This is a genomic window from Leifsonia sp. EB34, assembly GCF_041260585.1.
GTDB lineage: Bacteria > Actinomycetota > Actinomycetes > Actinomycetales > Microbacteriaceae > Leifsonia.
The window spans coordinates 1841377-1897275 of record NZ_JBGCCV010000001.1 but is presented as its reverse complement, the minus strand read 5'-3'; the positions used below and the strand labels follow the sequence as shown (position 1 = coordinate 1897275).

Here is a 55899-nt window from a genome sequence, read left to right as displayed (position 1 = left end):
ACGACCGCGGCGTGCACCATGTGGAGTGGGCGGACTCGCTGCGCGACCTGGTGACGGCACTGTCCGACACGCAGATCGCGATGGAGGGCAACCGGCTCAACGTCATCATGAAGAAGGTGACGAGCTGGGCGGCGATCATCGCGGTCCCGGCGGCGGTCACCGGGTTCTACGGTCAGAACCTGCCCTACCCGGGGTTCAACACGATGGGCGGGCTGTGGATGTCGACGCTGCTCATGGTGGTCGGGTGCGGGGGGTTGTATCTGACGTTCAAGCGCAAGGATTGGCTGTAGTCGACCCCGAATCGGAGACACGTCACCAAACCCTGGAATACCTTCCCAGGTCCATGTGTTCACATGGAGAGCACCGGGCAATGGAGCCTCGTCATCCCCCTGTTCCCACCGTCGAGGAGTCACACCCCATGTCGCTGACCGACACCGTCACCCGCACCGCCGACACGTCCTACCAGCTGCTGCCCGCGCTCGCCGAGCGCTGGAGCCCGCGCGCCTTCGACACCGAGGCCGTGATCGATGAGGCCAAGCTGACCGCCGCCCTGGAGGCCGCGCGCTGGTCGCCGTCCGCCAACAACTCGCAGCCGTGGCGCTTCATCGTCGCGCGGCGCGGCAGCGAGGCGTTCGACGCTATCGTCGCCAACCTGATGGGCTTCAACCAGGCGTGGGCCGGCGCGGCCGGCGCGCTCGTCGTCGCCCTCGCCGAGGTCGTCGACGCCGAGGGCGCCGAGCGCCGCTGGGCGACCTACGACGTCGGCCAGGCGGTCGCGCACTTCAGCGTCCAGGCCCACCACGACGGCCTGCACACCCACCAGATGGGCGGCTTCGACCCGGCGGGGATCCGCGCGGCGTTCGACATCGAGGAGCGCTTCGTGCCGGTCTCGGTGACCGCCGTCGGCATGCTCGGCGACGTGGACGCGCTGCCCGAGCCGCTGCGCGAGCGCGAGCTCGCCCCGCGCACCCGCAACGCCCTCGACGAGGTCGTGCTCGTCAACTCCTGACGCACCCCCCGCCCCGCAAACCCGGAAACCCCCGTAACCCGGAAACCCCCGCAACACACGGAGAAGGGCACGTCGCGAATCGCGACGTGCCCTTCTTCGTTCAGAGAGCTACGGACGAACCAGCGACTTGATCGCGCGGCGCTCGTCCATCGCGGCGTACGCCTCGGCGATGTCGGTCAGGGGCACCTCCAGGTCGAAGACCTTGCCTGGCTCGATCGCGCCCGACCAGACGTCCTGCAGCAGCTCCTCCACGTAGTTGCGCACCGGGGCGACGCCGCCGTTGACGCCGACGTTCGTGCCGAACAGCGTGCGGATGGGGAGCTCGGCGCCGCCGTTCGGCACGCCGACGTAGCCGACCATTCCGCCGGGGCGCGCGGAGCGGATCGCCTGGTCCATCGACTCCTGGGTGCCGACGGCCTCCAGGACGCAGTCCGGGCCGATGCCGCCGAACAGCTCCTTGACGGCCGCGATGCCGGCGTCGCCGCGTTCCGCGACGATGTCGGTCGCTCCGAACTCCCGGGCGAGCGCCTGGCGCGACTCGTGCCGGGACATGGCGACGATGCGGGATGCGCCGAGCCGCTTGGACGCGAGCACGGCGCACAAGCCGACCGCGCCGTCGCCGACGACGACGACCGTGCTGCCCTCGGTGACGCTGGCCGAGACGGCGGCGTGGTGGCCGGTGCCCATCACGTCCGAGAGCGTGAGGAGGCTCGGGATGAGCTCCTCGCGCGGGTACTCGGGCGTCGCGACGAGCGAGCCGTCGGCGTGCGGGACGCGCACCTTCTGGCCCTGGCCGCCGTCGGCGAAGCCGCCGAGCCGGTCTTCGGAGCCCCACCAGCCGCCGTGCAGGCAGGAGGTGCTGACACCGTTCTTGCAGTTCTCGCAGGTCATGTCGCAGTCGTAGAACGGGGCGATCACGAAGTCGCCGACGGCGATCGTGCTCACGTCCGGGCCGACCTCCTCCACGACGCCGACGAACTCGTGGCCGATACGGCGCGGGGAGTCGATCGGGGTGACGCCGCGGTACGGCCACAGGTCGGACCCGCAGACGCACGCCGCGACGACGCGCACGATGGCGTCGCCACCGGTGGAGAGGACGGGGTCGGGGACTTCTTCGAGGCGCACATCGCGCTCTCCGTAGATGAGGGTCGCAAGCATGGGTTCGAGCCTACGCCAGCGAGGTGAATGCCCCCTCTCTGCGGGCCAGAGGAGGGCCCGGCGGATGCCCTAAGCTCGCATCCGTGCTCCGCCGGAATCGCCGCGTCGAGCAGAGGAAGGATGGCCCGTGCTCGACGTGTCGCAATGTGCCGTGACGGCGCTGCGCACGGTCGCGCCAGGCCTGTCCGGCCTGAGCGCCGTCGAGCCGCTGACCGTCCGGCCGGGCGCGGTGACGCTGCGGCCGGCGACCCCGGCCGACGAGCCGTTCCTCCGCCGCGTCTTCCGGGACGCCCGCGAGGGAGACCTCCCGGAAGCGCACGCCGTCGCCGGCGACCCCGCGCTCGGCCTCCGCTACCGCGCGCACTCGGCCGATCGCCGCGACCGCTATCCCGACGCCGAGGTCTGCATCGTCCTGGAGGGCGGGGAGCCGGCCGGCACCGTCACCCTGCAGCACGAGGACGGCCGCACCCACCTCGTCGAGCTCGCCGTGATCGCCGAGCGCCGCCGCCGCGGCATCGCCTCCACGGTGCTCGCCGGCCTGCTCGCCGCGCACGGCCGGCTCACCGTCACGGTGTGGGAGCAGAACCGCGCGGCGCAGCGGCTGTACGAGCGGCACGGCTTCGCGGTCGTCGCCGAGCAGTTCGGCTACCTGCTGATGGCGACGGAGGCCGACCGCTGACGGCCGGCCCCGGCGCGGGATCCTAGGCCTGCTCCTCGCGGACCGGCGCGACCGTCAGCCGCTCGCCGGACGGGTCGAGGTCGACCCGCACCGTGTCGCCGTCGCGGATCTCGCCCGCGAGCAGCTCGGTGGCCAGCCGGTCCTCGATCTCCCGCTGCATCAGCCGGCGCAGCGGCCGCGCGCCGTAGATCGGGTCGTAGCCGCGCTCGGCCAGCCAGCGCCGGGCGTCCGGGGTGACCGCCAACTCCAGCCGGCGCTCCTCCAGCCGCCGCATCAGGCGGTCGATGTTGAGCTCCACGATCTCGCCGAGCTCCTCCTGGGTCAGCGTGGAGAACACCACGATGTCGTCCAGGCGGTTGACGAACTCCGGCTTGAACGCCTGCCGCACCATCTGCAGCACGGCCTCCTCGCGCTCGGTCTCGTTCAGCGTCGGGTCGACCAGGTACTGACTGCCCAGGTTGGAGGTCAGGATCAGGATCGCGTTGCGGAAGTCGACGGTGCGGCCCTGGCCGTCGGTGAGGCGGCCGTCGTCCAGCACCTGCAGCAGCACGTCGAACACCTCGGGGTGCGCCTTCTCGACCTCGTCCAGCAGGATCACCGAGTACGGACGGCGGCGCACGGCCTCCGTGAGCTGGCCGCCCTGCTCGTAACCGACATAGCCGGGAGGGGCACCGACGAGCCGCGAGACGGAGAACTTCTCCCCGTACTCGCTCATGTCGATGCGCACCATCGCCTTCTCGTCGTCGAACAGGAACGCCGCCAGGGCCTTGGCCAGCTCGGTCTTGCCGACACCGGTCGGGCCGAGGAACAGGAACGAGCCGGTCGGCCGCCCCGGATCGGAGATGCCCGCGCGGGTGCGGCGCACCGCGTCGGCGACCGCCTGCACGGCTTTCTTCTGGCCGATGATCCGGCGGCCGAGCTCGTGCTCCAGGTGCAGCAGCTTCTCGGTCTCGCCCTGGGTGAGGCGGTCGACCGGGATGCCGGTCCACGCGGCCACGACCGCAGCGATGTCATCGGCGGTGACCTGCTCGTTCACCATCCGCGGGTGGCTGTGCTCGGCCTGCTCGGCCTCCGCCAGTTCGCGCTCGATGCTCGGGATGGTCTCGTACTCGATGCGGGAGGCCTCCTGGTAGCGGCCGTCGCGCAGGGCGAGGTCGCGGCGCGTCTTGGCCTCCTCCAGCTGGGAGCGCAGCTCGCCCACGCGGGTAAGCGCAGCCTTCTCGGCACGCCAGCGCTCCTGCAGCTCTTCGAGAGTGGCCTCCTGCTCGTGCAGGCGCTCCCGGAGCTGCTGGAGGCGGTCCTTGCTCGCGTCGTCCTTCTCCTTCTTGAGCGCGAACTCCTCCAGCTTCATGCGCTCGACCTGGCGCTGCAGGGTGTCGATCTCGACCGGCGCGGAGTCGATCTCCATCTTGAGCCGGCTGGCGGCCTCGTCGATCAGGTCGATCGCCTTGTCCGGGAGCTGGCGGGCGGTGATGTAGCGGTTGGAGAGGGAGGCCGCGGCGACCAGGGCGGAGTCCTCGATGGTGACGCCGTGGTGCGCCTCGTAGCGGCCCTTCAGCCCGCGCAGGATGGCGACCGTGTCCTCCACGCTGGGCTCGCCGACGTATACCTGCTGGAAGCGCCGCTCGAGCGCCGCGTCCTTCTCGATGAACTCGCGGTACTCGTTGAGCGTGGTAGCGCCGATCAGCCGCAGCTCGCCGCGGGCCAGCATGGGCTTGAGCATGTTGGAGGCCGCGACCGAGCCCTCCCCGCCGCCGGCGCCCATCAGGATGTGCAGCTCGTCGACGAAGGTGATGATCTCGCCCTCGGCGTCGTTGATCTCCTTGAGGACGGCCTTCAGCCGCTCCTCGAACTGGCCGCGGTACATCGCGCCCGCGACGAGCGCGGAGAGGTCGAGCGCCACGAGCTGCTTGCCTTTGAGCGAGTCTGCGACGTCGCCGGCGACGATGCGCTGGGCCAGGCCCTCCACGACCGCCGTCTTGCCGACGCCCGGCTCGCCGATGAGCACCGGGTTGTTCTTGGTGCGCCGCGTCAGCACCTGGCTGACCCGGCGGATCTCGGCGTCCCGGCCGATGACGGGGTCGAGTTTGCCGCTCTTGGCGATCTCGGTGAGGTTGATGCCGTACTGTTCGAGCGCGCTCTTCGCGTCCTCCTGGGTGGAGGGTGCGCCCTGCATGTTCGCCATACGGGTTTCCTTTCGACGTCCTGTGACGAAGTTGAGTCTAATAGGCTCAAGTTTGTTTCGGCCAGGGGTATTCCGATGCGACTACCCTGACGCACATGATCGACCCCTTGGACGCGCGAGTGGTGCTGCTCGACGGCCAGACCGCCGCGACGCTCGCGCAGATCCTCCCGCTGCTGCTGCTGACGCTCATGGTCGAGTTGCGGCGGGTGGAGGTGCACCGGCGCGGGCGCATCCGGCTCACCCGCACGCTGCTCGCGGTGTTCTTCATCGCGTTCGGGATCGTGGAGACCGTGCTGGTGATGTCGATCGACGGAACGCTCATCCCGTTCGAGTGGACCGACCTGGCGCTGGCGCTGGTGATCTTCGGGCTGCTTGCCCTGCTGTTCTGGCTGTCGCTGCTGGACGCGCCCAGCACGCGCAGGCGCACCCACGACGACGACCGCGCCGAGCACCCCCACTCCTGACCTGCCGAGGGGCACGGAGACGCCCCTGAAACCCGATTCGAGGGCGTTTTCGTGCCCCTCGGCGTTGGTCAGTCGTCGGTATTGGTCAGTCGTCGGTGCTGGTCAGTCGTCGGTGTCGGTCAGTCGTCGGTGCTGGTCAGTCGTCGGTGCTGGTCAGTCGTGGTGGAGGCGGCCTCGTCCGTTGCGGGCCGCTTGCGGCGGGCGGTCAGGACCAAGATCAGTACCCCTGCCAGGGCCAGGACGACGATGCCGATCGCGATGCCGATGACCAGGCCGAGGTTGTCGTCGCCCGCGGCTTTCGTGGGGACGGACGTCGACGCCGTGGAGGTCGGCGCGGGCGCGGCGCCGGCTGTCGCGACCACGGCCGAGCCGGTGGCGCAGCCGGGGGTGGCGCTGCCGGGCGCGGCGGTCGTCCCGGCCGGCGGCTGGTACGTGAAGCCGTACGACCCGGACACCGTGTGGCCGTCCGCTGAGACGATCTGCCAGTCCACCGTGTACGCACCCGGGGCACCGAGCGCGACCGGAGCGGTCACCGTGGCGTCGAGGATGGTCGGGCAGCCCGTCTCGTAGTGCCGGCCTCCCGTGGAGACCCGGAGGATCGCCGACGACCCCTTGCCGCCCAGGTCGAGCACGCGGTCGTTGAACGTCAGCCTCACCTGGTTCAGGGGCTCGGTCTGGGTGGCGCCGCTCGCGGGCGACGTGTCCACCAGGTAGTCGTGGGCGCTCGCGGCGACGGAGGGCGCCAGCGCCAGCGCGATCGTCACCAGGATGCCGCCGGCCCCGGCGAGCACGCGTGTCGTCATTCGGGTCATGTCACTGCTCCTTCGTAACCGTGCGCGACCGGCGCGTCGCGGCGAACACCGCGACGACGAGCGCGATCGCGCCGAGGGTGAGGCCGCCGATGCCGAGGCCGATCGCGACCGCAGCCGCGCCGGGCGACGCCGCAGCACTCGACGGCGACGTCGCCCCGGACGTGGCGAGCACGCTCGACGGGGAGCCGCCCGCGGCCGGGGGCGCGTCGTTGATGTAGACGGTCGGCGCGGGATGCTCGGGCTCGGCACCGGACGCTGGCGTCTTCTGGTCCCAGTTCACGACCGTGCCGTCCGAGTAGTACTGGTGGACCGGGAGGACAATGCGGCCAGTGTCGGGCATCGCGCCCGCCGAGACCACGAACTGCTGGAACTGGCCCGGCGCGACCTGGACACCGGACGCGGCCGTCCAGATCACCTTGACCGGCGCCTCGGTGACCGTGCCGTCGTCGGTCTTGATCGGTGTGGCCAGCTTCTCGGTGACCACCTGCGTGCTCCACCCGGCGATGGGCTGATAGACCACGGAGCCGAGCGGGGTGCTGGTCGGGAGGTCGACCTCCAGCTTGACGGTGCCGGCGGACGCGGACTCGGTGGGGACGGTGAAGGTGAGGGTGGGGTAGCTGCCCGACGCGGCCTGGTTCGGGCCGACGGTGACGTGGGCGCTTGCCGCGAGCGGGGCGGAGAGCGCGAAGGCGATCGCGGCGACCGAGGCGGCGCCGGCGATGCCCCACGTGCGGGCGCGGGAGGTGCGGGTGCGGGAGGTGCGCGTGCGAGAGGTACGCCGACGCGCGTTCGTGCGCGGGGAGGGGCTGTTCATCAGGGACGTCCGATTTCTCGGCCGCGGGGCGCGGCCGGGTGGGGAGGGAAGTGGGCTGCCTTCCCCGGACGGCGACGAGCGAGAGCGCTCAGCCGGCCGGGACGACGGCCCGCGGCGGACCCCGGTGCCGCAGCGCGCCGATCAGCGCCTCCACCCCGCGCAGCGTCGCAGGGACGGTGTCGGCCGGCGTGGAGACGCGGCCTGGTGCCACCGGCGCCACCGCGGCGACCCGGTCGACGAACCGGCGCAGCCGGAAGAACGTGAAGCGGGCGAAGGCGAGCAGCGTCCGCTCGCCGTGCAGCAGCACGGCGATGGTCAGCGCGCAGGCGGCGGCGTGGGCCAGCCACATCCAGGCGTCCTCGCCCAAGAAAGTCGGGCCCAAGAAAGTCGGGCCCAGGAAAGTCGGGCCGGCCGCCACGGCGCCGGAGCCTGCCGCTGCGCCCGGCACCAGCACCAGGTGCATGCCCTCGTGCAGGTGGCCGCCCATCGGCATCCCGCTGAAGCTCGCGGAGGGGCTCAGCGTGAAGAGCGCGTGGAAGAGGAACTGGCTGACCGCCACCGAGAGCGTCAGCCGCCAGAGCGCGACCCGCCGGCCGACGAGGACGATGCTCGCGAGCGACGAGAAGACCAGGCTGAGCGTGAGCGCGACGGCGCTCGGCGCCTCGCCGCCTCCCGCGACATGGAACAGCGCGGCGACGAGCGTCGCGACGCCGGCGGCCGCGAAGCCGCGGACGACCCGGGCTCCGCGCGAACTCATGCCCCCACTCTACGCGGCGTCGAAAAAGCGGCGTCGAAAACGCGGCGTCGAAGACCTGGCCACACGCACGGACGCGAACGCCGAGCACCCCGGGGTCGGAGGATGCTCGGCGGTCGCGTCGGGCAGACGGGGCCGCGTTCAGCTCGGGTCAGAGCGCGGCCGGGTCCCTGTCGTCGATGTTGGCAGGGGCTTTCGCGTCGAGCTCCGCGGGGAGCTCGAGCGGACGGCGCGTGTAGTAGCCCTTCGCCTTGCGGTAGAAGAGCAGCACGGGGACGACACCGACCACGATCAGGCCGACGCCGAGGATGTTGACGATCCACTGGGCGTTCATGAAGTTTTGCCAGATGCCGGCCACGAAGATGTATCCCATGAACACGGCGCCGACCGCCGGCCAGAGCCCGATCAGGATGAAGTTCTTGGCCGATTTGAGCAGCACCCGCCGGTAGGCCACCACCACAGCCACACCGGCCAGCGTGTAGTAGAACGCGATCTGGATGCCGATGGAGGCGATCGCGTTGGTCATGATGTCGCCGATGCTGCCGCCGACGAGGTTCGATCCGATGAACAGCAGAACGGACACGCCGACGACGACGAGCGTCGCGAAGGCGGGCGTCCGCCAGCGGCGGTGAAGCGTCCCGAAGACCTTCGGGATGGTGTTGTCGCGGCCCATCGCGAACAGCGTGCGGGTCACCTGGATGAGTGTCGTCTCGAGCGTCGCGATGGTGGAGAGCGCGACGGCGACCACCAGGATCTTGCCGCCGACGCCCGGCCACACGGCCTGGCCCAACACCGAGAGGACGTTCGCGCTGTTGTGCTCGATCGTCTTCGCCGGGAGGATGACCATCGTCGCGATGGTGAAGATCTCGAAGAGCAGGAAGACGATGACCACACCGATGATGCCGGCGGACCCGGCATTCTTGTGGCCGTCCTTGGTCTCCTCATTGAGGTTGGACGAGACGTCCCAGCCCCAGTAGTAGAAAGCGGCGACGAGTGCTGCCGCGACGAAGACTCCGGCGCCCGTGAGGTGGCTGAAGCCGAGCCAATCCCACGAGAAGGACGGACCGGCGTGCGCCCCGCTCGACGCGTGGACGATCATGAGGACGGCGAACAGGACGAGGATGCCGACCTCGATGAGGGACATGATCCACTGCGCGCGCGCCGTCACGTGGACGCCGAAGAGCACGCATGCCGCCATGACCAGGAACCACACGGCGCCTACTGCCGTGACGAGCAGAGTGTTGTTTGCCTGATCCTCGGCGAAGAGAGTGACCGTCATGGCTCCTGCCGGAAGCGCGCCGGCGACCATGAAGATCGTCGCCGAGATGACGAGCGCCCACCCGGAGAGGAACCCCAGGACCGGGTGCAGAGCGCGCGCGACCCAGGAGTACGAGGCGCCGGCGTTCACGTCGGCGCGACCGAGGTAGAGGAACGCCCACGCGATCCCCAGCATCGGCAGGCCGCACCAGAGCAGCGCGGCGGGCGCGCCGAGTGCGGCCACGCCCACGAGCGTCGCGGTGGTGGCCGCGATGGAGTAAGCGGGCGCGCTGCCCGCGACGGCCATCACGATGGAGCCGGCGGCGCTCACCCCGTCCGCCTGCAGTGCGTGCGTGTGTTCGCCCCCGCGAGGGTCGGATCCGTTGCCGAGGGCTACGGAGGCCGGCCGGGAATCTTCCTGCGTCATTGCTCTCCCTGGCTAGGGTCGCGTATGCGACAGGGGGGACGTTAGCAAATCCCCGGAGCCGAGGACAAGCCTTTTCGCCACGGAATCGGTCGTTAATCTGCTTGAAACAAACGGAAACCGAGGTGGATTCGCGTCTACTCAGCGATTATCGACACTCTTCGTTCCGAGCGGCGGGGTCGCGGCGGGATACCGGCGACGGCCGGGCCGCGCGCTCGGCGGCGTGATCGGCCTCCGCCAGCACGAAGGTGGCCCGCGTGGCCGTCCCTCCCGCGAGGCGGAAGCCCAGCCGGAGCGCCAGCCGCGCCGACGAGGTGTTCGACCGCTCGACGACCGCCGTCACCAGGCACGCGCCCAGTTCGCCGAAGGCGAGGTCGAGCATCGCGTGCGCGGCCTCCGTCGCGTAGCCGTGGCCGCCCTCGGCCGTGAGCTGCAGCCAGCCGATCTCCGCCGTGCGCGTTTCCGGAGCCACCGTGCGCAGGTGCAGGGAGACGTCGCCGATCACGCGGCCGTCGCGCTCGACCGCGAGCACGAGGAGGTCGCCGGGTTCGGCGAGCACGGTGTGCGCGGTGCGCGCGAGCAGGTGCTCGGAGGCCTGGCGCTCGGTGCGCAGCGGCCAGTCGAGGCCGAGCCGCACCTCCTCGTCGTCCTCGATCCGTCGCCAGTCGGCGGCGTCGGACGCGCGGTAGGGGCGCAGCAGCAGTCGAGCGGTCCGCAGCTCGTGCGCGCGTACCGGCTGTTCGAGCATCGGCGAGCCCCAGAGCGAACGGAGCGACCACAGGCCGTGGGCCAGGCCGCGAGGGCGCAGCGGGCGGCGCGGGAGAGCGGTCACAGCGGCCTCCTCTCCTGTTTCGACGCTAGGACGGACGTGCTATGGCTGCGCTGCGACGTCCCCGGCCCGGGTGAGAAGCCCGGAAGCGTCGCATAGTCCGCACACAGCGCAGGGCCCGCATCCAGCGCGGGCGGTCGACCCCCATCGGGGTGTCTTCAAATCCGGGGCCGGATGTGCCTAGGGTGACCCATGGGCGACGACGCGGAGGAGCAGCGCGGGAAGGTCTCCCGGCGCGCGGTCATCGGCGTGTCGGTGGCGGCCGTCGCCGTCGTGGCCGCGGGCGCAGCCGGCGTCGGCTCACTGCTCTCGGCGTCCCAGCGGTCGTCCGGGCCGATGCCTGCATCCACCGGGATGCTCACCGTCGCGCATCACGGCGGCTCCCGGGACTGGCCGGAGATGTCGATGCTCGGCTACCGCAACTCCGTCCTGCTCGGGGCCAGGGCATTGGAGGTGTCGCTCGCCCGCACGAGCGACGGGGTCTGGTTCGGGCTGCACGACGCCACCCTCGACCGCACGTCGGGCACCACGGACTTCGTTGCCTCGGAGCACACCTGGGCGGAGGTCTCCCGGCACCGCATCTCGGCCTCCGAGACCACCGACCCCTCCCAGCCCGCGCAGCCGTACGCCCGGTTCGAGGACATCGTCGCGGCGTTCGCGGCGACGCACGTGCTCTACGTCGACCCGAAGGTCGTGTCGGCCACGCACTTCCCCGAGCTGTTCGCGATCATGTCCCGCGCGCCGTCGCCGACACGCGCCTTCGTGGCCAAGGGCTACTGCACGGCGTCGGACTGGCCGGCCCAGGCCGCCGCGCGCGGCTACCCGAGCTGGGGGTACTACTACGCGTCAGAGGTGGAGGCCGACGCGAAGCTGCTCCCGTCGACGCAGGCGCGCTGGACGACGCTGGGCCTCGACTACAACGGCTCGCCCGCGGTGTGGGAGCGGATGCGGAGGCTCGGCAAGCCGGTGCTGGCGCACGTCGTCCCGGACGCCCGGGGCGCGGACACCGCACGCCACCGCGGCGCATCCGGCATGGTGGTGTCCGGGATGCGCGAAGTCCTTTCGCCGAGGGGCACGTAACGCCCCTGAGTCCGCGTTTCAGGGGCGTTTACGTGCCCCTCGCGGTGGAGGCGGTGGAGGCGGTGATGGTGAATTTGGGGTTGCGGGCGATCTGGCGCGTCGGGCCGACCGCGCGCTCCAGGGCGGAACGGTAGCCGAGGTGCGAGTTCCACACCGTCCACAGCTCGCCGCCCGGCGCGAGCACGCGGCCGGCGTCGGCGAACATCCGGTGCGCGATCCCGGTGTGAACGGCCCCGCCGATGTGGAACGGCGGGTTGAGCACGATGAGGTCGGCCGACGCGTCCGGCTGCGAGGCCAGGACGTCGTCGCGGACGACCTCCACCCGGTCGGCGACGCCGTTCGCCACGGCGGTGGCCCGCGCCGACGCGACCGCCGCCGCGGACTGGTCGGTCGCGATCACGCGCAGGCCCGGCCGGGAGGCGGCGAGCGCGGAGGCGAGCACCCCCGTGCCGCAGCCGAGGTCGATCGCGGTCCGGGCCTCCGGCATCGCCTCGCCCAGGACGGTCAGCAGGAACCGCGTCCCGATGTCCACCGTCGCGCCGGCGAAGGCCGCGCCGTACGCGCACACGTACAGCCCGGTCGCGTCGTCGAACGCCCGGTCGGGCCAGCGGTCGAGCGCGATGGGGGCGGCCGGCTCGGGGGTCCGGGCCGTGAGCACGCGGGCCTTCTGCCGGGCGAGCGACGCCTGGACGTCGCCGAAGACCTCCCCCAGCACGCCGTTCATGGCGGTGGTCATGTGCTTGAGCATCCCGCCCGCGTAGACCACGACCTCCGGACGGGCGTGCTCGGCGGTCAGCGCGGCGATCTCGGCCAGCGCCTCCAGGCTCCGCGGCAGCCGCACCAGCACGGTGCGGGCGCCGGTGACGAGGGAGGGGTCGAGCGGGCGGTGCTCGTAGCTGCCGCCGAGCCCGAGGTCGTCCGCGTTGGCGTCGAGCGCCCGCTCGGCGGTCAGCGGATCCTGGTGCACCCGGATGCCGCGGGCGCCGCGAGCGGCCGCGGCGAGCGTGAGCGCCCCGTACGCGTCGCCGATGACGACCAGCCCGTCGCCCAGCACCTCGTCTCCGGCGAGGTCGGCCAGGAGGCGGTCGGCGGCGTCCGACGCGAAGAGATTCGGAGCCTCGACGTCGGGGCGCCGGCGGAGCCGCTCGTAGGGGAACACCGGTTCAGTCAACCAGACCGGGCCGCGCCGTGTGGTACTCCTGAGCCATGACCGACCCCGACCCGCACGTCCTCGCGCCCGGGCTCGCGCCGACGCCGTTCACCGCCGCGGAGATCCGGGCCGGTTGCCCCACCGGCCGCGTGTCCGTGGTCCGTTCGCCGAACGGCCTGACCGCCATCCGGTTCGCGGAGGGCGACGCGGAGGGCGCCTGGATCGAGGACACCCCGCTGGACGACAGCGGCAAGCCCGCCGGCCCGGTCGAGCGGGAGCGGTCCACCTGGCTGGAGTTGCAGGAGCACGCCGCCTTCCCCGCGGAGCACACCACGATCGACCGCGTGGAGCTCCCCGGCCCGCTGGAGCGGCGCCGCTGCCTCCGCTACACGGTGCGGCGGGGCGACGCGACGCTGGTCTTCTGGTTCGCGGTCGACCTGCCGGGGATGCCGATCCGGGTCGAGCGCACCGAGGACGGGGAGACGCGGACCACGCTCGAGGTGGTGTCCGTCTCCGGGGTGCCTGCCGTCAGAACGTGACGTCGGCGGTCCCGACGACCTCCGCCGTCCGCCCCGGCGCCCGGTGGTTGCCCCAGTACAGGTTGGTGTGCGCGATCACGAGGTCGGGCGTCGGCGCACCCCACTCGCTCAGGTCCTCCGTCGTGTGGGCGTCACCGACGAGCGTCACGTCGTAGCCGCGCACCAAGCCGCCGTGGATGGTCGACCGGATGCACTCGTCCGTCTGCGAGCCGGTGACGACCAGCCGGCCGACGCCCGCGGCGGCGAGCACCTCCTCCAGCCCCGTCTCCTCGAACGCGTCGGCGTAGTGCTTGGGCACCAGCGCCTCGGCCTCGTCGCGCGAGAGCTCGGGCACGTACTGCCACGCCTCGCTGCCGTACTCGACGTTCTCGTCGGAGTGCTGGATCCACACGACCGGGACGCCCTCCGAGCGGGCGCGGTCGATGAGGGCCTGGATGTTGCCGACGACGTCGTCGCGGCGGTAGGCGCCGCCGATGACACCGTTCTGGACGTCGATCACGAGCAGCGCCGAGCCCTCGCGGCCGTGGAGTGTGGTCATGCGATCCCCCTTACCCGTTACCCGCCCGAGGGTACTCGCCTCCAGAGGGGAATTGGTGCGCCCCCTCGGCGGGCACGTCACGGCCGAGGGGGCGGGTCTTCCCGGGCTCAGACCGTGAAGCGGATCGCCTCCCCGAGGGTGGCCACCGACGTGCCGACCTGCACGGCGTACTCGCCGGGCTCGGTGCGCCAGGCGTGGTCGTCCACCGACCAGTACTGCAGCGAGCGCGGCTCCAGCTCGACCGTCGCGACCGCGGCCTCCCCCGCCTCCGCGTGGATCAGCGCGTAACCGGCCAGCCAGAGCACCGGGCGCTCGATGTCCGACTCGGACACCCGCGACAGGTACACCTGGACGACCTGCTTGCCCGCGCGGTCGCCCACGTTCGTGACCGGGACGCTGACCGCGTGGCCGTCGAGGGTCGCCTCGCCCAGCTCCCACTCGGTGTAGCCGAGGCCGTGGCCGAACGGGATGGCCGGGGCCGGTCCGCCGAGGGCCGCGCGGCGCAGCCACTCGCGGTAGCCCACGTTGAGCTTCTCGTCGTAGAACAGCTTCCCGTCGATCGGCTCGACCTGCCAGACCGGCACGTCCTCCTCGTCCGCCGCCCAGGTGGTGGGGATGCGGCCGCCGGGCTCGCGGGCGCCGGAGAGCACGTCGGCGAGGGCGCCGCCGGTCTCCTGGCCCGGGAACCAGGTGAGCAGCACGGCAGGGGCCTCCTCGAGCCAGGGGAGGATGACGGGGCCGCCGGAGTTCACGACCACCACGGTGCGCGGGTTGACCGCGAGGACGCGGCGGACGAGCTCGTCCTGGCCGTCCGGGAGGCGCAGGCCGGTGCGGTCGAAGCCCTCCGACTCCAGCGTCTCGGTCGTGCCGACGACCACCACGGCGACGTCGGAGGCCGCGGCCAGCTCGACGGCGCGCTTCAGCTCGGCCTCCGGGTCGGCGAAGGGCTCCTCGTAGCCGAAGGTGAACATGACCGCCGCCAGCCCGGCCTGCTGCTGCGGGCGGTGCTCCAGCCGCAGCGAGACGCTCTGGCCGGCCTGCAGGTCGAGGGGGAACGACTGCTTCGGCGGGTTGAGGAACGCCATGAACGGGTCGGTGCCCTCGGGGAAGAACAGGCCGTCGCTCTTCAGCTCGCCGTCCACCTCGAACCGGAACAGGCCGAGGCCCGCGAAGCCGACCGAGTACTCGCCGTCCGCCGGCGCGGTGAACTCGGCGGTGGCCTCCACCACGGCGGTGTCGCCGAGGATCGGGTCGCCGAGCCAGACCAGCTTGCCGGAGGCGCGGTGCTCGTCGAGCAGCACGGCGCCGTCCTCCGCCAAGAAGCGGACGTGCACACCGGGCTCGCCGGTCACCGGGTCGGTGGCCACGCGCCCGTCGATCGGGAGGACCGACTCCGACGACTTCACGCCGGCCGCGTAGCGGACGCGCTCGGCGCCGTACGCCTCCACGAGGCCGTCGAACGGGGTTACGACGTGGTCGGGGAACACGGTCGCCGAGCCGCCGCCCTGCGTGCGGGCGATGCGGGCGTGCTCGCCCACCAGCGCGATCGTGGGCGCCGCGGCGGGGTCGAGGGGCAGCACGCCCTCGTTGCGCACCAGCACCATCCCGTCGGCCGCGGCCTCGCGCAGCAGGGCGTCGATGCGCTCCTGCGGCCACGGCTCGGCGAGCGAGGTCGCGGCCGCCACGCCCTCGAGCGCGCCGAGGCGGCCCGCGAGGCGGAGGATGCGGCGCACTTTCTCGTCGATGGCGGCCTCGTCGACCTGTCCGGCCCGCACGGCCTCCACCAGCGCGTCGCCCCAGACGCCGTCCGGGCCGGGCATCGCGAGGTCCTGCGCCGAGCTGCCGGCGGCGACCGTGTCGCGCACGCCCATCCAGTCGGAGACCACGACGCCGTCGAAGCCCCACTCCTCCTTCAGCGGCGCGCGGAGCAGGTCGTTCTCGGTCATCGTGACGCCATTGACGGAGTTGTAGGAGGACATCACCAGCCAGGCGCCGCCCTCCACCACCATGCGCTCGAACGGGGCGAGGTACACCTCGCGCAGGGTCCGCTCGTCCACCTGCACGTCGACGGTCATCCGGTCGGTCTCGCTGTCGTTCGCCACGTAGTGTTTGGGCGTGGCGCCGACGCCGCAGGACTGGACGCCCTTCACGAAGGCCGTGCCGACGACGCCGGAGAGCCACGGGTCCTCGCTGTACGCCTCGAAGTGGCGGCCGCCGCGCGGCGAGCGCTGGATGTTGACGGTCGGGCCGAGCGCGACACCGACGCCCTTGCGGCGGGCCTCCGCCGCGATGAGCTGGCCGAGCCGGTGCACCCGCTCGACGTCCCACGACGCGGCGAGGGAAGTCGGCGACGGCAGGCTGGCGGAGGAGTCGCGCTCGTCCCAGAGCTGCCCGCGCACGCCGGCCGGGCCGTCGGAGACGACGATGGTCTCCAGCCCGATCTGCGGCTCGTCGTGCAGGGTCCAGAAGGACGCGCCGGTGAGGAGGCGCACCTTCTGCTCCAGCGAGAGGGAGCCGAGCAGGCCGTCGAGGAACTCGTCGGCCACGTCGGTGGCGGTGGTGATGTCGGTCATGCGGTGGATCTCCTAGCGGACGGACTTGATCGGGAGGACCGCGAAGGCGCCGAGGAGGGCGATCACGATGCCGATCGGGAACAGCGCGGCGTAGCCGCCGAGCGAGAGGATGACGAGGCTGGCGATACCGGGCGCCAGCGTCTGCGGCAGGGTGGCCGCGATGTTGAGCACGCCGAGGTCCTTGGCGAAGTCGTCCTTGGACGGCAGCACCTCGCTCATCAGGGCGGTGTCGACAGCCTGGAAGGCGCCGAAGCCGAGACCGGAGACGAATGCGAACAGCATCATGCCGGTGAGCGACGGGAAGATCAGCGGGAACACCATCGACACGGCCATCACCGATCCGGCGACGATGACGACGACCTTGCGCCGGCCGAGCTTGTCGGAGAGCGGGCCGCCGATGAGGGTGGTGATGATCGTACCGGCCATGCTGATCAGGCTCAGCAGCGGGACGAACGTGCCGGCCTTGTCGCCGAGCCCGATGTAGAAACGCAGGATGTAGAGCTGGTAGCCGGTGACCATGAAGTAGCCGGCGTAGAGCAGCAGCCGGCCCGTGAAGCCCCAGAAGAAGTCGGGGTGCTTGACCGGGTTGACCCAGAAGGTGCGGAGGAACGTGCCCAGGCTGAACGGCGGCTTCGGGTCACCCTTGTTCGAACGGTCCGGGTTGAACACGACGAAGAGCACCAGGACGATCAGCGCGAATCCGGCGAAGACCAGGTAGCCCCCGGCGATGTTCGTCAGGAACATCGCGCCGACGATGCTTCCGCCGAGCGCGCCGACCATGAGCCCCAGTCCGGAGAACGACGAGACGGTGCCGCGGGCGCCGCTGGGGACGCGGTCGGGCAGGATGGCCGACAGCGGGCCCTGGGCGAAGTTGTAGCAGACCTGGATCATGACCCAGGCGATGCCGATCTGGAGCAGGCTGTTGGAGGCGCCCATGAAGACGAGCGAGAGCCCGCCGAGCAGACCTCCTGCAACCATCCAGGGTGCGCGGCGACCGAATCGGCTGCGCGTGCGGTCCGACACCAGGCCGGCGAGCGGCTGGGCGACCATGGCCGCGAAGGCGCCGATCGTGGCGATGAGGCCGAATGCCGCGACGCTCGCGTTGGCGTTGCCGCCGACGATGTTCGAGATCTGCGTCGGGAGCAGCAGACCGGGCACCGCGCCCCAGATGCCGAACACCGCGATGTTGGCCAGCGACATCCACAGCATCAGCTTGAGCAGCTTGCCGCGCACCTTGACCTTCTGCGGGGTCTGGGCCGAGACGGCGGAGGTTGGGGCGGCCGAGAACGCCGAGTCGGCGGTGGTCAGCGTCGAGCCGAGCGCCACGCTGTCGGGCGCGCCGGAGAGGTTCGGCGGGAGGGTGGGCTGGACCGGGCGGGGGCCCTCGGGGAAGTCATCAGACGGCGTTGTCACGGGAGGTTTGTCCTTTCAGAGCAGGCGACGTTGCGTGCTAACACGCGTAACCATACGACACCCACCTGCTCGAATACAACCCATCGCTCGGTTTTTGCTGACGCGAGTAAGCAGACCCACCGCCGAGACCTAGACTGAGCACACCATGTTCACGCCGCAGGTCGTCAAAGCCCCGACGAGCGCCGATGTCGCCCTCGCCGCCGGAGTCTCGCGCGCGACCGTGTCGTTCGTCCTCAACGACAAGCCCAACTCGCGGGTCTCCGACGACACCCGGCACCGCGTCCTGGAGGCCGCCCGCCTGCTCGGCTACACGCCCAACACCGCGGCCCGCTCGCTCGCCAGCGGCGAGGCCGTCGCCGGACTGCTGGTCGCGTCGTCGGCCACCGACCACGGCGCCACCGTCGCGCGGGCACTCGACGCCCTCCTCGCCCGCACGGTCGACGACGGGATCGACGCGCTCCGGCACGCCGACACTGCCACGACCGGCGCGGAGGCCGGCCAGCTCTGGGCCAAGCTCCGGCCGGAGGCCGTACTCGCCGAGTCCGCGCGCTGCGACGCGGAGGCGACGGAGATCCTGCGCCTCGCCGGCGTGCGCGCGCTCATCGTTCACGGCACCGCGGCGGTCGACTACGCGCCGTCGCTCGTCATCCCGCAGCGCCCGTTCGGCGGTCTCGCCGTGGAGCACCTCGTGGCGCTCGGCCACGAGCACATCGTCTACCTCGCACCCGCGACCCCCGGGCCGGCCGCGGCCGAACGCCTCGACGGCGCCCGCGAGACCGCAAAGCTGCTGGGCGTCCGACTCGACGTCACGCATGCGGCGGCCTCCGCCCGCACCCTCCGGGACTGGGCGCACGGCCTCCGCTACGACGCGCACGCCCCCACCGCCGTCGCCGCCTCCGACGACGGGCTCGCCATGGCCGCGATCCGCGCGCTCGCGGACGCGGGCCTCCGCGCGCCGGCCGACCTGTCCGTGGTCGGCGCCGACGACCACCCGGGCGCGGCCGACTTCCTCCCCCGGCTGAGCACGGTCACGTTCGACGCGGACGCGCTCGCGGGGACCCTGCTGGACGCGTTCGCGCGCATGCGGGCGGGCGAGCGGGTGGAGCGGCTGGAGGCCCCTCCGGTGCGGCTGGTGGGCCGGGAGTCGTCGGCGGCGCTGACGCGCTGACGGCGGCGCGACCCCTCAATGAGCGTCCCCCGGTTACGGGGGCACCCTCCGGCCCTACGCGCGGAACCGGCCACCTAGGCTGGAACCGTGGGGATTCTCGCCTGGCTCACGCTCGCTCTCGGGCTGCTCGCCGCCTACCCGGTGGCGCGTTTCGCTGTGCGCGGATGGCGGTTCGGGGCCGGGTCGACCGTGCGGCTCCTCATCCTCGGCCAGGTCGTCGGGCTCGCCTTCATCATCGCGTGGTGCCTGGTCGCGCCGCGGGCCGACCTCGGCGGGATCGGCTGGTTCGCGATCGCGCTGGCCTCCCTCGGCGTCCCGCTCGCACTCGGCGACGCGCTGCAGTCGGCCGGTCGCGCCCGGGTGCTCTCGATCGCGCTCACCGGCGTCATCGCTGTGGCAGGCGTCTCCGCAGGAGCTCTCACGATCGCCCCCACCCTCGCAACGGCGACGGTGGCGGGGAAGACCGTCCCGGTCACCGAGCAGACCCTCGCCGACGGCGCGCAGCTCGCCGTCCGTATCCCGCCGACGGCCTCCGGCTTCTCCGCCCGCGAGGCGCACCTGTTCGTGCCGCCGGGATGGCTGCGCGACCCGTCCCGCACGCGGCCCGTGGTCGAGATGATGATGGGCCAGCCGGGGAACCCGACCCTGGGCGCGACGCTCGACGCCCTTCACGGCATCGGCGGCGAACGGCTGGACGACGCCCCGTTCATCCTGGTCGTGGACCAGCTCGGCAGTGTCGCAGCCAACCCGCCGTGCAGCGACACCAGCGCCGGCAAGCTCGACACCTACCTGTCGAAGGACGTCCCGGCGTGGATCCGCGGCAACCTTCCCGTGAGCGGGAACCGCGCGGACTGGGCGATCGCCGGATATTCGCACGGCGGTGAGTGCGCGGCCTACCTGGGGGCGACGCACCCCGGCATCTGGGCGAACGTCGTCTCCATCTCGGGGCCGGACAAGCCCGGCGAGCACCGGCCGGACTACACGCGCGACACCTACTACGGCGGCAGCCAGGCCGCCTACGAGGCCACCTGGCCGGAGAACATCCTCGCCACCCACCGTTACCCGCAGAAGACCACGGCGATCTTCGTCGACGGTGCCCTGGACCCGCACTTCCGCCCGCAGGTCGAGGCGACCGCGACCGCGGCGGAGAAGGCCGGGTGGAAGGTCACCTACTGGGCTGTCTCCCACGCCACCCACACCCAGGCGCTGGGGCCCGGGCTGGAGACCATGTACAACCAGCTCATCGGCGGCTGGGTGTCGTCCGGCGCCGTCACGCCGCAGGCCGACCGGATGCTGTGCACCCCCGACCAGAACGCGCGCGCCTGCGGGCTGACGCAGGCGGGGGCCGTCGCCGGAACGGTGACGATCGTCGACCTCAGTGTGCTGGCGGCGTTCCTCGGGGCGCAGCTGCTGCTGTTCTTCCGCCACGGACGCCGGCTCAGCATCGACACCGCAGCGTAACGCCCGCCGCGATTCCTGCCGAATGTCGCGTAACGCCGCGCTTAACGCGACATTCGTCACGAATCGTCAGGCGGCGACGGCGTCGCGTGCCGCGCTGAACGCGGCGACGCAGCGGCGGATCTCGTCGTCGGTGTGCGCTGCCGAGAGCTGCACGCGGATGCGCGCCTTGCCGCGCGGCACCACCGGGAACGAGAACGCCGTCACGTACACGCCGTGCTTCTGCATCTCGTCCGCGATGCGGGCCGTGAGCGCGGCGTCGCCGAACATCACCGGCACGATCGGGTGCTCGCCGGGCAGGAGGTCGAAGCCGGCCTCCGTCATCAGTTCACGGAACAGCGCCGCGTTCGCGACGAGCCGCGCGCGCAGCTCGTCCGACTGCTCCAGCAGGTCGAGCGCGGCGAGCGTGCCGGCGACGATGGACGGCGCGAGCGTGTTCGAGAACAGGTACGGCCGGGCGCGCTGACGCAGCAGGTCGACGACCTCCCGGCGCGAGGAGACGTAGCCGCCGGACGCGCCGCCGAGCGCCTTGCCGAAGGTGCCGGTGTAGATGTCGACCCGGTCGGCGACGCCGCAGAACTCCGGGGTGCCGCGGCCGTGCTCGCCGACGAAGCCGACGGCGTGCGAGTCGTCCACGAAGACCAGGGCGCCGAACTCGTCGGCCAGGTCGCAGATCTCGCGGAGCGGCGCGATGTAGCCGTCCATCGAGAACACGCCGTCGGTGACGATGACGGTGTACCGGGCTCCCGCGTCGCGAGCCGCGGTGAGCTGCGCGCGGAGGTCGTCCATGTCCCGGTTCTTGTAGCGGAACCGCTGCGCCTTGGACAGCCGGATGCCGTCGATGATCGAGGCGTGGTTGAGCTCGTCGGAGACGATGGCGTCCTCCGCCGAGAACAGCGTCTCGAACACGCCGCCGTTGGCGTCGAAGCACGACGAGAACAGGATGGTCGCCTCGGTGCCGAGGAACTCCGACACCCGGCGCTCCAGCTCGAGGTGCTGCTCCTGCGTGCCGCAGATGAAGCGCACGCTCGCCATCCCGTAACCCCACTCGTCCAGCGCGGACTTCGCGGCGTCGCGGAGGGCGGGATGGTCGGCGAGGCCGAGGTAGTTGTTGGCGCAGAAGTTCAGCACCTCCGCACCGTCGGCGGTGATCAGCGCCGCCTGCGGACCGTGGATGCTGCGCTCGCGCTTGGTGAGCCCGGCCTCCTCGATCTCCGCGAGCTGCGCCGCCAGGTGGTTGCGAAACGTCCCGTACATCAGACCTCCGTCCAGTCGAGGATGACCTTGCCGCCGCCGGCCGACGCCGCCGCGGCGAACCCCTTCTCCCAGTCGCGGGCGGGGAAACGGTCGGACACGATCGAGGCGATGGAGTCGTGCAGCGGCTTCGACGTCTGCAGCATCGCGCCCATCGCGTTCCAGGTCTCGAACATCTCGCGGCCGTAGATGCCCTTCAGGGTGAGCATGTGCGTCACGACGATGCCCCAGTCGATGGCGATCTGCTGGCTCGGGAGGCCGAGCATGGCGATCCGGCCGCCGTGGTTCATGTTCTCGATCATCGAGGGCAGCGCGGTCGGTGCGCCGCTCATCTCGAAGCCGACGTCGAAGCCTTCGCGCATCCCGAGCGCCCGCTGCGCCTCCCGGATGTCGTGCTTCGAGACGTCGACGGTGAAGTCCGCGCCCATGCCCTTCGCGAGCTCCAGCCGCTGCGCGCTGACGTCGGTGCCGACGATGAAGCGTGCGCCGACGTGGCGGGCGACGGCGATGGCCATCAGGCCGATCGGGCCGCAGCCGGTGACGAGCACGTCCTCCCCGACGACCGGGAACGCGAGAGCGGTGTGGACGGCGTTGCCGAGCGGGTCGAACAGCGCGCCGACCTCCGGCTCGATGCCGTTGTGGTGCACCCACACGTTCGTGGCGGGGAGCACGAGGAACTCGGCGAACGCGCCGTCGCGCTGCACGCCGACGCCCTGGGTGCGGATGCACATCTGGCGGCGGCCGGCGCGGCAGTTGCGGCAGGTGCCGCAGACGATGTGACCCTCGCCGGAGACCTTGTCGCCGACCTCCACGTCGTGGACGAACGGCCCGACCTCGACGACCTCGCCGTAGAACTCGTGGCCCGGCACCAGAGGCGCGGCCACCGCGGACGCGGCCCAGTCGTCCCAGCGCAGGATGTGCAGGTCGGTGCCGCAGATTCCGGTGCGCAGCACCCGGATCTTGACATCCTCCGGGCCGATCTCCGGCTCCGGGACGTCGACCAGGGCTAGCCCCGGCGCGGCTTCGCTCTTGTACAGGGCCTTCATGTTCGCCATCCTCGTGGGGTCGTGCGGGTGCGTCTTCGCTGTGTCGCTTGGCTGGGCCTGCCGTGCCTTGTGAGCGTGGAGGCCGCGCACCAGCCTACCCGCCCGCCCGCGCTACATTTCATCCCATGTGGTCCCCTTTCGGGCACGTGCTCGCCGAGGTCTTCCCGCTCGCCGTCGGGGTGGCCATCAGCGCGACGCCGCTCATCGCGGTGCTCGTGATCGCGCTCGGCCGGGCGGGCGCCGTCCGCGGCGCGGCCTTGGTTCTCGGGCGCTTCCTCGGGATCGTCGTGGTGGTCGGCGCGTTCGCGGCGGCGTCGGAGCTGTTCGTGGACTTCCGCGGCTCGGACGTCGCCCTCCACGTGGTCACCGCCCCCATCGGGCTGGGGATGATGACGCTCGGCACGGTCACCTGGGTCCGGCGGCCGCGCGGCGCCGTCGCGGGCACGCCGCCGCGCTGGCTGACCTCCCTCACCCGGGTCTCGGCGCCCAACGCCTTCGGCCTCGGCTTCGCGTTGTCGACCGTGAAGCCGAAGGAGCTGGCCCTCGGAGCCGGCGCCGGCGTCGTGATCGGCTACTCGCTGACGGAGCCGCCGCCCACCATCGTGGCGGTCGCCCTGTTCGCGGCCATCGGGGTCGCCACGCTGAGCATCCCCGTCGTCGCCGTCGCGATCGGCGGAGAACGCATCCGGCCGCGCCTGAACCGGCTGCGGGCGGCACTGGAACGCTCCAGCCGGACGATCACGTGCGTGGTGCTGGTGCTGTTCGGGGCGGTGCTGGTGGGGAACTCGTTCCTGTGACACCGGAGTCGGTAGGCTCTCCGCCATGACGGGCGAACTGGTCGGGGGCGGTGGCGGCGCGGGCGGTGACAGCGCGGGCGTTCCGGGCGACCGCCCGTGGACGGACGCCGACAGCGCGCTCTGGCACACCGCGCGTCTCCTCGCCGCGGTGGAGGACGGCGCGGCGTCCGGAGTCGTCCCGGACCAGGGCATCCGGACGCTGTTCCCGCTGCAGGACGGGGAGGTCGCGCTCGCGCAGGGCACGTACACCCTGGACTCGATGCGGGCGGTCGGCGACGGCAGCTACGAGCGCACCGGCTCGTTCGCGGTCGGGTTCGGCGTGGTCGGGCTCGCGGTGTCCGCCGCGGCGCTCGCGGCCAATGCCTCGCGGAACAACGCCGCCCGCGCTCAGGCGATTGCCGACGCGCAGGTCGTCTGGCGTCCGGACCACGCCGGGATGCTGACGGTCACCGACCGCGGTTTCGTCATCGTCACCGCCGCCGGCACCTTCCGCTGGGAGTGGGCGTCGGTCGACCTCATGCAGGTGGTCGCGTTCAACACGGTCGTGCTGCAGGGGCGGTCCGATCGGGGTCCGGTGACCTGGCGGATCCACTCGTACTGGTCGGAGCTGCTGTTCGTGCTGTGGGCGCGGGCGCGGCATCCCGGCCACCCGCAGTTCGCTGCGAGGGCGTGGCTCCCGGAGCGGTGGGAGGCCTGGGCGGCGTGGATGGGCCACCCGCTTCCGGCCCGGGCCGCCCTGTCCTGAACCCTCTCGCTGAGCGGCGGCCGACGGCGTTAGAGTGCGGTCATGAAGCGCGCACTGATCGTGATCGACGTGCAGAACGAGTACGTCACCGGGAATCTGAAGATCTGCCACCCCGACCTGATGACCTCCATCCCGAACATCGAGGTGGCGATGGACGCGGCCGCCGACCACGACGTCAAGCTGGTGATCGTCCAGCACGTTGAGGACGAGGGCTCGCCGCTCTTCGCCCGAGGCTCGGAGGGCGCCGCGCTGCACTCGTCGGTCGCCGACCGCACGCCCGACCTCCTGGTCACCAAGCAGAGCGTGTCCGCGTTCGCGGGCACCCAGCTCGAGCAGTGGCTGCGGACGGAGGGCGTCGACACGGTGACGATCGCCGGCTACATGACCCAGCACTGCTGCGCCGGCACCGCCCGCGACGCCGCCGCGCTCGGCTTCACCGTCGAGTTCCTCTCCGACGCGACGGGCACCCTCGACCTGGTCAACGAGGCCGGCTCGATCTCGGCGGACGCCCTCCACATCAGCGTGCTGGTGACGATGGACTCGGAGTTCGCGGCGGTGGCGACGACGGAGGAGTGGACGCTGGCGGTCGAGGCCGGCGACACCCTCCCGGTGTCGAACCTCTGGGACAGCACGGGCCACGCGCGGGTGCCGGGCAAGCACGAGGAACTGCACAAGCTGATGCGCGAGGTGCGCGCCGGGATCGACAGCGACATCGCGGCGGAAGAGGCGCGCGAGTTCCGGAACACGCTGTACGTCGGGCAGGGGGCGTCGGCGGCGTTGTGATCTCCGCCTCGACGTTCTGAGAGGTCACGCAGGCCCGCGTCCTCCTACCTGAAAGCCCCCTCCACGCCGTCCCCCACCCGGTGAACGCCGCGTGAAGTCTGCGCGAGCACTCGCGCGCGCGCATGGCGGCGCGCCCGCACCCGGGCCAGGATCGACGAGGTTGAACGCCCCCGTTCGGGGGCGACCTCTCGAAAGGATGCTGATGGCCCCCATCAGACGGACCGCGCGCCCGCGGATCCTCGCCGCGAGCGCCGCCCTCGCCGGCGGCGCACTGCTCGTCGGCGTCACCGCCGCACCCTCCCTCGCCGACGACGGCCGCGACGGGCACGGCGGCGACCGCGACGGCCGCACCGCCGTGAAGCACGTCCTCCTGCTCTCCGTGGACGGCCTCCACCAGAAGGACCTCGACACGTACGTGCGCACCCACCCGGCGTCCGCGATGGCCGCCCTGGCCGCGCACGGCACCGACTACACGCGCGCCTCCACCACGGTCCCCTCCGACTCGTTCCCCGGGATGGTCGCCCAGGTCACCGGCGGCAACCCCGGCACCACCGGCGTCTACTACGACGACACCTACAACCGCGCGCTGCTCCCGGCCGGCACCACGAACTGCGTCGGCGCGAAGCCGGGCGCGGAGGTCGCCATGACGGAGGCCGCCGACAAGGACCAGACCAGCATCGACGCGGGCCAGGGGCTCTCCGGCCTCCCGGGCAGCATCCTCTCCATGACGGGGACGCCGGCCACGCTGCTCGACCCGGCCAAGCTGCCGGTCGACCCCGCCACCTGCAAGCCGGTCTACCCGCACCAGTACATCAAGGTGAACACCGTGTTCGAGGTCGCCAAGCAGGCCGGCCTCCACACCGCCTGGAGCGACAAGCACCCGGCCTACGAGATCTTCAACGGCCCGTCGGGCACGGGCGTCGACGACCTCTTCACCCCGGAGATCAACAGCAACGCGGCCGCGCCGTTCACCGGCGACTGGACCCAGGACAACCTGGCCACGCAGCAGTACGACGGCTACAAGGTGAAGGCCGTGCTCAACGAGATCGACGGCAAGGACCACTCGGGCAGCACCGCCGCGCCGGTTCCCGCCATCTTCGGCATGAACTTCCAGACGGTCTCCACCGCCCAGAAGCTGCCGACCTCGGACGGGCTCACGGGCGGCTACCTCGCCGACGGCACGACCCCCGGCCCGCTGCTGAGCAAGGCGCTGGACTACGTCGACGCGTCGCTGGGCGCGTTCACCTCCGAGCTGAAGAAGACCGGCCACGCGGGCGACACGACGATCATCCTGTCGGCGAAGCACGGCCAGTCCCCGACCGACCCGGCCGCCCTCAAGCGCGTCGACGACGGGCCGATCATCGCGGGCCTGAACGCCGCGTGGAAGGCCGCCCACCCGGCAGCCACCGACCTCGTCGCCTTCTCGACGGACGACGACATCATGCAGCTCTGGCTGAACGACCACTCGCAGGCGGCCGCCGACTTCGCCAAGCAGTACCTGGCGACGCACACCGCGGCGGGCAACAACATCTCCAAAGCCCCGGTGACGGTGCAGGCCTCGGGGCTCACGACGATCTACGCCGGCGCGGGAGTCGCGAAGTTCTTCGGCACGGCGTCGACCGACTCGCGCATCCCGGACATCCTGGGCATCGCGCAGACCGGCGTCGTCTACACCGGCGGCACCTCGAAGATCGCCGAGCACGGCGGCGCGAGCGCCGACGACCGCAACGTCCCGATCCTGGTGTCGGTCCCCGGCGCGAAGCACGCGGAGCGGATCGGCGCCCCGGTCGAGACGACCCAGATCGCGCCGACCATCCTGAAGCAGCTCGGGCTCGACCCGCGGGCGCTCCAGGCGGTGAAGATCGAGGGGACGAAGGTCCTCCCGGCTTCCGAGCGCTAATAGCAGCGACCCTCCACGAGGGGCCCGTCGTCATCGTTCTCCGACCGGAGAGCGATGCGGCGGGCCCCTTCTGCGTCCCGGGTTAAAAGCCCGGCGTATGCAGACCTGATGTGCGCGAACCCGAGGCGAAAAGACCCTGGTCGCGAATGACTTTAAGGTGAAGCAGACGGTGAGTTCCACCCCCGGAATGCGGGTGACGGCCACCGAAATCCGCGGGAACGGCGGCCCGGCGTCCCCTAACGTCTCGCGGTGACGGCGTCCCCCGCCGAAGCACCATCGAGAAACAAGGAAGACATGTCGCGTACCAAAGAAGCTCCCCGACCTGACGCTGGGCGTCGCCTCCCCTCACGACGGACCGTCGTCGCTGCGAGCGCCTGGAGCGTCCCCGCCATCGTGGCGGCGACCGCGTCACCGGCCTATGCCGCGTCCGCCGAGGGCCCGGTCACCATCCCGCCGACACTGACCGGGGTGACCGGCGGCGGCTGGTCCATCGCCACCAACTTCGGCGCCAACGGCCTGCCGACGGGCTACCCCACCGCCTCCCGGTCGACGGCCACCGCCATCCCGATCACCGTTTCGCCCGCTCGCGCCACGACGGTGACCCTGACGGTGAGCGGCGCCGGGTTCTCGCTCTTCACCGTCGCGACCAACGTGGCGTTCCTTCCGACCCAGACGGTGACGGTGACGACCTCCGAGGCCGGGGTCGCCGAGGTCTACGTCGCGATCCCGCCCTACAGCAAGGGCGACGCGGTGGCCACGATCACCGCCACCGGGAACGGCGGCAGCGCGGTGTCGACCCTGACCGCCCACACCGCCCACGTCTACGCCGTCGGCGGCCACACGCCGGAAGGCCAGACCGGCAACGGCTCCAGCCTCATCGGCGTGGCCTGGCCGACGCCGATGGCGATCGACGAGCGCCTCTCGAGCGTCCACGCCAGCATCAGCTCGTACCTCTTCATCACCGAGAGCGGGACGCTCCGCAGCGGCGGCTACAACCCGTTCGCGGAGGTCGGGACGGGCGGCACCGAGACCGCGGTGCTGAACCCGATCGAGCCGCTGAAGAAGGACGGCACGGCGTTCACGGACGCCGTGCGGGCGGTCGTCGACACCTGCGGGTCCGAGCAGGGCCTGTTCGTGGTGGAGGACTCGGCAGGCGACTGGTGGGCGACCGGCGAGCAGGTGTCCAACTACCTCGCCATCCCCGGCGACACCACAGGGACGCGGGCCCTCACCCGGTGGGAGAAGGTCGGCGGCAACCTCCCGGCGAAGCCCGCCACGCTCAGCCCCAACCGGTTCGGCGACACGCTCGTCTGGAGCCTCGTGGACGGCACGGTCTGGTTCACCGGGTCCAGCGTGAGCTTCCGGAACTACTCCAACGGGCTGCCGTCGACCGCCGTCCGCGGTGCGATGGAGCAGTTGATGATGCCCGACGGCACGCCTGTCACCGGCGTGAAGCGGGTGCACCAGAGCGAGGACCACTCGGTCATGATGCTCACCGACGACGGGCGGCTGATGTACTCGAGCACGCAGCCCGCCGCCATTACCCCGGCCGACTACACCGTCAGAGGCGACGTCCAGGAGATCGCCGGGCCGCCCGGTGACATCGTGGAGATCTGGGCGAAGCACCCGTACGACACGGACGGCGGCGCGTACTACGCCAAGACCTCGGACAACTCCCTCTGGGCGATGGGCAGCAACGGCGCCGCGCGCGGCTACCTCGGCATCGGCACGACGACCGCGACCCGGACGTGGGCGAAGGTCCTCGTCGACGACGTCAAGGAGATGGCCTGCGGCGCCCACAACCTGATCGTGCTCGACAACTCGGGCGACGTCTGGTTCGCGGGCCTGTACGAGGAGGGCAACCCGGGCCTGGGCACGGGGATCCCCGCCACCTTCCCGACGCCGGTGAAGATCACCACGCTGCCGCCGAACGCGCGGACCATCGCCAGCACTTGGTGGGACGTCCCGTACATCGCGTACTGAGCGCTCCCCCGGGCAGGGACGACGAAAGCCGGCCGGCGCCTCTCACGGCGCCGGCCGGCTTCTGGTTCGGGGCGGTCGGGAGTTACCGCTCCAGCGGCCGCCAGACGACGATCTGGTTGCTGCGCCGCACGCGCGTCCCGGCGCGCATGGAGACGACCTCCCCCTCCGATCCGGCGGCGAACACGCGGCGGCCCGGCCGGTTGAGCAGTTCGTCGGCGAGCGCCGACTCCAGCTCGCGCACCCGGTCGTTCAGCGCGTTCACGTGGTCTTCGAGCTCCAGGATGCGGCGGATGCCCTCCAGGCTGACGCCCTCCGAGCCCAGCCGCGCGATCTCCTGCAGCTTCTGGACGTCGCGCATCGAGTAGCGGCGCGACTTGCCGGCCGTCCGGCGCGGGCTGACGAGCCCGAGCCGGTCGTACTGCCGCAGCGTCTGCGGGTGCATGCCCGCGAGCTCCGCAGCGATCGAGATCACGAAGACCTGGGTGTTCTCGTCCATGAGCGGACTCAGCTCCTCGCCTTCGCCAGGATGTCATCGCGCGGGTTCTCGTCGGGAAGCTTAGAGGCGAACGCCTCCAGGGCCTCCTTGGCGTCGGCGGACAGGTGCGACGGCACCGCGATCTGCACGACGGCCAGGAGGTCGCCGGTGCCTTTCGCGGTCTGGACGCCGCGGCCCTTCACGCGCAGCACGCGGCCGCTCGGGGTGCCGGGCGCCACGCGCAGCTTGACCGGGTCGCCGCCGAGCGTCGGCACCTCGATGGTGGCGCCGAGCGCGGCCTCCACGAAGGTGACCGGCACGTTGACGCGGAGGTTGAGCCCGTCGCGTTCGAACACCGGGTGCTTGCGCACGGTCACGGTGAGGACGATGTCGCCGGCCTCGCCGCCGTCCGGGCTGGGCTGGCCCTTGCCGCGCAGCTTGATCTTCTGGCCGTCGGCGACGCCCGCAGGGATCTTGACCTTGAACGGCTTGCCGTCGCCGGCCTGCAGGCTGATGGTCTCGCCCCTGGTGGCGGTGACGAAGTCGATGGTGGTGTGGGCGGTGACGTCGTTGCCGCGGGTCGGGCCGCCGTAGCCGCGGTAGCCTCCGCTGGTGGTGCCGAACCGGCCGTTGCCGAACAGGCCGCCGAAGACGTCGTCGAAGCCGCCCTGGCCGCCCTGCTGGAATGTGTAGCGCTGTCCGCCCTGGCCGCCGCCGAACATCCCGCCGAACACGTCGTCGAACCCGCCCTGGCCGGCCGAACCGGGGGCGGTGAACCGCGCGCCGGAGCCCATCGCCCGGATCTGGTCATACTCCTTGCGCTGCTCGGGGTCGCTCAGCACCGAGTGGGCCTCGCTGATCTCCTTGAACTTGGCCTCCGCCGCCGGGTCTCCGGGGTTGGAGTCCGGGTGGTACTTGCGCGCGAGCTTGCGGTACGTCTTCTTGAGGTCCGCCTCGCTGACGTCCTTGGAGACGCCTAAGACCTTGTAGAAGTCCTTGTCGAACCAGTCCTGGCTTGCCACGGCGCCTCCTCTCCTGCCTGTGCTGTCGTGATCCGTGCTGTCGTGATCTGTGTCGAAGTCTGCATGTGTGGTGGCGCGAGGAGCGGCGGGACACGCATCCCGCCGCTCCGTGCGCTCATCGTCCCGGTCAGGCCGGGGTGGCGACGACCACCTTGGCCACCCGGACGACGGTGGAGCCCAGCCGGTAGCCGGTCTCCACCACCTCGGCGACGGTGTCGGCCGTCACGCCCGGGGTGGGCTGCTGGAAGATCGCCTCGTGGACCTGCGGGTCGAAGGGCTCGCCCTTCTCGCCGTACGGGGTGAGGCCGAGCCGCTCGACCGCGGTGCGCAGCTTGCCCGCGATGGTCGCGAACGCGCTGCCCTCCGTCAGGTCGCCGTGCTTGTCGGCGCGCTCCACGTCGTCGAGCACCGGGATGAGACCCTTGACGGCGTCCCCGATCGCGCGCTCCCGCTCGATCTCCCGGTTGGCCTCGGTGCGCTTGCGGTAGTTCGCGTACTCCGCGGTCACCCGCTGGAGGTCGGCGAGCCGCTCCGCCGCGACCTGGTCGGCCGTGGTCTGGCCGGAGAGGATGTCGAGGTCGTCGTCCGAAAGGACGCTCTCCTCCTCACCTGGACCCACGTCGACCAGTTCCTCGTGCGCGAGGTCGTGCTCTTCGCCCTGCGGCTCGCGAACCTTGCCGGTCTCGGGGTCGATCCGCCGCTTGTCGCGGATGATCGGCTCCTCGCGCTCCGGCTCGTCCGAGCCGTGCCCGTCGCGGTTCTGGTCGCTCATGGTTACTTCTTCTCCTCGTCCTCGACGACCTCGGCGTCGATGACGTCCTCATCGTCGGAGGAGGAGCCCTCGCCGCCCTGGCCCGACTCGCCGGCGTCGCCGGCCGGGGCCTCGGACGCCTGCGCGGCCGAGTAGATGGCCTGGCCGATCTTCTGCTGGCTCTCGTTCAGCTTGTCGTACGCGGTCTTCACGGCCTCGTCGTCGTCGCCGGCGAGCGCGGTCTTCAGCGCGTCGATGTCGCCCTGGACCTCGTTCTTGACGTCCTCGGGGAGCTTGTCCTCGTTGTCCTTGATGAGCTTCTCGTTCGAGTAGACGAGCTGCTCGGCCTGGTTGCGGGTCTCGGCGGACTCGCGGCGCTTCTTGTCCTCCGCCGCGTGCTCCTCGGCCTCGCGCACCATGCGCTCGATGTCGTCCTTCGGCAGGCTGGACCCGCCGGTGATCGTCATCGACTGCTCCTTGCCGGTGCCCTTGTCCTTGGCGGACACGTGCACGATGCCGTTGGCGTCGATGTCGAAGGTGACCTCGATCTGCGGGATGCCGCGGGGGGCCGGGGCGATGCCGGTCAGCTCGAAGGTGCCGAGCGGCTTGTTGTCGCGGGTGAACTCGCGCTCGCCCTGGAAGACCTGGATCGCGACGGACGGCTGGTTGTCGTCGGCCGTGGTGAAGGTCTCGCTGCGCTTGGTGGGGATGGCCGTGTTGCGCTCGATGAGCTTGGTCATGATCCCGCCCTTGGTCTCGATGCCGAGGGACAGCGGGGTGACGTCGATCAGGAGGACGTCCTTGCGCTCGCCCTTGAGGACACCGGCCTGCAGGGCGGCGCCGACGGCGACGACCTCGTCCGGGTTCACGCCCTTGTTGGGCTCCTTGCCGCCGGTCTCCTGCTTCACGAGCTCGCTCACGGCGGGCATGCGGGTGGAGCCGCCGACGAGGACGACGTGCGCGATGTCGGACACCTTGATGCCGGCCTCGCGGATGACGTCCTGGAACGGCTTCTTGGTGCGGTCGAGGAGGTCGCTGGTCATCTGCTCGAACTGGGCGCGGGTGAGCGTCTCGTCGAGGTTGGCCGGGCCGTTCTCGGTCAGCGACAGGTAGGGGAGCTGGATGCTGGTGCTCATCGAGGAGCTGAGCTCCTTCTTGGCCTGCTCAGCGGCCTCCTTGAGGCGCTGCAGGGCGATCTTGTCCTTGGAGACGTCGACGCCGGTCGAGTCCTTGAAGCGCTTGATCAGCCAGTCGACGACGCGCTGGTCCCAGTCGTCGCCGCCGAGGCGGTTGTCGCCGGCGGTCGCGCGGACCTGGATGGTGGAGAAGTCGTCGTCCTTGCCCACCTCGAGGAGGGAGACGTCGAAGGTTCCGCCACCGAGGTCGAAGACGAGGATGAGCTCGTCCTCCTTGCCCTTGTCGAGCCCGTAGGCGAGGGCCGCGGCGGTGGGCTCGTTGATGATGCGGAGCACGTTGAGGCCCGCGATCTCACCGGCCTCCTTGGTGGCCTGGCGCTCGGCGTCGTTGAAGTAGGCCGGGACGGTGATGACCGCGTCGGTCACGGTGTCGCCGAGGTACTGCTCCGCGTCGCGCTTCAGCTTCTGCAGGATGCGGGCCGAGATCTCCTGGGCGGTGTACTTCTTGCCGTCGATCTCCGTGGTCCAGTCGGTGCCCATGTGGCGCTTGACGGATGAGATGGTGCGGTCGACGTTGGTGACCGCCTGGCGCTTGGCGGTCTCGCCGACGAGGACCTCGCCGTCCTTGGTGAACGCGACGACGGACGGGGTGGTGCGGAAGCCCTCCGCGTTGGCGATGACCGTCGGCTCGCCGCCCTCGAGCACCGAGACGACGGAGTTGGTAGTTCCGAGGTCGATTCCTACTGCACGTGACATATGTGCTTTCTCTCCTTTATTGCTGGCGTGGATAGCCGGTGAAGTTCTGGGGGTCGAGAGTTGAGCCTCGACGGCTCAAGCCTCGCATCCCGGGTGGATGCTGTCAAGCCGCGAAGCTCAAAACTTGAGCATACTTGACTCAACTTTGGAAGGGCGCGGTGTATTCCAGCGCTCACCCCAGCACCGGCGCGTCGCTGTCCGACGGCGCCGGGTCGGGGAGCCGCCGCATCCGCAGCGCGTTGCCCGCGCCGAGCAGGCCGGCCGCAAGGGGGACGAGCAGCGCGACCTGCAGCGCTATCGGCCGCGCCTCGGTGTTGATCCGGACGACCTCCGCGCGCACCTCGGGCGTCTCGGTGGCGAGCTGCTTCTCGAGCTGCGTGTTGGACATCACCTGGGCGTCCTCCTCCAGGGCGGCGGCGACCTGCTGCTTGTCCTGGGGCGGGAGCACGGTGCTCGCGTTCGTCATCGAGGTGAAGGCGACGGCCAGCGTCGCCAACATGATCGCGCCGGCGAACGCCAGACCGAACGACAGCCCGAACGAGCCGGCGGCGGAGTTGACGCCCGCGGCCTCGCTGACGCGCTCGTCGCTGATCGGCGACAGCGTGTAGTTGTTGAGCTGCGAGACCAGCAGCCCGAGGCCGCTGCCCGACACGATGAGCGGGACGGTCAGGAACCAGCCGTTCGTGGCGACGGGGACGATCGGCAGCAGCACCACGACGCCGATCACAGCGAGCAGGAAGCCCCAGAGGATCAGGTTCGCGGGGCGCCCCTTCGCCCTCCGACCGGCGAGCAGCGCGACGACGAACATGCTGAGCGAGAGCGGCGCGATCGACAGGCCGGCCTGCAGCGCGTTGTACTCCAGCACCATCTGCAGGTAGATGGGCAGCGCGATCATCGTGCCGCCGAGCGCGACCTGCTGGAGGAGCTGGCCGCTGACGCCGGTGCGGAACAGCTTCGACGAGAACAGCGCAGGATCGAGCAGCGTGGGCCTGCCTCGGCGAGCGCGCGAGCGCAGCCAGAACACCAGGCCGACGAGCGCCGCGATGCCGACGACGATGAGCAGCAGCACGTACTGGCCGCCCTCCTGCCACACCAGGATGCCGGTGACGATGCCGCCCATCCCGACCACCGACAGCAGCGCGCCCACCAGATCGATCGAGCGGGAGCCGGTGTACGGGACGTCGTGGACCAGGCCGATCCCGGCCAGCACTACCGCGATGATGACGGCCTCCAGCAGGAACCCGACCCGCCAGGACAGGAAGGTCGTGATGAAGCCGCCCAGCAGCGGCCCGACCGCGGCGGCGATCGCGGCGGACGCGCCGACCAGCGCATAGACCCGCTTCTGGTGCGCGCCCTCGAAGTTGCCGTGGATGAGCGACTGCATCGCCGGCAGCAGCAGCGCAGCGCCGATCCCGCCGACCACGGCCCAGAAGACGATGATCGCGAGGAGGTCCTGCGCGAGGGTCATCGCGACGGCGCCGACCGCGTACCCGAGCAGGCCGAGGATGTAGGCGAGCTTGCGGCCGATCAGGTCGCCGGTCTTGCCGCCGATGAGGATGAACGCGGCCGAGACCAGAGCCTCCAGTGCGATCGCACCCTGCACGCCGCTGACCGTGGTGTGGAGGTCGTGGACGACGGCCGAGATCGACACGTTCATCAGCGAGGTGTCGACGACGAGCACGAACATCGCCATCGCGAGGAGGATCGCGAGGCGGAAGTTGAAGGGCGCGTCGGCGCCGTCCCGGTCGCTCATGCGGACACCCAAGCACAGCGCACGAGGGTTTGGCGACAGCCGACTCACACCCGTTCCACAACCCGCGTCGATAGCGTCGGAGACATGGATTCGGACCCCGCACCACTGCTCTCCTCACGGGCGATCAGAGCTCTGCAGAGCATCGACCCGGCGACATTGAGCGAGGTGCAGGCGTTCCGCGAGGACTTCGCGCGGTTCATCATGCCGTACAAGTTCGGCATCGACGAGATCTCCACCAAGGTGTCCATCCTGCGCGAAGAGTTCGCCGAACTGCAGGACTACAACCCGATCGAGCACATCTCCAGCCGGCTCAAGTCGGCCGAGAGCATCGAGCAGAAGGTCATCCGCAAGAACTGCGAGACATCGTTCAGCGCGATCCGGGAGGCCATCACCGACATCGCCGGCGTGCGCATCGTCTGCTCGTTCGTCTCCGACGTCTACCGCGTGTTCGAGCTGCTGACGGCGCAGGAGGACGTGCGGGTGCTGCGGGTGAAGGACTACATCGCGCACCCCAAGCCCAACGGCTACAAGAGCCTCCACGTGATCGTGGAGGTGCCGGTCTTCCTCAGCGACGGGCCGGTCGCTGTGCCGGTGGAGGTGCAGCTGCGGACCGTCGCGATGGACTTCTGGGCCAGCCTCGAGCACAAGATCTACTACAAGTACGACGGGGAGGTCCCGGAGCCGCTGCTGCGCGACCTCACCGCGGCGGCGGGCACGGCGGCCCAGCTCGACATCACGATGGAGGACATCCACCGCCAGGTGCGCGGCAACGGCGGGACGACGCAGTACGCGCTGTCCGTGTCGGTGTAGCAGTGTGAAGGTGCGAGGATGACGGGGTGACCGACAGCACCCCATCGTCCGAGACCGACCCCGCGGCCGAGGACGCCGAGTTCCCGCGCCGCCGATCGCGGGCGCTGGTGCTCATCCTGGCGATCGCGGTGGTCGTCGTGCTCGCCGACCAGCTCACCAAGCTGTGGGCGACCGCGACCCTCCAGGTCGGGGTCTACCACTCGCTGATCGGGAACCTGCTCGGGATCCAGCTCATCTACAACTCGGGCGCGGCCTTCTCGTTCCTGGTCGACCAGACCTGGGTGTTCACGATCGTCGCCGCGCTGGCGGTCGTCGCGCTCATCTACTTCTCCCGGAGGGTCGGCGCGCGGTCGTGGGCGGTCGCGTTCGGCCTCCTGCTCGGCGGAGCCCTCACCCACCTCGGCGACCGGCTGTTCCGCGCGCCGTCGTTCGGTCAGGGGCATGTGGTCGACTTCATCGCCTACGCGAACTGGTTCATCGGCAATGTCGCGGACATCGCGATCTTCTGCGGCGCTGTGCTGGCGCTGGTGCTCGCGGTGATCGGGGTGCCGCTGCGCGGCGGCCCGCGGCACGGGCACACGCACGGCGCGGAGGAACCGGCCGCGAACGACTGAGAACGCTGTCGACTGAGAACGCGGACGGCCTGAGCGGGGTCAGCGGGCGACGGTGGCGAGCCAGTCGTCGAAGGTCCTGGTGCCGAGCTGGGCGTCCGGCCCGGGCAGCAGCGTGCCGTCCCGGAGCGCCCGCCCCCAGCGGCCCGGCAGCGGCACGGCGAACACCGGGGCCTGCGACCCGGTCGCGGCGAGGTAGCGGCGGACGAGCGTTGGCATGTCCTCCACCTTCGGGCCGCCGAGGTCGCGGCTGAGCCCGACCGGTTCGCCGGTCGCCAGCTCGGCGAGGCGCGCGCCGACCTCCGCCGCCGCGACCGGCTGCGAGCGCAGCGCCGGCACCGGCTTCACCCGGCCGCGGGAGCGCGCCGCGAGCTGCGCGGCGAACTCGTGGAACTGCGTGGCCCGCAGCAGGCTCCAACCGTCGCCGCTCGCCATCACCAGCCGCTCCTGCGCGGCCTTGCCCGCGTAGTACGCGTAGGGGGCCGCCGCTGCGCCCACGATCGAGAGGGCGACGTGGTGCTGCACCCCCGCCGCCCGCTCGGCGGTGAGCAGCGCCGTCGTCACCGCCTCGAAGAAGCGCGTGGAGGCCGTGCCGCCCATCGTCGTCACCGACGTCACGTCCACGACGGCCGCGCAGCCCTCCAGCGTGCGGGCGAGCCGGTGCGCCTCGCCGGTGTCGTGCGCCGCCGCGAGCAGGTCCGTTCCCGCCGACCGGCTCAGCACCACCGGCTCGTGCCCGGCCTGTCTCAACGCCTCGACGGTCCGGGCTCCCACCACGCCGGTGCCGCCGGCGACGGCGACCTTCATCGTGTCCATACCGACAGCATCCCATCGGTCTACTCCGGGGCAACCTCCCGGCCGGCCGGCTCGCGCGCCGACGTACGATCGGGCCATGACATTCACCGGGTTCGACGAGGACGCCATCGCGTTCTACCGGGAGCTGACCCTGCACAACGACAAGGCCTTCTGGCTCGCCAACCGGGAGCGCTACGAGCAGCGCGTCGCGGCGCCGATGCACGCTCTCGCGGAGGCCCTCGAACCGGCCTTCGGCGCCGGGCGGCTGTTCCGTCCCTACCGGGATGTGCGGTTCTCGCGGGACAAGTCCCCGTACAAGCTGCACGCCGCCCTCACCTTCGAGCGCGGTGGGTATGTGCAGGTCTCCGCGGAGGGGCTGGCCGGTGGAGCGGGCGTCTACCAACTCGACAAGGAGCAGCTCGACCGCTACCGCCGCGCCGTCGACGCCCCGCGCACCGGCGGCGAGCTGGCGGCCGCGCTCGCTACGCTGCGCGCCGCGGGGATCGCCATCGAGATCCCCGAGCAGCTCAAGACCTCCCCGCGCGGCTACCCGGGCGACCACCCGCGCGTGGAGCTGCTGCGCTACAAGGGGATCATCACCTGGGCCGACTGGGGCGTCCCGGAGTGGTTCGCCAGCCCGGAGGCCGCGGACCGGATAGCGGAGTTCCTCCACGACAGCGAGCCCGTCACGTCGTGGTTCCGGGAGTATGTGACGGGCGCCGGCGACTGACCTCGCGCGTGTTCACCGCCGGTTCCCCGGCACGCCCTACGCTGTCCCCATGACGACCGAACGACCGGCGGGCGGCGACGGCGACGCCCTCGCGACCGCGGCGAGCCCGATCTTCGCCGACAGCTCCACCGAGCGCCGCATCCCGCGGAGCTGGGTGGCGTCGTGGGCGCTCTGGGATGCCGGCGGCGCGGCCTTCAACGCGGTCATCACGACCTTCGTGTTCACCGTCTATCTCACCTCCAGCTACTTCATCTCCCCCGGCCTCGTCTCGGCGCAGGACGCGGAGAAGGACCCCTCGGGCCCTGCGCACCACGCGGTGACGGGCGCGATCGCCGGCCTCTCCAGCGGGCTGGCGTGGGGCATCGGGATCGCCGGGATCGTCGTCGCCGTGCTCGCGCCCGTGCTGGGCCGGCGGACGGACGGGTCGGGCCGCCGCAAGCTGTGGCTGGGCATCAACACCGGCGTCGTGATCGTCATCACCGCGCTGATGTTCTTCGTCGTCGGCGAACCGTCGTTCTTCCTGCTGGGCGTCGTGCTCGTCGCGGTCGGGACCGTGTTCTACGAGATCGCGACCGTCAACTACAACGCGATGCTGGTGCAGGTGTCCACGCCCAAGACGGTCGGCCGGGTGAGCGGGCTCGGCTGGGCCAGCGGCTACTTCGGCGGCATCCTGCTGCTCGTCATCGTGCTCGTGCTGCTGGCCTCCCCGAACGGCGACGGCACGGGAGGCATCCTGCACGTCACGACGGACCAGGGGCTGAACTACCGGCTCGTCGCGCTGGTCGCCGCGATCTGGACGCTCGCGCTGTCCATCCCTGTGCTGCTGAAGGTGCCGGAGGCGCCAGCCAACCGGCGGCTGCCGCGGGTGGGGTTCTTCGCGTCGTACGGGCTGCTGTTCCGCGACCTCGGAGTGCTGTGGAAGGAGAGCAGGAACACGGTGCTGTTCCTCATCTCGTCGGCGCTGTTCCGGGATGGGCTGGTCGGGGTGTTCACGTTCGGCGGCATCCTCGCGAAGGGCACGTTCGGGTTCAGCCAGTCGGGCGTGATCGTGTTCGCGATCGCGGCGAACGTCGTCGCGGGGCTGAGCACGGTGCTGTCCGGGCGGTTCGACGACCGGTTCGGTGCGAAGCCGGTGATCGTCACGGCGCTGGTCGGCCTGGTGATCGCCGGGCTCGCGGTGTTCTTCCTCCACGACGCCGGGGCGATCGCGTTCTGGGTGTTCGGGCTGATCCTGTGCCTGTTCGTCGGGCCGGCGCAGTCGGCGAGCCGCACCTTCCTGGCGCGGGTGACGCCGGCCGGCCGGGAGGGCGAGGTGTTCGGGCTGTACGCGACCTGCGGGCGGGCGGTGTCGTTCGTGGCGCCGCTGCTGTTCGCGCTGTTCGTGGCGGTCGGCGGGGCGCAGTACTGGGGGATCCTCGGGATCGTGGTCGTGCTGCTGGTAGGGCTGGTGCTGCTGGTGCCGGTGCGGTCGCCGCGGTAGCGAGCGGCGGGAGGGGAGTGGCGGTCAGCGGGGCCAGGCCTGGACGAAGCGGGCGAACAGCTCGGCGAAGATGCGCGCCTCCTCGGGGGTGAAGGAGGCCAGCGCGGTCTCGACGGCGGAGCGCCGGTGGTCCTGGACCTCATCGAGCTGGGAGCGCCCGGCGGCGGTGAGCTGGATGAGCGCCCGCCGCGCGTCGGACGGGTCGGGCACCCGCCGCACGAGTCCGCGCTCGACGCCCTCCTGCACGAGCCGGCTCGCGCGCGGCTGATCGACCCCGATCGCGGTGGCGAGGGAACTCACCGAAAGCTGACGGCCCGCCGCGTCGGCGGCTGCGAGCGCTTCGAGCATCCGGATGCGGGCGAAGCGGCCGAGGGAGCCGTCGCGGCCGCGGCGACCGGGGCCCGGCCGCGCGGAGTCCCCGAACGGCCCGGGGAAGCCAGACCACGGTCCGCGTGGTGACCAGGTGTGCGGGTCGAAGCCGTGCGGGGCGTGGGAGTGGGAGTGGTGGTCGTGGGCGGTGGCGCCGTTTCGGGCGTCGGTGTCGTTTCGGGCGTCGGTGTCGTCGCCGCCGTTCCCGGTGGAGTCGTAGCCGTTGCGGCTCTGGTCGGTTCCGCGACCCTGGCTGTTGTCCGTGGCGTCGCCACCGCGGCGGCCACCATCGCGGCCTTCGCCATCAGCATCGTCATCGCCGCGTCCGGCGTGGCCGTGGCCGGGGTGGGTGCCGTGGTCCCATGGCCCTGCCGGGCGGCGTCGCGACTGATCGCGGCGGACGGCGACCAGCGAGCGCTCGATCAGTGCGACGACGTCCGCTTCGGGCGAACGGTCCTGCTCTTGACGATCCTCAGCCATGCATGTAAGTATACATTTACTTGTAACAGTACATAGAAAACGAAGGGAGTCTCCCGATGACGACCATCGACGACTCGAACACCCACGACTCCAACACCCACGTTTCATCCGACACTCCGCCGACCTTCTGGTTCGGCGAGATCAGCGCACGCCTCCGCGCCCGGACGCGCGACGAGCTGCACGCGCTCGACCTCGGCCGCCGCGGCTGGCGCGTACTGCACACCCTCGCGGACGGTCCGGCGACCGCCGACGAGCTGTACGCGTCCCTCCCGCACCGCGGACGCCGCGGCGGCCACCCGTTCGGAGGTCGGCCCGCCGACGCGGGCCGACCCGGTGAGGCGGACGCCCGCCCGGACGGAGAGACCGCCTCCGGCGACGAGACCCACCCGGCCGCACGGTCTCGGGAGTGGCGCGGCCGCCCCGACTGGATGCGCCGGGAGTGGGAGCGCCGCCAGCAGATGTACCGCGCATGGATGGAGCACGACAGCGCCCGCGGGCAGGGCGGCCCGCAGGCCCCCGACGAGCCCGGCCGCAGCGGATACGCGCAGGACCGCGGCGAGCCCGAGCACGAACACGAACACGACCACGATCACAGCGAGCACGAGCACGATCACGATCACAGCGAGCACGACCACCACGGCCACGACCACGACCACGACGGGCAGGGCCACAACCACCACCAGCACGACAACAACTCCCACCACCACCCGCACCCCGACCACCACGGCCACGAGCAAGCGTTCGAGCGGGGCTTCGAGCGCGGCTTCCTGCGCGGCGTCGAGCGCGGTGGCCCGTACGGACATGGCTCGCACGGCTTCGGTCCCGGTGGGTTCGGGTACGGCGGATACGGTCCCGGCCGGTACGGACGCGGGTTCGGCCCCGGCCCCTTCGCCGCGGGCCGGTTCGGTTCCGACGCCTCCGGTCACGACCACCCCGGTCACGGCCGCCCCGCGTTCGCGGGCCGGCACGGCTTCGACGGGGGCTGCCGCGGCGGTGTGGACCGCATCCTGGCGGACTTCGTCGAGCGCGGCTGGGTCTGGTTCGACGAGGACCGCGCGACGCTGACCGATGAGGGACGCGCGGCCCACGACGCCGCCTCGGAACGCGTCAATGCGGTTCGTGCCACCGTCGCCGAGGGGATCGACCCCGCCGACCTCGCCACCACCCTCGCCACCCTCGAGGCGATGGCGCGCAACCTGGGCTGGGTGCCGCCCTCCGGGCAGACCGATCAGACCACGGACGCGCCCGACGCGGGCGACACCCGCGGCATCAGCACCGAAAACGGCAACCAGACCGAGGAGGGCAACGGCACCGACGCCCCCACCGACACCGAGGCGGGCACCGACACCGACTGACGCCGCCACACCCCCGACCGGGGCGCGACCGCGAGGCCGCGCCCCTCCGTCGTCCCACCACCCCCGCCTAGGATGAACGTATGACGTCACCGCGCGAAGAGGTCGTCCTGCTGGCCGAGGACGGCACCCCGATCGGGACCGCGGACAAGGCGACCGTCCACACCGCGGACACCCCCCTGCACCTGGCCTTCTCGTGCCACCTCTTCGACGGCGAGGGCCGCATCCTCGTCACCCGCCGGGCGCTCGGCAAGGCGACCTGGCCGGGCGTCTGGACCAATTCGTTCTGCGGGCATCCCGCGCCCGGCGAGTCGATGGAGGACGCGATCGCGCGTCGCGCCGCGGACGAGCTCGGCGCCACCGTCGAGAACCTCGCGGCGGTGCTGCCCGACTTCCGGTACCGCGCCACCGACGCGGCCGGCATCGTCGAGTACGAGGTCTGCCCGGTGTTCACGGCGACGATCGCCGGCGACCTGGACCCGTCCGCCGCCGAGGTCGCCGAGTGGGAGTGGGTCGACCCGCGTGCGCTGCTGACGGCGGTGGAGGTCACCCCGTGGGCGTTCAGCCCGTGGCTGACGCTCCAGCTCCCCGCTCTCTACGCCGACGATGCACCCGAAGCTTCAGGTCACCTGTGAGTCTGACTCAGTATTTTCCACCTGTGTAATCGGCTGTGGATAACTCGCGGCACGTATGCCGCGAACCGAATCCATTCGGCGACGAAACAGTTGTCCGGGGTAGCAGTTGACCGGGGTAGCAGTCGACCCGGGTAGCAGTTGCGGCCGCGCAACACTCCCGCGCACCGCGCCGATCAGCCCGTGCGGGTCGCGTCGATGTGCTGCTCCAGCCACCAGGTGCGGCCCTCGTCGTTGGAGACCCAGCCGTCCCACTCGAACGACTCCTCGGTGATCTTCGAGAAGTTCCAGCGGATCGGGCGGCCGTCGGTCTGGGTGCCGTCCTGGCGGATGCCGTCGCGGCGGTGCGGCGTCGCCACCAGCGTGCAGAAGTCGCCTCGCGACGCCCCGAACCAGTTCACCCGCCACGCGCCGAGCGTCGAGTCGTAGACCCGCACGGTCGAGCCGTGCGCGGCGAGGTCCCCCGGGCGCTCGAGGTCAGCGGGCCGCTCGGGGTCGAGCGCCACCAGCACGTCCTGCACGGCCCGGCCGCCGAGCGTGTAGGCGAACACCCACTCCTCGACGCGCTCCGCCCACGCGCCGGAGGCCTCGTCCAGGAAGCGAATGTCGGCCCGCCAGCTTCCGACGAGCTGCCCGAAGAGGTGCATCCGCTGCGGACGCTCTGCCGTCGGCCCGGCCGAGATCAGGGCTCGCGCGAAAAGGGAATCGGTCGACTCGCTCATGGGCAGCCCTCTCGGGTCGGCGGAACTAGCGGGACGGGCGTCCCGCCTCGGTCGCGGACACGTCGGTCCGGTGGAAGTTGAGGTACGAACGCGAGGCCGTCGGGCCGCGCTGGCCCTGGTAGCGCGAGCTGTACTCGGCCGAGCCGTAGGGCTTCTCGGCGGCCGACGACAACCGGAAGAAGCACATCTGGCCGATCTTCATCCCCGGCCAGAGCTTGATCGGGAGCGTCGCGACGTTGCTCAGCTCCAGCGTCACGTGCCCGGAGAAACCGGGGTCGATGAAACCGGCCGTGGAGTGCGTGAGGAGGCCGAGCCGCCCGAGGGAGCTCTTGCCCTCCAGCCGCGCGGCGACATCGTCGGGCAGGCTCACCAGCTCGAACGTGGATCCGAGCACGAACTCGCCCGGGTGCAGGATGAACGCCTGGTCGGGATCCACCTCGACGAACCGGGTCAGCTCCGGCTGGTCGACCGCGGGGTCGATGAACGGGTACTTGTGGTTGTCGAACAGGCGGAAGAAGCGGTCGAGCCGCACGTCGACGCTCGACGGCTGAACCATCGCCGGCTCGTACGGCTCCAGCGCGATCCGCCCGGCACCCAGCTCGGCCTTGATGTCACGATCGGAGAGAAGCACGCCCCCAGCCTATCGGGTGCGCCGGTACCGGCATCGGGGGTTACGCCGGAGGTCGCCCGGTCACAACCGCAACCCGCCCTCCAGGAACGCGAACGCCTCGTCCACGAGGTCCGCCAGCTCGGCGTCCGGGTCGTCGGCGAACTGGGAGAGCACGGCGAACATGCTGCCGATGATGGCGCCGGCGATGGTCCTGACGGCGAAGTCGTCGCGCGGGCGGCCGGCCCGGTCGGCGATCGCCTCGGAGACCAGCAGCATCGACTGGGAGAGCTGGTCGAGCACCGCGCCGCGCAGCGCCGGGACCTCGACGACCAGGGCGAGGCGCTCGCGCTGCTCCTCGAGCTGTTCCGCGGTCAGGCCGCCGAAGGCCTCCCGGAGCGCGGCGCGCATCGCCGCGACCGGCGGGAGGTCCGCGGGCTGGGCGAGGAAGGCGGCGACGATCTGCGGGTCGAAGTCGTCGAAGAGGACGACCGACTCCTTGGTCGGGAAGTAGCGGAAGAACGTGCTCGCCGAGACCTCGGCCGCGTCGATGACCTGGTCGATCGTCGTGGCGTCGTAGCCCTGCTCCGTGAACAGGCGCAGCGCGTGCGACTGGATGGCCGCCCGCGTGCGCGCCTTCTTGCGCTCGCGGAGGCCGGGTCTGTCAGACGTGCCGTCCGGCATGCGTGCTCCTTCCGTCCGGGATGGGGGCGGCCACCGGTGCGCCGGCCGCGGCCGCCACCGGCGCGGCCGCGAGGTGCGCACCGTGCTCGGCCCGCGGCAGGACCACCATCGCCAGGATGCCTCCCGCGACCGCGATTCCGGCGGAGACCCACAGCGACACGCTCATCCCCTGCGTGAACGCGTCGCGCACAGCCGCCGCGAGCGCGGTCGAGTGGAGGCGATCGGCGACGGCGATCCCGGCGTAGACGCTGGACTTCGCCGCCGAGGCGACCTCCGCCGGCACGGGGGTCGCGGCGAACACGGAGGAGAGCTGCGCCGTGTAGACGGCCGCGACCACGCTGCCGAGGATGGCCGTGCCGAGCGGGGCGCTCGTCTTCTGCAGCGCCTGGACGACGCCCGAACCCACCCCGCTGTGCTCGGCGGTCAGCCGGGACAGCGCGGCCGACATCGCGGAGGTGAGGGCGAGCCCCGCGCCCGCGCAGACCGTCGCCATCCAGGCGGCGACGACGACCTCGCTGGTGTCGCCGGTCGTCCACGATCCGAGCGCCGAGCCGAGCGCGATCACGACGAAGCCGATGGTCACCGTGGCGCGGAAGCCGATGGCCGCGGCGATGCGGGAGGCCGGCAGCGCGCCGATCAGCATTCCGCCCACGAAGGGGAGCAGGCGCAGCCCCGAGGCGAACACGTCCACGCCCTGCACGGCCTGGAAGAACTGCGGCATGACGAACAGCAGCCCGACCATGCCCATCCCGGCGACCCCGGCGAGGGCCGCTCCCCCGGTGAACGACCGCGACCGGAACAGCGTGGTGTCGACCAGCGGCGAGCGGCCGCGGCGGGTGAGCGCGACCTCCCACGCGACGAAGCCGGCGAGGATCGCGACGCCCAGGGCCAGCGCCGTGAGCGCCCCCGCGTCCGTCCAGCCGTGCTGCCCGGCCTCGATGATCCCGTAGGTGAAGACGACCAGCCCGGACACCGACGCGAGCACGCCCACCGCGTCGAACGACGGGCGCTCGGCCGCCTTCGACTCGGGGACGAGCAGCGCCACGGCGACCAGGCCGATCGCGACGACGGGGAGGTTGAGTAGGAACACCCAGCCCCACCAGAGGTTGGCGAGCATCCAGCCGCCCAGGATCGGCCCGAGCGGCAGCGAGAGGAAGTTCGCCGCCGCGAACACGCCGACCGCCTTGGGCCGGGTGGCGTCGTCGAAGAACACGGTCAGCGCCGACAGCGCCATGACGGCGACGCCCGCGCCCGCGACGCCCATCAGCAGCCGCGCGCCCAAGAACATCTCTGGCGTCGTCGCGAACGCGCAGAGGGCCGAGCCGGCGCCGAACGCCGCGAGCGACACGAGCAGCACCGCCTTGCGGCCGAACCGGTCGCCGAGGAGGCCGAGCGGCAGCACGGCGGCGGCCAGCATGAGCAGGTAGCCGGACGAGAACCACTCGAGCTGCGTCTCGGACGCGTGCAGCGCGCCCGCGAGGGTCGGCAGGGCGATCGAGAGCACCGTCCCGTCGAGACCGACGGCCAGCACGCTCAGGCTCACGGCGCCGAGCGCCCACCATCGCCGCGTCTCCAGCTTCATCACGATCACCTCCTTTTAGAGAGTAACTCCATTTTGGGAGTTTGTGTCAGTTTTTTGCGGGCTCCTCCTGCTCGGCGTCCGGGTGCGTCGGCAGCAGCAGGCGGCCGGTGTCGGCGTCGTACTCGAACAGCTCGCCGTAGCGGCCCCAGTCGATGGCGGTGTCGAGCTGCTGCTGGGCGTCCTCGTCGCCGAAGTGCGCCCGGAGCTCCGCGAGGACGTCGTCGGCGCGGATGGCCCCGGTCGTGGTGTGCCGGAGGTCGCGCACGATGCGGCGGACCAGCGGCGCGGCCTCCATGGCGAGGGTCGCGAACTGCTCCTTCGCCCGGAGCAGGTCGGCGGCCGCGTAGCGCCGGCCCTGCTCGGTGATCCGCAGCTCGGTGCCCTGCGGCCGGGCCAGCTTGAGGAGTTGGGCGGCGTCCACGACCGGGAGGAGGTCGTCCAGCTCGTAGCGGAGCTCGTCCGCGATCTCGGCCAGGCCCTCCGTGCCGCCGCGCTCGGCGAGCAGCTCGACCAGGCCGCCGAGCGAGCCGGTGCTCGCCGCGGGCAGCGGGAAGTCGATCTCGTTCGCGGTGGCGGCCGCCGCGGCGAGCGAGACGTCGACGGCGGCGCCCGCCGGGCCGGCCGCCGCCGCGCGCGGCTCGGCCGGCTGCCCGGTGAGGATGCCGTACACCTCGTCCACGAGCGCCTCGAACTCCGGGCTGCGCCGGTCGCGCGGCTGCGGGAGGTCGACGGTCAGCTCGGCCTTGATCCGGCCGGGGTTCGAGTCGAGCACGACGACGCGGTCGGCGAGCTGGATGGCCTCCTCGATGTTGTGCGTGACGATCAGCGCGGTGCGGGTGGGCAGCGTGCCGTCGCCCCACATCCGCACCAGCTCGCCGCGCAGGTTCTCGCTGGTGAGCACATCGAGCGCCGAGAACGGCTCGTCCATCAGCAGCACGTCGGGCTCCACGACGAGCGCGCGGGCGAACCCGACGCGCTGCCGCATCCCGCCGGAGAGCTCCTTCGGGTAGGCGGACTCGAAGCCGTCCAGGCCGATCTGGTCGATCGCGCGGAGGGCGCGCTCGCGCCGCACCTCCGGGCGCACGCCCTTGGCCTCCAACCCGAGCTCGACGTTCTCGAGCACGGTCAGCCACGGCAGCAGCGCGAACGACTGGAAGACCAGCGCGGTGCCCGGGTTGGCGCCGTTGAGCACGCCGCCCTTGAACGAGACGGTCCCGCTGCTCGGCGCGATCAGCCCGGCGATGCAGCGCAGCAGCGTGCTCTTGCCGGAGCCGGAACGACCGAGGAGCGCGACGATCTCGCCCTGGTGGATGGTGAGCGTGACGCCGGAGAGCACGGTCTTCTCGCCGCCGTCGGTGGCGAACGACTTGGTGACGTCGCGGACGTCGATGAGCGCGGTGTTCGTGGTGATCATGGTGGTGGCTCTCCTCACAGGCTGAAGCGCTTCTCGGCGACCGCGTAGAGGCGGCGCCAGAACAGACGGTTGAGTCCGACGACGAAGACGGACATGACGATGACGCCGACGAGCACGCGCGCCATGTCGCCGGTCTGGGTGGCCTCGGCGATGTACGCACCCAGGCCGGTCGCGGTGTAGGTGTGGTGGTTGTAGGTGACGACCTCGGCGACGATGGACGCGTTCCACGCGCCGCCCGCCGCGGTGATGCCGCCGGTGACGTAGGCCGAGAAGATCGCCGGGAGGATGAGCCGGCGCCAGCGCTGCACGCGGCGGACCCCGAAGCTGTCCATCGCCTGCCGCAGGTCGGTCGGGATGGCGCTGGCGCCGGCGATGACGTTGAACAGGATGTACCACTGCGACCCGAGCGCCATCAGCAGGATGCCTCCGTAGTCGAGCGGGATGCTCGTCGCCACGAAGAACGCGATGGCGAACGGGAACAGGAAGTTGGCAGGGAAGCTCGCCAGGAGCTGCACGATCGGCTGGGCCAGCCGGCTGATCCGCGGGTTCATGCCGATCCAGACGCCGACGGGCACCCAGACGATCGTCGCGAACAGCAGGATGACGACGACGCGCGCCATCGTCACCGCGCCGAGCCCGAACGCCTCCAGGAACGCGCCCAGCCCCAGCGAGCGCTCGATGAAGAGGTACGAGGCGACGGCGCCCACCACGATCGCGGCGACGACGAGCACCGTCACGACCACGTCCAGCGCCCGCTTGCGCGCCTCGGGCACCCGCAGCGGGTGCTCGGCCAGCCCGAACGGCCGGGTCGCCCGGTCGAGCCCGCGGCCGATCGGGCCGAACCCGCGCTCCACGACGCGCGGCAGCCAGGAGCGGCTGATCGCGTCGAGGACGACGCTGCGCGGCCTGTCGGTCGGGGCGGTGTCCTCCTGGCGGAACCGCTCCGCCCAGGCGACGAGCGGGCGCCAGAAGAGGAAGTTCACGCCCAGCACCATCACGGCCATCGCGACGATCGCCCAGCCGACCCGGTCGAGCTGCCCGGCCTCTACCGCCGACGCCACATAGGCTCCTACGCCGGGGAGCGCGAAGCTGTGGTTGTTGACCGTGATCGCCTCGGAGGCCGCGAGGAAGAACCACGCTCCGCCGAAGCTCATCATGCCGTTCCAGACCAGCGGGATCATGCCGGAGGGCACGTCGAGCTTCCAGAACCGCTGCCACTTCGTCAACCGCATCAGCCGGGCCGCCTCGTCGAGGTCGCGGGGCTGGCTGGTCAGCGATGCGTAGAACGAGAACGTCATGTTCCACACCTGCGAGGTGAAGATCGCGAACACCGCGGCGGACTCCAGCCCGAGGGTGGAGCCGGGGAAGAGCGCGATGAACCCGGTCACGGTCACCGACAGGAAGCCGAGGATCGGGACGGACTGCAGGATGTCGAGCGCGGGCAGGATGATCTTCTCGGCGCGCGGCAGCCGCGCGGCCGCCGTGGCGACCACGAAGGTGAACACCAGCGACGCGGCGAGCGCCGCGAACATCCGCAGCAGCGAGCGCAGCGCGTAGTACGGCAGCAGCGCCGGGTTCGTGTCGATGGACGACGGCACCTCGGCGAGCCGCACCGGCGCCGAGGCGCCGGAGGCCGCCTGGATCACCAGGTAGAAGAGGACGACGATCGCGACGGCGACGAGGATGTCGATCCAGCGGAAGCGGACACGGCGGAGGGTGCCGGCGCCGGGGACGGTGCGGAGCAGGGGCATGATGAACCTCCCTGGGCGGCGGCCGGCGGGGAACCGGGCGCGGCAGAGGACGACAGGGGACGTGATGAGGGCGTCACCGTGCCGCGCGGAGGTCAGCGGAGGCCGGGCGTGGAACGCACGGAGGCCTCCGTCGCCGGGGCGCAGCTGGGACGGGACGGACTATGGTCGTCGCTCACGACGGATCACCTCCTCGCATTCGGGGGCAGGCGTGCGCCAGGCGTCACCCACGGCGGCATCGGCCGGGGGCGAGACTCCCACGTAAGAGCTTCGGCACTGCACGACGTATCCCTGATCCGGTGGGATCGGGGGAAGCCACTTGGGATCACCCCTTAAGCCGGGGAGACCTGTCCTGATCTTGGGCGTCTCTCGACGTCGTCAGATCAGTGGCCTGTGTTCGCGCAGAAGCCTCACCTAACGAAGTTCTGCCGTTGAGAACGGTAGCAGACAGACTCGGGCGATGGCTCGGACCCTCACGGAATCCTGACGGGCCAGCGCCCTCCAGATCGCAGAAACTCTTTTGCAGAATCTTTTCTGCGATTACACTGCACGGTATGACCGACGAGCCGAACCCCCTTCCCGAGCTCGATCCCGCCCAGGACGTGCTGCTCAGCCCCTCCGCCATGCGCGGGCTGGTCAACCCGCTGCGCCTGCGGCTGCTCGACCTCCTGCAGGCCGACGGACCCTCCACCGCCACCGAGCTCGGCCGGCGCGTGGGCCAGTCCACCGGGGTGACGAGCTACCATCTGCGGGTGCTCGCCGAGCACGGCTTCATCGTGGAGGACGCCGAGCGCGGCAACGACCGCGACCGCTGGTGGCGCGCGGTGCACCGGTCGACCTCCTTCTCGTTCCGGGTGCCCGGCGACGCCGCCACCGAGGAGAACGTGGACCAGGCCGTGCAGTTCGTGCGGCTCAACGCCGAGGAGTCGCACCGGCGCGTGCTCGCCTGGGTCGACACGCTGTCCAGCCAGGTGGACGAGCTGCCCGGCCTGCCCTGGACCGTCAGCGACTGGCCGCTCACCCTCACCGTCGAGCAGGCACGGGAGGTCACGACGGCCGTGCGCGAACTCGTGACGCGGTTCCGGCGCGAGCCGGGCGCGGACGTCGGCGACGGTGTCCGCGTGCACGCGCAGTTCCAGCTGTTCCCGGAGCCATGAGCGACACCGCGCCCCGCCGCGCTCCCCTGCTCGGGCTGATCGGCGCGTACCTCGTCTCCGGCGCGGGCACGGCGCTGTCGGCCATCGCCATCCCGTGGCTCGTGCTCGTCACGACCGGCAGCGCCGTCGCCACCGGGGTGGTGGGGTTCGCGGAGCTGGCGCCCTACGTGCTGCTGCAGGCGACGGCCGGCCCGCTGGTCGACCGGGTCGGGTTGCGCCGTACGTTCCTGATCGGCAACCTGGTCGCCGCGGCGGCGGTGTTCGCGGTGTTCCTGCTCAGCGCCCTGCACGACCTCCCGCTCGGCGCACTGGCGGCGCTGGTCGCGGTGGCCGGCGCCGTGCGCGGTGCGGCCGACGCGGCCTCCACCCCGATGATCCCGCCGCTGGCCCGGCTGGCCCGCTGGAGCGACGAGCGCGCGGTCGGGCTCTACTCGGGCGCGAACCGGGCGGCCCTGCTGGTCGGGATGCCGCTCGCGGGCGTGCTGGTCGCGCTGGTCGGGCCCGCGGTCACGATCCTGATCGACAGCCTGAGCTTCCTCTGCGCGGTCGTGATCGTGGCGGCGACGGTGCCGCGGATCGAGCCGGTTCCGGAGGCGACCGGGCCCGCGTCGGCCGCGGCGCCCCGGCTGGGCCTGCGTGCGTACGTCACGGAGCTGCGGGAGGGGCTGCGCTTCCTCCGCGCCGACCGGCTGCTGCTCAGCCTCATGGCCCTCATCGTGCTCACCAACCTGCTCGACCAGGCGATGAGCGCGGTGTTCCTGCCGGTCTGGGCGCACGACCGGGTGCACGACGCGGTCGCGTTCGGGGTGGTCGGCGGCGCCTCCGGGCTCGGGATGCTCGTCGGCGTGCTGCTCACCGCGTGGCTGGGCGGGCGGCTCCGGCGCTGGCTGACCTTCGCCTGCTGCACCCTCGTCGCATCGGCGCCGCCGTTCTTCGCGATCGCGGGCTGGACCTCGGTCGCCGCCGTCGCGGCGGTGTTCTTCGTCTGCGGCGTCTTCGGCGGCGTCCCGAACCCGATCATCGGCGCGGTGCAGTACGAGCGCGTCCCCGCACTGCTGCAGACCCGCGTGCTGGGGGCGATGAAGGCGAGCGCCTACCTGGGCGTCCCGTTCGGGTCGCTGCTGGGCGGCCTCCTCGCGCAGGGGGTCGGGCTGACCTGGGCGTGCGTCGGGGCCGGGGTCGTGATGCTGGTGGCGACGGCGGCGCCGCTGGTGTTCCCGGTGTGGCGAGGGCTGGATCGGCCGGACGCCGCGCCCGGGCCGCCGCGGCTCGGGCGCGAGCCGGCCTGAGTCATCGGCCCTTTCCGCCCGACCCCGGCAGGACGATGATGAGAGCGGCGAAGGGACGGATCATGCAGATCTCCAGGGACACGCTCGGGCGCATGCTCATCGACGAGATCGGCTCCCCGGCCGCCGACGGGCTCCAGGCGGAGTTCCTCGGCGCCATCGTGACGGGTGTCGCGCTGGCGGTCGGCGACAGCGACGTGAAGTACCTCGGGGCGAGCTTCCGCGCGGTGGACGACATCGTCGGCGTGCGGGTGGGCGTCTTCACCGAGAGCACGATCATCACGGTCGAAGCCGCCCGCGCCCGCACGGGCGAGTCGGACGTCATCACGCATGTCCACCGCCGCGCGGACCTCGATCGGCTCGAGATCACCGGCGGCACGCCGTCCCTGGGTGCGGACGAGTTCGCCGAGTGGCCGGGCGAGTTCACCGTCCGCGCGCTCTACAACGACGGCCTGGAGCTCGTCATCCCGATGAGCGACGCGAACACCCCCCAGAAGCGCAACGCGGTCTGGACCATCCTCAACGGTCTTCGAGCGGACCTCGGCGACCACTGACGGGGACAGCGCCGGGTCCGGGGCCCGGCCGGCTCAGTAGCCCGCAGGCCAGGCGAACGCCTTCGGCGCCGTGGCCGTCGTCCCCTTCTTGGCGACGACGATGTCGATGTCCTCGTGCGAGGTGAGCGGGATCGTGCGCGGGTCGCCCGTGAACGTCTTGCCGTCCACGAAGACGGTGACGGTATGCCCGTCGGCGCCGTCCCGGTACGCGCCGACCTGGCCCGGGCCGAGCTTCTGGCCCCACTCGTCGAAGACCTGAGCCAGGGTGAACGTCCGCACCTCGGCCGACTCGACGTGGATGATCCCGGACTCGTCGTGCGTGTGGATCGGCGAGATGTGCTGCTGGGCCTCGTCGATGCCGATGCCGGCGGGAACGGCGACGGGCGCGCCGTCCACCGTGACGCTCAGGTGCTGGTGGATGTGCAGGGCCGACCCCTCGGCCGACAGCATCTGCAGACCGGCGGCACGCACGGCCCCTTCGACGTCGGCGGGTGCGGCCCAGGTCGACGCGCTCGCGGGGGCGGTGGAGGCGCTCCCGGCCGCGCCGGGCGCCGATGTCGACGACTCGCCGTTCAGGACCACTCCGGCGATGACGCCGGCCACGGCGAGCACCGCGACCACGGCGCCGCCTCCGATAAGGAAGCCACGGCGGCGGGCCCGGCGCTGCTCCTGGAGCCGCAACTCGGCTGCGTGCTTCTGGGCCTCGAGTCGGCGGTCGCGTTTGGGGGTGTCGTTCACACCCCACAGTCAATCAAACCGCTGCTGTGCGCCCGCCTGGGACACGGTGCGAAAAGCCTGCGATCTGCCGCCGGCGTCAGTTCTCGCCGATGTCCTCGTTCCAGAGCGCCGGGTTCCCCGCGATGAACGCGCCCATCGTCTCGATCAGGCCGGGGTCGTTGACGACCGTGACGTCGACTCCGTGCTCGGCCAGCCAGTCCTGGCCGCCGACGAAGCTGCGGTCGTCGCCGACGACGACGCGGCCGATGCCGAACTGCTTCACGAGGCCCGAGCAGTACCAGCACGGCGAGAGCGTGGTGACCATGACGGTGTCGCGGTAGCTGCGCTGGCGTCCCGCGTTGCGGAAGGCGTTCGTCTCGGCGTGCATGGAGGCGTCGCCGTCCTGCACCCGACGGTTGTGGCCGCTGCCCAGCAGCCTCCCGTCGCCGTCGAACAGCGCGGCGCCGATGGGGATGCCGCCGTCGGCCGCGCCGCGCCGCGCCTCCTCGGCGGCCACGGCCAGCTTCTCCGCGTCGGTCGCGTAGACGCGGTCCTCGTCGACGCTCACGCGACCTCGTCCGCCGCGTCCACGCCGACGATCACCGTCGGCTCGGTGGCCAGCGGCGCGCCGAGCCGGACCTTGAAGGCCCGGAACAGCACCCAGTACAGGACGGCGGCGAGCAGGAACCCGACGAGCGGCGTCAGGTCGCCGATCGGGAGCGCCTTCGCGACCGGGCCGGTGTAGAAGGGCTGGTTCGAGAACAGCAGGATGGACACGGCTCCGGCCGCGACCAGCGCGATCCAGCCCGCCGGGTTGCGGTACTTCGCGTGGCTCGTCACCAGGCTCGCGATTTCCGTCCCGCGTCGCAGCAGCCGGTCGGTGAGCACGACGCCGAGCCAGGGCGCGATCCAGTACGCGATGACGAGGAGGAAGTTCTCGTACTTCGCTCCCGCGTCGGGCAGAGCGCTCCACGCGATGAAGAACCCGATGACGCCGAAGCCGAGGGCGACGATCGCACGGCGCCACGCGAACGGGATGCGGATGCCGGCCGCGAGGAAGGACATCGCGCCGGAGTAGATGTTCAGCGCGTTGGCCGCGATGGCGCCGACGGCGATCGCGAGCAGCGTGAGGTCGCGGATGACCACCGGCATGCTGGCCGTGAACGAGGCGGTGGGGTCGTCCGGGTTGAAGCCCGCGATCGTCGCCGCGGCGGCGCCGGCGGCCATCAGCACCACGCAGCTCACGAAGTTGCCGAGGCCCGCCGCCCAGCCGATGACCTTCCGGCTGGCGTCCGCCGGGAGGTAGCGGCTGTAGTCGGATGCGTACGGGTTCCAGCCGGCGGCGTAACCGAAGGCGGCCGCCGCGGTGAGGGTCCAGCCCGCGAAGCTGAACCCGCCGCCCTTGACCGGCGCGCCGAGGTTCGCGTGCAGGAAGACGGTGACGGTCGCGACGAGGAAGATCGCGCCGAGGATGTAGGTGGCGTAGCGCTCGAAGAGCTGCACCAGGTCGTGGCCGATGAAGGCCACCACGACCTCCACGACGACCACGATCAGCAGCGACACCACGGCCGGCATCCCCGTGAGCGTGGTCAGGGCGAACGCGCCGCTGACCGAGTTGACCGCGAACCAGCCGAGGCCGGCCATCACGGTGTTCAGGGCCGACGGGAGGATGTTCCCCCGGCTGCCGAACGCCGTGCGCCCGATGACCATCTGGGCGAGACCCTCGCGCGGACCCCACGTCGACAGGATCCCCTGCGTCAGCGCGCCGAACGCGGTGCCGAACACCAGCGCCGTCATCGCCTGCCAGAAGCCGAGCCCGAAGAATGCGACCGCGATCACGCCGACGAAGATCGTCGCGAACTCGAGGTTGGGCGCCGTCCAGGTGGCGAAGAGCTGCCACGGCGAGCCGTGCCGGCGCTCCGGCGGGATGGCCTCGATGCCGCCGCTCTCGATGGTGGTCGCGCTGGCGCGTCGGGTGTCTTCGGGCAGGGTGCCGACCGGCGGCGTTCTCGTCATGCGTGCGAGCATACGAAATCCGCTGCGCCGCAAGGCCGGAGTCGGGCGCTCAGGCGGCAAATGTCACATGATGTTTACACGCCCCGCCAGCATGTCCGCGGCGTCCCGCGCCTCCTCCCGGAGCGCGTGCGCGACGGCGGCGACCGCGGGATGGCGCAGCGAGTCCGGGTGGACGACCATCCAGTACGGCAGCGTCGCGTGCAGTTCGTCCGGCAGCAGCCGGACCAGGTCGTCGTGGCGGTCCGCCATGAAGCACGGCAGCAGGCCGATCCCCGCGCCCGCCCGGGTGGCCTCGACATGCACGAACACGTTCGTGGAGGTCAGCGCGTCGCGCATCTGCGGGGCGAGCCGCCGCGGCAGGTCGAGGTCGTCCACTTGCAGGATCGAGTCGATGAAGTAGACGAGCGGGTGCTGGAAGACCGCGTCGGGCGTCGTCGGGGTGCCGTTCCGCCGCAGGTACTCGCGGGAGGCGTACATCCCGAGTGCGTAGGAGCCCAGTTCGACCGTGTGGGCGCGACGGGTCTCCGGACGCCCGACGACGATCTCGATGTCCAGCCCGGAGCGGTGCTGCAGGGCGCGCCGGGTCACGGTGAGGATCTCGACGGCTAGGCCCGGATGCTCCCGGCGGAGCGCGGCGATCGCCGGGGCCGCGATGTAGGCGCTGAAGCCGTCGGTGGCCGACATCCGCACCACCCCGTCGATGGGGTCGGCCTCCTCCTCCGGCCGCGTCAGCGCGGCGACCGCCGACTCGATGCGACCGGCGACGTCCACCGCGCGGCTGCCGAGCGGGGTGAGCTCCCACCCGCCGGACGCCTGGGTCAGCAACCGGCCGCCCAGGGTCTCCTCGAGCGCGTCGATCCGCCGGGAGACGGTGGTGTGATCGACGCCGAGCTGCTGTGCCGCGCGGGCGAATCGCCCAGCGCGCGCGACCGCGAGCAGCACCAGCAGGTCGTCGGACTTGGGCTTCTTCGACGCTTCCATGCGTGCAATTATGCACACCGCCATCGCATGGTTGGGCATTGATACGCATCCCCACCCCCGCGAGACTGGCCCGCGGATGTCACCGTCGACATCGAAGGAGAGAGCATGGAAACCACCGCGAGTCCCCGCACCCTCAAGACCATCGTCGCCGCCTCCATGGCCGGCACGGTCGTCGAATGGTATGAGTTCTTCCTCTACGCCACCGCCGCCAGCCTGGTCTTCGGCACGTTCTTCTTCCCCGCCACCGGCAGTCCGCTGGACGGGGTCATCGCCGCGTTCGTCACCTACGCGGTCGGCTTCATCGCCCGCCCGCTCGGCGGGATCGTCTTCGGGCAGATCGGCGACCGGCTGGGCCGCAAGCCCACCCTGCAGGCGACGATCATCATCGTCGGCGCCGCCACGTTCCTGATGGGCTGCCTCCCCGGCTTCGCGAGCGTGGGCTACTGGGCGCCGGCGCTGCTGGTCGC

At 71.4% G+C, this 55899-nt stretch carries 53 protein-coding genes and 1 riboswitch (2 of these 54 cut by a window edge); of the genes, 23 read left to right on the top strand and 30 right to left on the bottom strand.

The features are described 5' to 3' along the window. Both ABIA36_RS09310 and ABIA36_RS09305 read left to right on the top strand, forming a co-directional pair. Positions 1-290 carry the final stretch of a CorA family divalent cation transporter gene (locus tag ABIA36_RS09310; protein WP_369962028.1) on the top strand. Its footprint begins 703 nt before the window's first position, so 290 of the gene's 993 nt are visible here — the last part of the coding sequence; its start codon lies off the left edge, out of view; it ends in the stop codon at positions 288-290. 128 nt (positions 291-418) lie between these two features. Beyond that, positions 419-1009, top strand: coding sequence for a nitroreductase family protein (locus tag ABIA36_RS09305; RefSeq protein ID WP_369962027.1), 591 nt, complete (start codon positions 419-421; stop codon positions 1007-1009). 108 nt (positions 1010-1117) lie between these two features. Here ABIA36_RS09305 and ABIA36_RS09300 read toward each other — a convergent pair whose 3' ends face one another. Beyond that, positions 1118-2167 (bottom strand): zinc-dependent alcohol dehydrogenase family protein, encoded by a 1050-nt coding sequence (locus ABIA36_RS09300; RefSeq protein WP_369962026.1) that lies wholly within the window; start codon positions 2165-2167, stop codon positions 1118-1120. A 127-nt stretch (positions 2168-2294) separates the two neighbouring features. Between ABIA36_RS09300 and ABIA36_RS09295 the strand changes: the two genes are divergently transcribed. Further along, positions 2295-2846 (top strand): GNAT family N-acetyltransferase, encoded by a 552-nt coding sequence (locus ABIA36_RS09295; RefSeq protein ID WP_369962025.1) that lies wholly within the window; start codon positions 2295-2297, stop codon positions 2844-2846. A 22-nt stretch (positions 2847-2868) separates the two neighbouring features. On the opposite strand, the gene ABIA36_RS09290 is transcribed toward ABIA36_RS09295, so the two are convergent. Continuing rightward, positions 2869-5031, bottom strand: a complete 2163-nt coding sequence (locus ABIA36_RS09290; RefSeq protein WP_369962024.1) for an ATP-dependent Clp protease ATP-binding subunit — start codon at positions 5029-5031, stop codon at positions 2869-2871. 95 nt (positions 5032-5126) lie between these two features. On the opposite strand from ABIA36_RS09290, the gene ABIA36_RS09285 reads away from it, so the two are divergent. Then, entirely contained in the window at positions 5127-5495 is a 369-nt protein-coding gene (locus tag ABIA36_RS09285; protein WP_369962023.1) for a hypothetical protein, read from the top strand. Positions 5496-5614: 119 nt separating this feature from the next. Here the strand turns inward: ABIA36_RS09285 and ABIA36_RS09280 are convergent, their stop codons facing one another. The 5 genes from ABIA36_RS09280 to ABIA36_RS09260 form a co-directional block, all read right to left on the bottom strand. Further along, positions 5615-6307: a copper resistance protein CopC gene (locus ABIA36_RS09280; protein WP_369962022.1), complete on the bottom strand. Its 693-nt coding sequence runs from the start codon at positions 6305-6307 to the stop codon at positions 5615-5617. Position 6308: 1 nt separating this feature from the next. Then, the gene (locus ABIA36_RS09275; protein WP_369962021.1) at positions 6309-7121 is read right to left on the bottom strand and encodes a YcnI family protein; all 813 of its coding nucleotides are present in this window, start codon (positions 7119-7121) and stop codon (positions 6309-6311) included. Positions 7122-7209: 88 nt separating this feature from the next. After that, positions 7210-7878 (bottom strand): hypothetical protein, encoded by a 669-nt coding sequence (locus ABIA36_RS09270; protein ID WP_369962020.1) that lies wholly within the window; start codon positions 7876-7878, stop codon positions 7210-7212. A 148-nt stretch (positions 7879-8026) separates the two neighbouring features. After that, positions 8027-9559: an APC family permease gene (locus ABIA36_RS09265; RefSeq protein ID WP_369962019.1), complete on the bottom strand. Its 1533-nt coding sequence runs from the start codon at positions 9557-9559 to the stop codon at positions 8027-8029. 145 nt (positions 9560-9704) lie between these two features. Next, complete coding sequence (locus tag ABIA36_RS09260) at positions 9705-10388, bottom strand: GNAT family N-acetyltransferase (RefSeq protein ID WP_369962018.1); 684 nt, start codon at positions 10386-10388, stop codon at positions 9705-9707. Positions 10389-10577: 189 nt separating this feature from the next. On the opposite strand from ABIA36_RS09260, the gene ABIA36_RS09255 reads away from it, so the two are divergent. Further along, on the top strand, positions 10578-11465 hold the full coding sequence (locus tag ABIA36_RS09255) for a glycerophosphodiester phosphodiesterase (protein ID WP_369962017.1): 888 nt from the start codon (positions 10578-10580) through the stop codon (positions 11463-11465). Between the two features lie 28 nt (positions 11466-11493). On the opposite strand, the gene ABIA36_RS09250 is transcribed toward ABIA36_RS09255, so the two are convergent. Beyond that, positions 11494-12624, bottom strand: a complete 1131-nt coding sequence (locus tag ABIA36_RS09250; RefSeq protein ID WP_369962016.1) for a class I SAM-dependent methyltransferase — start codon at positions 12622-12624, stop codon at positions 11494-11496. Positions 12625-12671: 47 nt separating this feature from the next. Here ABIA36_RS09250 and ABIA36_RS09245 point away from each other — a divergent pair, with 47 nt between their 5' ends. Then, positions 12672-13154, top strand: coding sequence for a hypothetical protein (locus ABIA36_RS09245; protein WP_369962015.1), 483 nt, complete (start codon positions 12672-12674; stop codon positions 13152-13154). On the opposite strand, the gene ABIA36_RS09240 is transcribed toward ABIA36_RS09245, so the two are convergent. The 3 genes from ABIA36_RS09240 to ABIA36_RS09230 form a co-directional block, all read right to left on the bottom strand. Next, entirely contained in the window at positions 13144-13692 is a 549-nt protein-coding gene (locus tag ABIA36_RS09240) for an isochorismatase family protein (protein WP_369962014.1), read from the bottom strand. The genes ABIA36_RS09245 and ABIA36_RS09240 overlap by 11 nt on opposite strands. A 107-nt stretch (positions 13693-13799) precedes the next feature. After that, positions 13800-16265: a glycoside hydrolase family 3 C-terminal domain-containing protein gene (locus tag ABIA36_RS09235; protein ID WP_369962013.1), complete on the bottom strand. Its 2466-nt coding sequence runs from the start codon at positions 16263-16265 to the stop codon at positions 13800-13802. A gap of 12 nt (positions 16266-16277) precedes the next feature. Then, positions 16278-17678, bottom strand: coding sequence for an MFS transporter (locus ABIA36_RS09230; protein ID WP_369962012.1), 1401 nt, complete (start codon positions 17676-17678; stop codon positions 16278-16280). A gap of 145 nt (positions 17679-17823) precedes the next feature. Between ABIA36_RS09230 and ABIA36_RS09225 the strand changes: the two genes are divergently transcribed. Together ABIA36_RS09225 and ABIA36_RS09220 are read left to right on the top strand one after the other, a co-directional pair. Next, the gene (locus ABIA36_RS09225) at positions 17824-18846 is read left to right on the top strand and encodes a LacI family DNA-binding transcriptional regulator (RefSeq protein WP_369962011.1); all 1023 of its coding nucleotides are present in this window, start codon (positions 17824-17826) and stop codon (positions 18844-18846) included. A gap of 87 nt (positions 18847-18933) precedes the next feature. After that, positions 18934-20307, top strand: coding sequence for an alpha/beta hydrolase (locus ABIA36_RS09220; RefSeq protein WP_369962010.1), 1374 nt, complete (start codon positions 18934-18936; stop codon positions 20305-20307). A gap of 66 nt (positions 20308-20373) precedes the next feature. Here ABIA36_RS09220 and ABIA36_RS09215 read toward each other — a convergent pair whose 3' ends face one another. Both ABIA36_RS09215 and tdh read right to left on the bottom strand, forming a co-directional pair. Further along, positions 20374-21561, bottom strand: a complete 1188-nt coding sequence (locus tag ABIA36_RS09215; protein WP_369962009.1) for a glycine C-acetyltransferase — start codon at positions 21559-21561, stop codon at positions 20374-20376. Then, positions 21561-22604 carry an L-threonine 3-dehydrogenase gene (gene tdh, locus ABIA36_RS09210; RefSeq protein WP_369962008.1) on the bottom strand — a complete coding sequence of 348 codons (1044 nt, stop codon included), beginning with the start codon at positions 22602-22604 and terminating at the stop codon, positions 21561-21563. The genes ABIA36_RS09215 and tdh overlap by 1 nt, the downstream gene beginning before the upstream one ends. Positions 22605-22729: 125 nt before the next feature. Here tdh and ABIA36_RS09205 point away from each other — a divergent pair, with 125 nt between their 5' ends. The 5 genes from ABIA36_RS09205 (at position 22730) to ABIA36_RS09185 (ending at position 28812) form a co-directional block, all read left to right on the top strand. Next, complete coding sequence (locus tag ABIA36_RS09205) at positions 22730-23401, top strand: GAP family protein (protein WP_369962007.1); 672 nt, start codon at positions 22730-22732, stop codon at positions 23399-23401. A 25-nt stretch (positions 23402-23426) separates the two neighbouring features. Further along, positions 23427-24146 carry a hypothetical protein gene (locus tag ABIA36_RS09200; RefSeq protein WP_369962006.1) on the top strand — a complete coding sequence of 240 codons (720 nt, stop codon included), beginning with the start codon at positions 23427-23429 and terminating at the stop codon, positions 24144-24146. A gap of 42 nt (positions 24147-24188) precedes the next feature. Then, positions 24189-24929, top strand: coding sequence for a cysteine hydrolase family protein (locus ABIA36_RS09195; RefSeq protein WP_369962005.1), 741 nt, complete (start codon positions 24189-24191; stop codon positions 24927-24929). A 202-nt stretch (positions 24930-25131) separates the two neighbouring features. Then, the gene (locus ABIA36_RS09190) at positions 25132-26829 is read left to right on the top strand and encodes an alkaline phosphatase family protein (protein WP_369962004.1); all 1698 of its coding nucleotides are present in this window, start codon (positions 25132-25134) and stop codon (positions 26827-26829) included. A gap of 294 nt (positions 26830-27123) precedes the next feature. Beyond that, positions 27124-28812, top strand: a complete 1689-nt coding sequence (locus ABIA36_RS09185; protein WP_369962003.1) for a hypothetical protein — start codon at positions 27124-27126, stop codon at positions 28810-28812. An 82-nt stretch (positions 28813-28894) separates the two neighbouring features. On the opposite strand, the gene ABIA36_RS09180 is transcribed toward ABIA36_RS09185, so the two are convergent. From ABIA36_RS09180 to ABIA36_RS09160, 5 genes are all read right to left on the bottom strand, one after another. Then, entirely contained in the window at positions 28895-29308 is a 414-nt protein-coding gene (locus tag ABIA36_RS09180; RefSeq protein WP_369962002.1) for a heat shock protein transcriptional repressor HspR, read from the bottom strand. 8 nt (positions 29309-29316) lie between these two features. Continuing rightward, the gene (locus tag ABIA36_RS09175; protein WP_369962001.1) at positions 29317-30309 is read right to left on the bottom strand and encodes a DnaJ C-terminal domain-containing protein; all 993 of its coding nucleotides are present in this window, start codon (positions 30307-30309) and stop codon (positions 29317-29319) included. A 127-nt stretch (positions 30310-30436) separates the two neighbouring features. Continuing rightward, positions 30437-31081: a nucleotide exchange factor GrpE gene (locus ABIA36_RS09170; RefSeq protein WP_369962000.1), complete on the bottom strand. Its 645-nt coding sequence runs from the start codon at positions 31079-31081 to the stop codon at positions 30437-30439. 2 nt (positions 31082-31083) lie between these two features. Then, a complete protein-coding gene (gene dnaK / locus ABIA36_RS09165) occupies positions 31084-32952 on the bottom strand; it encodes a molecular chaperone DnaK (RefSeq protein ID WP_369961999.1) in 1869 nt (622 codons plus the stop codon). 172 nt (positions 32953-33124) lie between these two features. Beyond that, the gene (locus ABIA36_RS09160; RefSeq protein ID WP_369961998.1) at positions 33125-34705 is read right to left on the bottom strand and encodes an MFS transporter; all 1581 of its coding nucleotides are present in this window, start codon (positions 34703-34705) and stop codon (positions 33125-33127) included. 84 nt (positions 34706-34789) lie between these two features. Here ABIA36_RS09160 and ABIA36_RS09155 point away from each other — a divergent pair, with 84 nt between their 5' ends. Both ABIA36_RS09155 and ABIA36_RS09150 read left to right on the top strand, forming a co-directional pair. Beyond that, the gene (locus tag ABIA36_RS09155) at positions 34790-35515 is read left to right on the top strand and encodes a GTP pyrophosphokinase family protein (RefSeq protein ID WP_369961997.1); all 726 of its coding nucleotides are present in this window, start codon (positions 34790-34792) and stop codon (positions 35513-35515) included. Between the two features lie 26 nt (positions 35516-35541). Beyond that, positions 35542-36129, top strand: coding sequence for a signal peptidase II (locus ABIA36_RS09150; RefSeq protein WP_369961996.1), 588 nt, complete (start codon positions 35542-35544; stop codon positions 36127-36129). 39 nt (positions 36130-36168) lie between these two features. Here ABIA36_RS09150 and ABIA36_RS09145 read toward each other — a convergent pair whose 3' ends face one another. Then, positions 36169-36942 carry an SDR family oxidoreductase gene (locus ABIA36_RS09145; RefSeq protein ID WP_369961995.1) on the bottom strand — a complete coding sequence of 258 codons (774 nt, stop codon included), beginning with the start codon at positions 36940-36942 and terminating at the stop codon, positions 36169-36171. 76 nt (positions 36943-37018) lie between these two features. Between ABIA36_RS09145 and ABIA36_RS09140 the strand changes: the two genes are divergently transcribed. Further along, positions 37019-37651 (top strand): DUF2461 domain-containing protein, encoded by a 633-nt coding sequence (locus ABIA36_RS09140; RefSeq protein WP_369961994.1) that lies wholly within the window; start codon positions 37019-37021, stop codon positions 37649-37651. Positions 37652-37700: 49 nt separating this feature from the next. Next, positions 37701-39131: an MFS transporter gene (locus ABIA36_RS09135; protein ID WP_369961993.1), complete on the top strand. Its 1431-nt coding sequence runs from the start codon at positions 37701-37703 to the stop codon at positions 39129-39131. Positions 39132-39155: 24 nt separating this feature from the next. Here ABIA36_RS09135 and ABIA36_RS09130 read toward each other — a convergent pair whose 3' ends face one another. Continuing rightward, entirely contained in the window at positions 39156-39980 is an 825-nt protein-coding gene (locus ABIA36_RS09130; RefSeq protein ID WP_369961992.1) for a MarR family winged helix-turn-helix transcriptional regulator, read from the bottom strand. Between the two features lie 56 nt (positions 39981-40036). On the opposite strand from ABIA36_RS09130, the gene ABIA36_RS09125 reads away from it, so the two are divergent. Both ABIA36_RS09125 and idi read left to right on the top strand, forming a co-directional pair. Then, positions 40037-41335: a hypothetical protein gene (locus tag ABIA36_RS09125; protein WP_369961991.1), complete on the top strand. Its 1299-nt coding sequence runs from the start codon at positions 40037-40039 to the stop codon at positions 41333-41335. Between the two features lie 80 nt (positions 41336-41415). Next, positions 41416-41967, top strand: coding sequence for an isopentenyl-diphosphate Delta-isomerase (idi, locus tag ABIA36_RS09120; protein ID WP_369961990.1), 552 nt, complete (start codon positions 41416-41418; stop codon positions 41965-41967). Positions 41968-42140: 173 nt separating this feature from the next. Here idi and ABIA36_RS09115 read toward each other — a convergent pair whose 3' ends face one another. The 6 genes from ABIA36_RS09115 to ABIA36_RS09090 are packed head-to-tail and all read right to left on the bottom strand — an operon-like array spanning position 42141 to position 48724. Further along, positions 42141-42686, bottom strand: coding sequence for a hypothetical protein (locus ABIA36_RS09115; RefSeq protein WP_369961989.1), 546 nt, complete (start codon positions 42684-42686; stop codon positions 42141-42143). Between the two features lie 25 nt (positions 42687-42711). Next, positions 42712-43317, bottom strand: coding sequence for a dCTP deaminase (gene dcd, locus ABIA36_RS09110; RefSeq protein ID WP_369961988.1), 606 nt, complete (start codon positions 43315-43317; stop codon positions 42712-42714). A 60-nt stretch (positions 43318-43377) separates the two neighbouring features. Next, complete coding sequence (locus ABIA36_RS09105; protein WP_369961987.1) at positions 43378-43977, bottom strand: TetR family transcriptional regulator; 600 nt, start codon at positions 43975-43977, stop codon at positions 43378-43380. Beyond that, positions 43958-45559 (bottom strand): MFS transporter, encoded by a 1602-nt coding sequence (locus ABIA36_RS09100; RefSeq protein WP_369962101.1) that lies wholly within the window; start codon positions 45557-45559, stop codon positions 43958-43960. Before ABIA36_RS09100 ends, ABIA36_RS09105 begins: the two co-directional genes overlap by 20 nt. Positions 45560-45605: 46 nt before the next feature. Next, entirely contained in the window at positions 45606-46973 is a 1368-nt protein-coding gene (locus tag ABIA36_RS09095; RefSeq protein ID WP_369961986.1) for a nitrate/sulfonate/bicarbonate ABC transporter ATP-binding protein, read from the bottom strand. A 14-nt stretch (positions 46974-46987) separates the two neighbouring features. After that, entirely contained in the window at positions 46988-48724 is a 1737-nt protein-coding gene (locus ABIA36_RS09090; RefSeq protein WP_369961985.1) for an ABC transporter permease, read from the bottom strand. Positions 48725-48969: 245 nt separating this feature from the next. Then, a riboswitch (M-box (ykoK) riboswitch) is annotated at positions 48970-49150 on the bottom strand. 125 nt (positions 49151-49275) lie between these two features. Between ABIA36_RS09090 and ABIA36_RS09085 the strand changes: the two genes are divergently transcribed. The 3 genes from ABIA36_RS09085 to ABIA36_RS09075 all read left to right on the top strand — a co-directional run bounded on the left by ABIA36_RS09085 (position 49276) and on the right by ABIA36_RS09075 (position 51718). After that, the gene (locus tag ABIA36_RS09085; protein WP_369961984.1) at positions 49276-49878 is read left to right on the top strand and encodes a helix-turn-helix domain-containing protein; all 603 of its coding nucleotides are present in this window, start codon (positions 49276-49278) and stop codon (positions 49876-49878) included. Continuing rightward, on the top strand, positions 49875-51167 hold the full coding sequence (locus tag ABIA36_RS09080; protein ID WP_369961983.1) for an MFS transporter: 1293 nt from the start codon (positions 49875-49877) through the stop codon (positions 51165-51167). Before ABIA36_RS09085 ends, ABIA36_RS09080 begins: the two co-directional genes overlap by 4 nt. 62 nt (positions 51168-51229) lie before the next feature. Then, positions 51230-51718 carry a hypothetical protein gene (locus ABIA36_RS09075; protein ID WP_369961982.1) on the top strand — a complete coding sequence of 163 codons (489 nt, stop codon included), beginning with the start codon at positions 51230-51232 and terminating at the stop codon, positions 51716-51718. Positions 51719-51751: 33 nt separating this feature from the next. On the opposite strand, the gene ABIA36_RS09070 is transcribed toward ABIA36_RS09075, so the two are convergent. The 4 genes from ABIA36_RS09070 to ABIA36_RS09055 form a co-directional block, all read right to left on the bottom strand. Then, positions 51752-52456 (bottom strand): hypothetical protein, encoded by a 705-nt coding sequence (locus tag ABIA36_RS09070; protein WP_369961981.1) that lies wholly within the window; start codon positions 52454-52456, stop codon positions 51752-51754. A gap of 76 nt (positions 52457-52532) precedes the next feature. Then, positions 52533-53003: a nucleoside deaminase gene (locus tag ABIA36_RS09065; protein WP_369961980.1), complete on the bottom strand. Its 471-nt coding sequence runs from the start codon at positions 53001-53003 to the stop codon at positions 52533-52535. Next, positions 53000-54451 carry a cytosine permease gene (locus ABIA36_RS09060; RefSeq protein ID WP_369961979.1) on the bottom strand — a complete coding sequence of 484 codons (1452 nt, stop codon included), beginning with the start codon at positions 54449-54451 and terminating at the stop codon, positions 53000-53002. Before ABIA36_RS09060 ends, ABIA36_RS09065 begins: the two co-directional genes overlap by 4 nt. A 63-nt stretch (positions 54452-54514) precedes the next feature. Then, positions 54515-55432: a LysR family transcriptional regulator gene (locus ABIA36_RS09055; RefSeq protein ID WP_369961978.1), complete on the bottom strand. Its 918-nt coding sequence runs from the start codon at positions 55430-55432 to the stop codon at positions 54515-54517. Positions 55433-55537: 105 nt separating this feature from the next. Between ABIA36_RS09055 and ABIA36_RS09050 the strand changes: the two genes are divergently transcribed. After that, positions 55538-55899, top strand: partial view of an MFS transporter gene (locus ABIA36_RS09050; protein ID WP_369961977.1) — the 5' portion only. It continues 994 nt past the right edge of the window; the window shows 362 of its 1356 coding nt (coding positions 1-362); it begins with the start codon at positions 55538-55540; the stop codon falls past the right edge of the window.

Excerpts from the sequence above, each read along its gene's own strand:
- ABIA36_RS09100 (WP_369962101.1), bottom strand. The coding sequence starts at position 45,559 with ATGAAGCTGGAGACGCGGCGATGGTGGGCGCTCGGCGCCGTGAGCCTG.
- ABIA36_RS09280 (WP_369962022.1), bottom strand. The coding sequence starts at position 6,307 with ATGACCCGAATGACGACACGCGTGCTCGCCGGGGCCGGCGGCATCCTG.
- ABIA36_RS09145 (WP_369961995.1), bottom strand. The coding sequence starts at position 36,942 with ATGGACACGATGAAGGTCGCCGTCGCCGGCGGCACCGGCGTGGTGGGA.
- ABIA36_RS09245 (WP_369962015.1), top strand. The coding sequence starts at position 12,672 with ATGACCGACCCCGACCCGCACGTCCTCGCGCCCGGGCTCGCGCCGACG.
- ABIA36_RS09290 (WP_369962024.1), bottom strand. The coding sequence starts at position 5,031 with ATGGCGAACATGCAGGGCGCACCCTCCACCCAGGAGGACGCGAAGAGC.
- ABIA36_RS09095 (WP_369961986.1), bottom strand. The coding sequence starts at position 46,973 with ATGATCACCACGAACACCGCGCTCATCGACGTCCGCGACGTCACCAAG.
- ABIA36_RS09255 (WP_369962017.1), top strand. The coding sequence starts at position 10,578 with ATGGGCGACGACGCGGAGGAGCAGCGCGGGAAGGTCTCCCGGCGCGCG.
- ABIA36_RS09060 (WP_369961979.1), bottom strand. The coding sequence starts at position 54,451 with ATGACGAGAACGCCGCCGGTCGGCACCCTGCCCGAAGACACCCGACGC.
- idi (WP_369961990.1), top strand. The coding sequence starts at position 41,416 with ATGACGTCACCGCGCGAAGAGGTCGTCCTGCTGGCCGAGGACGGCACC.
- ABIA36_RS09160 (WP_369961998.1), bottom strand. The coding sequence starts at position 34,705 with ATGAGCGACCGGGACGGCGCCGACGCGCCCTTCAACTTCCGCCTCGCG.
- ABIA36_RS09055 (WP_369961978.1), bottom strand. The coding sequence starts at position 55,432 with ATGGAAGCGTCGAAGAAGCCCAAGTCCGACGACCTGCTGGTGCTGCTC.
- ABIA36_RS09300 (WP_369962026.1), bottom strand. The coding sequence starts at position 2,167 with ATGCTTGCGACCCTCATCTACGGAGAGCGCGATGTGCGCCTCGAAGAA.
- ABIA36_RS09135 (WP_369961993.1), top strand. The coding sequence starts at position 37,701 with ATGACGACCGAACGACCGGCGGGCGGCGACGGCGACGCCCTCGCGACC.
- ABIA36_RS09170 (WP_369962000.1), bottom strand. The coding sequence starts at position 31,081 with ATGAGCGACCAGAACCGCGACGGGCACGGCTCGGACGAGCCGGAGCGC.
- ABIA36_RS09205 (WP_369962007.1), top strand. The coding sequence starts at position 22,730 with ATGTGGTCCCCTTTCGGGCACGTGCTCGCCGAGGTCTTCCCGCTCGCC.
- ABIA36_RS09115 (WP_369961989.1), bottom strand. The coding sequence starts at position 42,686 with ATGAGCGAGTCGACCGATTCCCTTTTCGCGCGAGCCCTGATCTCGGCC.
- ABIA36_RS09235 (WP_369962013.1), bottom strand. The coding sequence starts at position 16,265 with ATGACCGACATCACCACCGCCACCGACGTGGCCGACGAGTTCCTCGAC.
- ABIA36_RS09180 (WP_369962002.1), bottom strand. The coding sequence starts at position 29,308 with ATGGACGAGAACACCCAGGTCTTCGTGATCTCGATCGCTGCGGAGCTC.
- ABIA36_RS09075 (WP_369961982.1), top strand. The coding sequence starts at position 51,230 with ATGCAGATCTCCAGGGACACGCTCGGGCGCATGCTCATCGACGAGATC.
- ABIA36_RS09130 (WP_369961992.1), bottom strand. The coding sequence starts at position 39,980 with ATGGCTGAGGATCGTCAAGAGCAGGACCGTTCGCCCGAAGCGGACGTC.
- ABIA36_RS09305 (WP_369962027.1), top strand. The coding sequence starts at position 419 with ATGTCGCTGACCGACACCGTCACCCGCACCGCCGACACGTCCTACCAG.
- ABIA36_RS09185 (WP_369962003.1), top strand. The coding sequence starts at position 27,124 with ATGTCGCGTACCAAAGAAGCTCCCCGACCTGACGCTGGGCGTCGCCTC.
- ABIA36_RS09215 (WP_369962009.1), bottom strand. The coding sequence starts at position 21,561 with ATGTACGGGACGTTTCGCAACCACCTGGCGGCGCAGCTCGCGGAGATC.
- ABIA36_RS09285 (WP_369962023.1), top strand. The coding sequence starts at position 5,127 with ATGATCGACCCCTTGGACGCGCGAGTGGTGCTGCTCGACGGCCAGACC.
- ABIA36_RS09125 (WP_369961991.1), top strand. The coding sequence starts at position 40,037 with ATGACGACCATCGACGACTCGAACACCCACGACTCCAACACCCACGTT.
- ABIA36_RS09085 (WP_369961984.1), top strand. The coding sequence starts at position 49,276 with ATGACCGACGAGCCGAACCCCCTTCCCGAGCTCGATCCCGCCCAGGAC.
- ABIA36_RS09195 (WP_369962005.1), top strand. The coding sequence starts at position 24,189 with ATGAAGCGCGCACTGATCGTGATCGACGTGCAGAACGAGTACGTCACC.
- dnaK (WP_369961999.1), bottom strand. The coding sequence starts at position 32,952 with ATGTCACGTGCAGTAGGAATCGACCTCGGAACTACCAACTCCGTCGTC.
- tdh (WP_369962008.1), bottom strand. The coding sequence starts at position 22,604 with ATGAAGGCCCTGTACAAGAGCGAAGCCGCGCCGGGGCTAGCCCTGGTC.
- ABIA36_RS09200 (WP_369962006.1), top strand. The coding sequence starts at position 23,427 with ATGACGGGCGAACTGGTCGGGGGCGGTGGCGGCGCGGGCGGTGACAGC.
- ABIA36_RS09240 (WP_369962014.1), bottom strand. The coding sequence starts at position 13,692 with ATGACCACACTCCACGGCCGCGAGGGCTCGGCGCTGCTCGTGATCGAC.
- ABIA36_RS09225 (WP_369962011.1), top strand. The coding sequence starts at position 17,824 with ATGTTCACGCCGCAGGTCGTCAAAGCCCCGACGAGCGCCGATGTCGCC.
- ABIA36_RS09080 (WP_369961983.1), top strand. The coding sequence starts at position 49,875 with ATGAGCGACACCGCGCCCCGCCGCGCTCCCCTGCTCGGGCTGATCGGC.
- ABIA36_RS09090 (WP_369961985.1), bottom strand. The coding sequence starts at position 48,724 with ATGCCCCTGCTCCGCACCGTCCCCGGCGCCGGCACCCTCCGCCGTGTC.
- ABIA36_RS09270 (WP_369962020.1), bottom strand. The coding sequence starts at position 7,878 with ATGAGTTCGCGCGGAGCCCGGGTCGTCCGCGGCTTCGCGGCCGCCGGC.
- ABIA36_RS09105 (WP_369961987.1), bottom strand. The coding sequence starts at position 43,977 with ATGCCGGACGGCACGTCTGACAGACCCGGCCTCCGCGAGCGCAAGAAG.
- ABIA36_RS09275 (WP_369962021.1), bottom strand. The coding sequence starts at position 7,121 with ATGAACAGCCCCTCCCCGCGCACGAACGCGCGTCGGCGTACCTCTCGC.
- ABIA36_RS09190 (WP_369962004.1), top strand. The coding sequence starts at position 25,132 with ATGGCCCCCATCAGACGGACCGCGCGCCCGCGGATCCTCGCCGCGAGC.
- ABIA36_RS09140 (WP_369961994.1), top strand. The coding sequence starts at position 37,019 with ATGACATTCACCGGGTTCGACGAGGACGCCATCGCGTTCTACCGGGAG.
- ABIA36_RS09155 (WP_369961997.1), top strand. The coding sequence starts at position 34,790 with ATGGATTCGGACCCCGCACCACTGCTCTCCTCACGGGCGATCAGAGCT.
- ABIA36_RS09265 (WP_369962019.1), bottom strand. The coding sequence starts at position 9,559 with ATGACGCAGGAAGATTCCCGGCCGGCCTCCGTAGCCCTCGGCAACGGA.